The sequence below is a fragment of the Kurthia massiliensis genome, from assembly GCF_000285555.1.
Lineage (GTDB): Bacteria > Bacillota > Bacilli > Bacillales_A > Planococcaceae > Kurthia > Kurthia massiliensis.
Genome location: NZ_HE610996.1, coordinates 292,394 through 350,064 on the forward strand (window position 1 = coordinate 292,394; position 57,671 = coordinate 350,064).

The 57,671-nt window shown below is 39.3% G+C and carries 63 protein-coding genes and 1 pseudogene (2 of these 64 running past the window's edge); all 64 read right to left on the reverse strand.

The features are described 5' to 3' along the window. Window positions 1–227, reverse strand: the beginning of a protein-coding gene (frr, locus tag KMHG_RS01815) for a ribosome recycling factor (RefSeq protein WP_010286336.1). Its footprint begins 331 nt before the window's first position; the window shows 227 of its 558 coding nt (coding positions 1–227); its start codon is at window positions 225–227; the stop codon falls past the left edge of the window. A gap of 23 nt (window positions 228–250) precedes the next feature. Beyond that, window positions 251–967, reverse strand: coding sequence for a UMP kinase (pyrH, locus tag KMHG_RS01820; protein WP_010286344.1), 717 nt, complete (start codon window positions 965–967; stop codon window positions 251–253). Between the two features lie 96 nt (window positions 968–1,063). Next, window positions 1,064–1,942, reverse strand: coding sequence for a translation elongation factor Ts (gene tsf, locus KMHG_RS01825; RefSeq protein WP_010286346.1), 879 nt, complete (start codon window positions 1,940–1,942; stop codon window positions 1,064–1,066). A 94-nt stretch (window positions 1,943–2,036) separates the two neighbouring features. Continuing rightward, window positions 2,037–2,771 carry a 30S ribosomal protein S2 gene (rpsB, locus tag KMHG_RS01830; RefSeq protein WP_010286348.1) on the reverse strand — a complete coding sequence of 245 codons (735 nt, stop codon included), beginning with the start codon at window positions 2,769–2,771 and terminating at the stop codon, window positions 2,037–2,039. Between the two features lie 171 nt (window positions 2,772–2,942). Then, entirely contained in the window at window positions 2,943–3,479 is a 537-nt protein-coding gene (locus KMHG_RS01835; RefSeq protein WP_010286350.1) for a hypothetical protein, read from the reverse strand. Between the two features lie 12 nt (window positions 3,480–3,491). Then, on the reverse strand, window positions 3,492–3,800 hold the full coding sequence (locus KMHG_RS01840) for a hypothetical protein (RefSeq protein WP_010286352.1): 309 nt from the start codon (window positions 3,798–3,800) through the stop codon (window positions 3,492–3,494). A gap of 20 nt (window positions 3,801–3,820) precedes the next feature. Further along, window positions 3,821–4,587, reverse strand: a pseudogene (locus KMHG_RS17240) (FliA/WhiG family RNA polymerase sigma factor). 173 nt (window positions 4,588–4,760) lie between these two features. Next, on the reverse strand, window positions 4,761–5,105 hold the full coding sequence (locus tag KMHG_RS01850) for a hypothetical protein (RefSeq protein WP_010286355.1): 345 nt from the start codon (window positions 5,103–5,105) through the stop codon (window positions 4,761–4,763). After that, window positions 5,105–5,602: a chemotaxis protein CheD gene (locus tag KMHG_RS01855; RefSeq protein ID WP_010286357.1), complete on the reverse strand. Its 498-nt coding sequence runs from the start codon at window positions 5,600–5,602 to the stop codon at window positions 5,105–5,107. The genes KMHG_RS01850 and KMHG_RS01855 overlap by 1 nt, the downstream gene beginning before the upstream one ends. 1 nt (window position 5,603) lies before the next feature. Further along, window positions 5,604–6,236, reverse strand: a complete 633-nt coding sequence (locus tag KMHG_RS01860) for a chemotaxis protein CheC (RefSeq protein WP_010286359.1) — start codon at window positions 6,234–6,236, stop codon at window positions 5,604–5,606. Between the two features lie 15 nt (window positions 6,237–6,251). Next, window positions 6,252–6,704 carry a chemotaxis protein CheW gene (locus KMHG_RS01865; RefSeq protein WP_010286362.1) on the reverse strand — a complete coding sequence of 151 codons (453 nt, stop codon included), beginning with the start codon at window positions 6,702–6,704 and terminating at the stop codon, window positions 6,252–6,254. A gap of 15 nt (window positions 6,705–6,719) precedes the next feature. Next, complete coding sequence (locus tag KMHG_RS01870; RefSeq protein WP_010286365.1) at window positions 6,720–8,768, reverse strand: chemotaxis protein CheA; 2,049 nt, start codon at window positions 8,766–8,768, stop codon at window positions 6,720–6,722. 14 nt (window positions 8,769–8,782) lie between these two features. After that, complete coding sequence (locus KMHG_RS01875; RefSeq protein ID WP_010286367.1) at window positions 8,783–9,925, reverse strand: protein-glutamate methylesterase/protein-glutamine glutaminase; 1,143 nt, start codon at window positions 9,923–9,925, stop codon at window positions 8,783–8,785. A 3-nt stretch (window positions 9,926–9,928) separates the two neighbouring features. Then, a complete protein-coding gene (locus KMHG_RS01880) occupies window positions 9,929–10,801 on the reverse strand; it encodes a MinD/ParA family protein (RefSeq protein WP_010286371.1) in 873 nt (290 codons plus the stop codon). After that, a complete protein-coding gene (flhF, locus tag KMHG_RS01885; RefSeq protein WP_010286372.1) occupies window positions 10,802–11,914 on the reverse strand; it encodes a flagellar biosynthesis GTPase FlhF in 1,113 nt (370 codons plus the stop codon). After that, window positions 11,911–13,944 carry a flagellar biosynthesis protein FlhA gene (flhA, locus tag KMHG_RS01890; RefSeq protein ID WP_010286373.1) on the reverse strand — a complete coding sequence of 678 codons (2,034 nt, stop codon included), beginning with the start codon at window positions 13,942–13,944 and terminating at the stop codon, window positions 11,911–11,913. The genes flhF and flhA overlap by 4 nt, the downstream gene beginning before the upstream one ends. Window positions 13,945–13,960: 16 nt before the next feature. Next, the gene (flhB, locus tag KMHG_RS01895; RefSeq protein ID WP_147608060.1) at window positions 13,961–15,049 is read right to left on the reverse strand and encodes a flagellar biosynthesis protein FlhB; all 1,089 of its coding nucleotides are present in this window, start codon (window positions 15,047–15,049) and stop codon (window positions 13,961–13,963) included. A gap of 1 nt (window position 15,050) precedes the next feature. Then, window positions 15,051–15,827: a flagellar biosynthetic protein FliR gene (fliR, locus tag KMHG_RS01900; RefSeq protein ID WP_010286382.1), complete on the reverse strand. Its 777-nt coding sequence runs from the start codon at window positions 15,825–15,827 to the stop codon at window positions 15,051–15,053. A gap of 4 nt (window positions 15,828–15,831) precedes the next feature. Continuing rightward, window positions 15,832–16,101 (reverse strand): flagellar biosynthesis protein FliQ, encoded by a 270-nt coding sequence (gene fliQ, locus KMHG_RS01905; protein ID WP_010286383.1) that lies wholly within the window; start codon window positions 16,099–16,101, stop codon window positions 15,832–15,834. A 13-nt stretch (window positions 16,102–16,114) separates the two neighbouring features. Continuing rightward, on the reverse strand, window positions 16,115–16,780 hold the full coding sequence (gene fliP, locus KMHG_RS01910) for a flagellar type III secretion system pore protein FliP (RefSeq protein WP_010286384.1): 666 nt from the start codon (window positions 16,778–16,780) through the stop codon (window positions 16,115–16,117). A gap of 154 nt (window positions 16,781–16,934) precedes the next feature. Then, the gene (locus KMHG_RS18270) at window positions 16,935–17,330 is read right to left on the reverse strand and encodes a flagellar biosynthetic protein FliO (protein WP_010286386.1); all 396 of its coding nucleotides are present in this window, start codon (window positions 17,328–17,330) and stop codon (window positions 16,935–16,937) included. Window positions 17,331–17,457: 127 nt separating this feature from the next. Then, window positions 17,458–17,820, reverse strand: a complete 363-nt coding sequence (locus KMHG_RS01920) for a response regulator (protein ID WP_010286388.1) — start codon at window positions 17,818–17,820, stop codon at window positions 17,458–17,460. A gap of 20 nt (window positions 17,821–17,840) precedes the next feature. Further along, the gene (gene fliY / locus KMHG_RS01925; protein WP_026021972.1) at window positions 17,841–19,130 is read right to left on the reverse strand and encodes a flagellar motor switch phosphatase FliY; all 1,290 of its coding nucleotides are present in this window, start codon (window positions 19,128–19,130) and stop codon (window positions 17,841–17,843) included. Continuing rightward, window positions 19,123–20,121, reverse strand: a complete 999-nt coding sequence (gene fliM / locus KMHG_RS01930) for a flagellar motor switch protein FliM (protein ID WP_010286392.1) — start codon at window positions 20,119–20,121, stop codon at window positions 19,123–19,125. Before fliM ends, fliY begins: the two co-directional genes overlap by 8 nt. A gap of 32 nt (window positions 20,122–20,153) precedes the next feature. Further along, window positions 20,154–20,585, reverse strand: a complete 432-nt coding sequence (gene fliL, locus KMHG_RS01935) for a flagellar basal body-associated protein FliL (protein ID WP_010286394.1) — start codon at window positions 20,583–20,585, stop codon at window positions 20,154–20,156. Next, entirely contained in the window at window positions 20,575–20,799 is a 225-nt protein-coding gene (locus KMHG_RS01940) for a flagellar FlbD family protein (RefSeq protein ID WP_026021973.1), read from the reverse strand. Before KMHG_RS01940 ends, fliL begins: the two co-directional genes overlap by 11 nt. A gap of 67 nt (window positions 20,800–20,866) precedes the next feature. Further along, a complete protein-coding gene (gene flgG / locus KMHG_RS01945) occupies window positions 20,867–21,661 on the reverse strand; it encodes a flagellar basal body rod protein FlgG (protein WP_010286400.1) in 795 nt (264 codons plus the stop codon). Window positions 21,662–21,744: 83 nt separating this feature from the next. Next, a complete protein-coding gene (locus KMHG_RS01950) occupies window positions 21,745–22,104 on the reverse strand; it encodes a TIGR02530 family flagellar biosynthesis protein (RefSeq protein ID WP_010286401.1) in 360 nt (119 codons plus the stop codon). Window positions 22,105–22,109: 5 nt separating this feature from the next. Further along, entirely contained in the window at window positions 22,110–22,784 is a 675-nt protein-coding gene (locus tag KMHG_RS01955) for a flagellar hook assembly protein FlgD (protein WP_238984659.1), read from the reverse strand. Window positions 22,785–22,787: 3 nt separating this feature from the next. After that, window positions 22,788–24,155, reverse strand: a complete 1,368-nt coding sequence (locus tag KMHG_RS18275; RefSeq protein WP_010286406.1) for a flagellar hook-length control protein FliK — start codon at window positions 24,153–24,155, stop codon at window positions 22,788–22,790. A 27-nt stretch (window positions 24,156–24,182) separates the two neighbouring features. Beyond that, the gene (locus KMHG_RS01965) at window positions 24,183–24,803 is read right to left on the reverse strand and encodes a MotE family protein (RefSeq protein ID WP_010286410.1); all 621 of its coding nucleotides are present in this window, start codon (window positions 24,801–24,803) and stop codon (window positions 24,183–24,185) included. A 5-nt stretch (window positions 24,804–24,808) separates the two neighbouring features. After that, a complete protein-coding gene (gene fliJ / locus KMHG_RS01970; RefSeq protein ID WP_010286412.1) occupies window positions 24,809–25,258 on the reverse strand; it encodes a flagellar export protein FliJ in 450 nt (149 codons plus the stop codon). A 2-nt stretch (window positions 25,259–25,260) separates the two neighbouring features. After that, window positions 25,261–26,583 (reverse strand): flagellar protein export ATPase FliI, encoded by a 1,323-nt coding sequence (fliI, locus tag KMHG_RS01975; RefSeq protein WP_010286417.1) that lies wholly within the window; start codon window positions 26,581–26,583, stop codon window positions 25,261–25,263. A 6-nt stretch (window positions 26,584–26,589) separates the two neighbouring features. Then, window positions 26,590–27,366, reverse strand: a complete 777-nt coding sequence (locus tag KMHG_RS01980) for a FliH/SctL family protein (RefSeq protein ID WP_010286419.1) — start codon at window positions 27,364–27,366, stop codon at window positions 26,590–26,592. Then, on the reverse strand, window positions 27,359–28,375 hold the full coding sequence (gene fliG, locus KMHG_RS01985) for a flagellar motor switch protein FliG (RefSeq protein WP_010286420.1): 1,017 nt from the start codon (window positions 28,373–28,375) through the stop codon (window positions 27,359–27,361). Before fliG ends, KMHG_RS01980 begins: the two co-directional genes overlap by 8 nt. Window positions 28,376–28,390: 15 nt before the next feature. Continuing rightward, entirely contained in the window at window positions 28,391–29,992 is a 1,602-nt protein-coding gene (gene fliF / locus KMHG_RS01990; RefSeq protein WP_010286422.1) for a flagellar basal-body MS-ring/collar protein FliF, read from the reverse strand. Between the two features lie 49 nt (window positions 29,993–30,041). Beyond that, on the reverse strand, window positions 30,042–30,344 hold the full coding sequence (gene fliE / locus KMHG_RS01995) for a flagellar hook-basal body complex protein FliE (protein WP_010286424.1): 303 nt from the start codon (window positions 30,342–30,344) through the stop codon (window positions 30,042–30,044). A gap of 24 nt (window positions 30,345–30,368) precedes the next feature. Continuing rightward, complete coding sequence (gene flgC / locus KMHG_RS02000; RefSeq protein WP_010286426.1) at window positions 30,369–30,833, reverse strand: flagellar basal body rod protein FlgC; 465 nt, start codon at window positions 30,831–30,833, stop codon at window positions 30,369–30,371. A 2-nt stretch (window positions 30,834–30,835) separates the two neighbouring features. After that, window positions 30,836–31,228: a flagellar basal body rod protein FlgB gene (gene flgB, locus KMHG_RS02005; protein WP_010286427.1), complete on the reverse strand. Its 393-nt coding sequence runs from the start codon at window positions 31,226–31,228 to the stop codon at window positions 30,836–30,838. Between the two features lie 462 nt (window positions 31,229–31,690). Next, window positions 31,691–32,470: a GTP-sensing pleiotropic transcriptional regulator CodY gene (gene codY / locus KMHG_RS02010; RefSeq protein WP_010286429.1), complete on the reverse strand. Its 780-nt coding sequence runs from the start codon at window positions 32,468–32,470 to the stop codon at window positions 31,691–31,693. An 85-nt stretch (window positions 32,471–32,555) separates the two neighbouring features. Then, entirely contained in the window at window positions 32,556–33,947 is a 1,392-nt protein-coding gene (gene hslU / locus KMHG_RS02015; protein WP_010286431.1) for an ATP-dependent protease ATPase subunit HslU, read from the reverse strand. After that, on the reverse strand, window positions 33,944–34,489 hold the full coding sequence (gene hslV / locus KMHG_RS02020; RefSeq protein WP_010286434.1) for an ATP-dependent protease subunit HslV: 546 nt from the start codon (window positions 34,487–34,489) through the stop codon (window positions 33,944–33,946). The genes hslU and hslV overlap by 4 nt, the downstream gene beginning before the upstream one ends. Before the next feature lie 27 nt (window positions 34,490–34,516). Continuing rightward, on the reverse strand, window positions 34,517–35,413 hold the full coding sequence (gene xerC, locus KMHG_RS02025) for a tyrosine recombinase XerC (protein WP_010286435.1): 897 nt from the start codon (window positions 35,411–35,413) through the stop codon (window positions 34,517–34,519). A 263-nt stretch (window positions 35,414–35,676) separates the two neighbouring features. Beyond that, window positions 35,677–36,987 (reverse strand): FADH(2)-oxidizing methylenetetrahydrofolate--tRNA-(uracil(54)-C(5))-methyltransferase TrmFO, encoded by a 1,311-nt coding sequence (gene trmFO / locus KMHG_RS02030; protein WP_010286437.1) that lies wholly within the window; start codon window positions 36,985–36,987, stop codon window positions 35,677–35,679. A gap of 144 nt (window positions 36,988–37,131) precedes the next feature. Next, entirely contained in the window at window positions 37,132–39,219 is a 2,088-nt protein-coding gene (topA, locus tag KMHG_RS02035) for a type I DNA topoisomerase (RefSeq protein WP_010286439.1), read from the reverse strand. 93 nt (window positions 39,220–39,312) lie between these two features. After that, window positions 39,313–40,194 carry a DNA-processing protein DprA gene (gene dprA, locus KMHG_RS02040; protein ID WP_010286441.1) on the reverse strand — a complete coding sequence of 294 codons (882 nt, stop codon included), beginning with the start codon at window positions 40,192–40,194 and terminating at the stop codon, window positions 39,313–39,315. 87 nt (window positions 40,195–40,281) lie between these two features. Further along, window positions 40,282–41,202 (reverse strand): succinate--CoA ligase subunit alpha, encoded by a 921-nt coding sequence (gene sucD, locus KMHG_RS02045; RefSeq protein WP_010286442.1) that lies wholly within the window; start codon window positions 41,200–41,202, stop codon window positions 40,282–40,284. A gap of 16 nt (window positions 41,203–41,218) precedes the next feature. Beyond that, entirely contained in the window at window positions 41,219–42,379 is a 1,161-nt protein-coding gene (sucC, locus tag KMHG_RS02050; RefSeq protein WP_010286444.1) for an ADP-forming succinate--CoA ligase subunit beta, read from the reverse strand. Window positions 42,380–42,536: 157 nt separating this feature from the next. After that, window positions 42,537–42,833, reverse strand: coding sequence for an EscU/YscU/HrcU family type III secretion system export apparatus switch protein (locus KMHG_RS02055; protein ID WP_010286446.1), 297 nt, complete (start codon window positions 42,831–42,833; stop codon window positions 42,537–42,539). Next, window positions 42,830–44,902: a TP0910 N-terminal domain-containing protein gene (locus KMHG_RS02060; protein WP_010286448.1), complete on the reverse strand. Its 2,073-nt coding sequence runs from the start codon at window positions 44,900–44,902 to the stop codon at window positions 42,830–42,832. Before KMHG_RS02060 ends, KMHG_RS02055 begins: the two co-directional genes overlap by 4 nt. Before the next feature lie 4 nt (window positions 44,903–44,906). Next, complete coding sequence (rnhB, locus tag KMHG_RS02065; RefSeq protein WP_010286449.1) at window positions 44,907–45,680, reverse strand: ribonuclease HII; 774 nt, start codon at window positions 45,678–45,680, stop codon at window positions 44,907–44,909. Between the two features lie 86 nt (window positions 45,681–45,766). Next, entirely contained in the window at window positions 45,767–46,621 is an 855-nt protein-coding gene (ylqF, locus tag KMHG_RS02070) for a ribosome biogenesis GTPase YlqF (protein ID WP_010286450.1), read from the reverse strand. 14 nt (window positions 46,622–46,635) lie between these two features. Then, entirely contained in the window at window positions 46,636–47,205 is a 570-nt protein-coding gene (gene lepB, locus KMHG_RS02075; RefSeq protein ID WP_010286452.1) for a signal peptidase I, read from the reverse strand. Window positions 47,206–47,339: 134 nt separating this feature from the next. After that, window positions 47,340–47,684 (reverse strand): 50S ribosomal protein L19, encoded by a 345-nt coding sequence (rplS, locus tag KMHG_RS02080; protein ID WP_010286454.1) that lies wholly within the window; start codon window positions 47,682–47,684, stop codon window positions 47,340–47,342. Window positions 47,685–47,833: 149 nt separating this feature from the next. Continuing rightward, window positions 47,834–48,565 (reverse strand): tRNA (guanosine(37)-N1)-methyltransferase TrmD, encoded by a 732-nt coding sequence (gene trmD, locus KMHG_RS02085; RefSeq protein WP_010286455.1) that lies wholly within the window; start codon window positions 48,563–48,565, stop codon window positions 47,834–47,836. Next, window positions 48,565–49,080 carry a ribosome maturation factor RimM gene (gene rimM, locus KMHG_RS02090; protein ID WP_010286457.1) on the reverse strand — a complete coding sequence of 172 codons (516 nt, stop codon included), beginning with the start codon at window positions 49,078–49,080 and terminating at the stop codon, window positions 48,565–48,567. Before rimM ends, trmD begins: the two co-directional genes overlap by 1 nt. A 68-nt stretch (window positions 49,081–49,148) precedes the next feature. After that, complete coding sequence (locus tag KMHG_RS02095; protein ID WP_010286458.1) at window positions 49,149–49,382, reverse strand: KH domain-containing protein; 234 nt, start codon at window positions 49,380–49,382, stop codon at window positions 49,149–49,151. Between the two features lie 29 nt (window positions 49,383–49,411). Beyond that, window positions 49,412–49,684 (reverse strand): 30S ribosomal protein S16, encoded by a 273-nt coding sequence (rpsP, locus tag KMHG_RS02100; protein ID WP_010286460.1) that lies wholly within the window; start codon window positions 49,682–49,684, stop codon window positions 49,412–49,414. 198 nt (window positions 49,685–49,882) lie between these two features. Beyond that, on the reverse strand, window positions 49,883–51,250 hold the full coding sequence (gene ffh, locus KMHG_RS02105) for a signal recognition particle protein (RefSeq protein ID WP_010286462.1): 1,368 nt from the start codon (window positions 51,248–51,250) through the stop codon (window positions 49,883–49,885). Window positions 51,251–51,262: 12 nt separating this feature from the next. After that, on the reverse strand, window positions 51,263–51,595 hold the full coding sequence (locus KMHG_RS02110; RefSeq protein WP_010286464.1) for a putative DNA-binding protein: 333 nt from the start codon (window positions 51,593–51,595) through the stop codon (window positions 51,263–51,265). A gap of 112 nt (window positions 51,596–51,707) precedes the next feature. Next, window positions 51,708–53,045: a signal recognition particle-docking protein FtsY gene (gene ftsY, locus KMHG_RS02115; RefSeq protein WP_010286466.1), complete on the reverse strand. Its 1,338-nt coding sequence runs from the start codon at window positions 53,043–53,045 to the stop codon at window positions 51,708–51,710. 15 nt (window positions 53,046–53,060) lie between these two features. After that, complete coding sequence (smc, locus tag KMHG_RS02120) at window positions 53,061–56,615, reverse strand: chromosome segregation protein SMC (protein WP_010286468.1); 3,555 nt, start codon at window positions 56,613–56,615, stop codon at window positions 53,061–53,063. 11 nt (window positions 56,616–56,626) lie between these two features. After that, the gene (rnc, locus tag KMHG_RS02125) at window positions 56,627–57,382 is read right to left on the reverse strand and encodes a ribonuclease III (protein ID WP_010286470.1); all 756 of its coding nucleotides are present in this window, start codon (window positions 57,380–57,382) and stop codon (window positions 56,627–56,629) included. A gap of 152 nt (window positions 57,383–57,534) precedes the next feature. Then, window positions 57,535–57,671, reverse strand: the 3' portion of a protein-coding gene (locus KMHG_RS02130; protein ID WP_010286472.1) for an acyl carrier protein. The gene runs 100 nt beyond the window's last position; the window shows 137 of its 237 coding nt (coding positions 101–237); the start codon falls outside the window, past its right edge; it ends in the stop codon at window positions 57,535–57,537.

Sequence of the window (57,671 nt, forward strand, 5' to 3'; positions counted from 1 at the left end):
CCTAAAATTGTTTTATCGTATGGTTGGATTACTAGAAGACGAGCTTCTGGTACAGAGATACTTGCCATTTGGTTTAATGGTGTTGGTGCTCCGTAATATTCCACTGTAATACGGTCTAAAAGAGACGCATTTGCGCGGCCTGCACGAATCGAAGCGAATGCACGTGTTAATGCATCAATCGCTTTCGTCATACGTTCTTTTGCTTGGTCGATAATTTGTTTTGACATGCTAGCCCCTCCTACGAATACTATTATTTATGAACAGTTGTACCGATTTTTTCACCCATTACGGCACGTTTGATGTTGCCATCCTCTAATAATGAGAATACAACTAAATCAATATCATTGTCCATGCATAGCGTTGAAGCTGTAGAATCCATTACTTGTAGACCTTTTTGAATAACGTCTAAGTAAGTTAATTCTTCGTACTTCACAGCGTTTGCATCAACTTTTGGATCTGCAGAGTATACACCATCTACATTATTTTTCGCCATTAAAATGACATCTGCGCCGATTTCAGCTGCACGTAATGAAGCTGTTGTATCAGTTGAGAAGTAAGGGTTACCTGTACCTGCAGCAAAGATCACTACACGTTTTTTCTCTAAATGACGAACTGCTTTACGACGAATGTACGGTTCAGCGACTTGCGTCATGACGATTGAAGATTGAACGCGCGTTGGCACACCTAGGTTTTCTAATGAATCTTGTAAAGCTAAAGCGTTCATAACAGTTGCTAACATGCCCATGTAATCTGCATTGGCACGTTCCATACCCATTTCTGCTCCAATTTTACCTCTCCAAATGTTCCCGCCACCTACTACTAAGGCAACTTCTACTCCTAAGTCTACTACTTCTTTAATTTGTGCTGCGACTGATTTAACAACTGCTGGTGCGAGGCCGAAACCTGCTTCGCCAGCTAGTGCTTCCCCACTTAATTTAATGACTACACGTTTATATTGTTGTGGCATAGCTCTTGAGACCTCCAAATTTTTTTCTTGAAAAATAGGGAACACGGTGTTGCTGTGCTCCCTACTTAAAAATAAATCTATATTGATTTGAAAAAATTAGTTACCTTTAACTTGGCTCATAACTTCTTCTGCAAAGTTATCTTCGCGTTTTTCGATACCTTCGCCGACTTCGTAACGTACGAATGAAGTCACTTTAGCATCGCCTAAGAATTTAGCAACAGTTTCGTCTGGGTTTTTAACGAATGGTTGGTCAAGTAAGCAAATTTCTTTGAAGTATTTGTTTAAGCGGCCTTCTACCATTTTCGCAACGATGTTTTCTGGTTTGCCTTCGTTAAGCGCTTGTTCAGTTAACACTTTACGTTCGTGTTCAACTTCGTCAGTTGAAACTTGATCGTGTGAAACGTATTTAGGGTTGATTGCAGCGATGTGCATAGCAACGTCTTTCGCTTTAGCAGCGTCAGTAGTGCCTTCAACAACAGTTAATACGCCGATACGGCCGCCCATGTGTAGGTATGCGCCGAATGCGTCAGCATCAGTTTTTGAAGCGATGAAGAAACGACGTAGAGTGATTTTTTCACCGATAGTAGCGATTGCTGTAGAAATGTGTTCTGCAACAGTTGCACCGTTTTCCATAGTTGTAGCTAAAGCTGCTTCAACGTCTGCAGGTTTAGAAGCTAATAAGTGATCAGCTAATTCTTTAACTAAAGTTTGGAAACCTTCGTTTTTAGCAACGAAGTCAGTTTCAGCGTTTACTTCTAAAAGTACAGCGTCGTTACCGTTTTCAGCGATGAAAGTTGTACCTTCTGCTGCGATACGGTCAGCTTTTTTACCAGCTGCAGCTAAACCTTTTTCACGTAAGAAATCAACAGCTGCGTCGATATCTCCGTCAGTTTGTACTAATGCTTTTTTACAATCCATCATACCAGCACCAGTTTTTTCACGTAATTCTTTAACCATTTTAGCAGTTACTGCCATTGATAGTTCCTCCTATACAATTGAAAGTTTATTGTCTCAAAAAAAGGTGATAAGAGGGGTTATCCGCTTATCACCTATTTCTACAAATAAGAAATTACTCAGCAGAAGCTTCTTCTTTTTCTACAGCTTCAACTTGCGCTTCTTCTTCACCTTGTTTTGACTCGATTAAAGCATCAGCCATTTTAGAAGTGATTAATTTTACAGCGCGGATTGCGTCATCGTTTGAAGGGATAACGTAATCAATTTCATCTGGATCACAGTTAGTATCAACCATAGCCACGATAGGAATGTTTAATTTATGTGCTTCTGCAACAGCAATACGTTCTTTACGTGGGTCAACGATGAACATAACGTCAGGAATCGCTTGCATGTCGCGGATACCGCCAAGGAAGCGAACTAAACGTTCGTGTTGTTTTTTAAGTTGAACAACTTCTTTTTTAGGAAGTACAGCGAAAGTGCCGTCTTCTTCCATACGTTCGATTTCTTTTAAACGAGCGATACGTTTTTGAATAGTACCGAAGTTAGTTAATGTACCACCTAACCAGCGTTGGTTGATGTAGTAGTTACCTGAACGTTCAGCTTCTTCTTTGATAGCTTCTTGAGCTTGTTTTTTAGTACCAACGAAAAGAACTTTACCGCCTTCTTCGCCAACTTGACGCATGAAGTTGTAAGCTTCTTCTAATTTTTTAACTGTTTTTTGTAAATCGATAATGTAGATACCGTTACGTTCAACAAAAATGAATTTTTTCATTTTTGGGTTCCAACGGCGAGTTTGGTGACCGAAATGTACACCAGCTTCTAGTAATTGTTTCATTGAAATTACTGACATGTGTGGTTCCTCCTAAAGGTTTTTAATTTAATTTTCCTCCGCGCTTCATCACTTATATAGAGAACTTTGATTGTTCAAAGCACCACTCCATATATCAGAAGGCGTGTGTAATAATAACACCAATTGATAATATACCACAGGAAACGCTCTGTAGCAACTATTTTCGCTCACTTATTGTTGAAATTTCAACAACAGTTCAATCTCCGTTTTTCCGCGATTTAATGTTTTCGCAATTTCGTCAATTGAGCGCCCTTGTTTATACATTTGCTTTGCCTGTTCATCTACTGTCAGTGGTGCTAGTGTTTGTTTATGTTGTTGATACGCATTTTTCGCATAAGCAATTGGTGTCTTCACGTCTTTTTTCAATAATTCTTCGACTTCTAACGCTTGAATGTCCTCATCTTCTACTGCGTTCATCGATTCTTCTTTAGACACTTGTTGTCTTACGACCGTTATTGCTCGTTGCGTCGGTGTTTTTTCTGTAACGACAGGTGTTGTTTTCGCTTTTTTCAACTCGGCAATGAGACGATCATTTTCATCTTTCATTTCAGCTAAATAAGCCCCTACCGCATCGTCCATATCATCTTTTAAACGCTGTTGCTTTTCTTCCACATCTTTCAAACGTGATATTTTCACGTTGAGTAACACGATAAAGTAAAAGCTCAGGCATTGCGCAATGATTAAAAAAATAATCACAATGCTAGTCATTGTTCCTTACTCCTAACCGCTAAAGTCAAAAAAGTTTCCTTTGAAAGGATGCTGTGCGGCATGTTCTTTCGACTGTTGCTGTGGTTTTTTCGGTGTTGTTTGTTGCTGGTCGTGTTTTCGTTTATCTGGATGCTCATCACCAATCGTCGATGTATCTTCCGTCTCTAACACCGCCGTCAGATTTCGTTGCGCTTGTTTTTCAGTTGCCATTTGCGCCATTTGCTGATTCCCATTTACAAATTGTTGGGCATTGTCTGCCTGTTTCCCCGCATCAAATGTTTTTGGTATCGCAATTTGAAGTTCTACCGCTTTCAGTGACATCGTCTCATCCTTCCCCTACACTACAAATTACGCATTTCATCCCTCAGTAAGTTACGTAATTTAAACAACGCCTTTGAATGGATTTGTGAAATACGTGACGTTGATAACTCTAGCATTTCGCCGATTTCAGTCAGCGTCATTTCTTCTGTATAAAATAAACTTAGTACAAGTTGTTCTTTATCGTTCAATTTTAGAATGCTTTCTGATAAGTCTTGGATCAATTCAGCATGCATCGCTTCTTGTTCAGGTGTTTTGATCGAATCGTCGCGAATTGAAAATGATTTGTTGTCTGATTCATCATCTTGTAATTGCTCATCCATCGATAACACGTTTGAAGCAAAATGCTCTTGAACCGTTTGGAACACTTCATCGACTGTGATGTTAAGCGCTTCTGCGACTTCTTCTGGCGTCACGTGACGTTGCAAACGTTGCTCCATTTCCTCAATAAACGCATCTAATTTTTTTGTTTTTCCCTTGCTGAGCGTGGAAGCCAGTCCTCTTTCCGGAGACCATCTATAATAGCGCCACGCACGCGAAACGATGCGTACGTATCAAATTTTAAATCTCTCGTTGGATCAAATTTATTTAATGCATCAAATAACCCCATCATACCAAGGCTATTTAGTTCATCTCGTGAGACGCTTTTTGGTAACCCTACTGCAATACGTTGCACGTGATACGATACGAGTGGTTTATATTTTCGTATTAATACGTCTCCTGCATGAGGATCTCGATTGGCTTTCCAACTTTGCCATAATTTTTGCTCTTCTGCTGAAGTTGTTTGCATCAAATTATCCTCCTCATTTAAACTACATTCCCTTCTCTCATTATAGCAAATCTTCCCTATATTATGGAATGTATATCGTATGCATTTCACGCAAAATAAAAAAGACCATTCACAAAATATAAAATCAACGTTCAATTTCGCTGAATCAATACTCCGCCAATAGTCTTTCTCATTTAATTTTCTTGTGCCATTAATGTTTTGACAACGTCCGCGATTTCTTTTGCTTGCGTATCTTCTACGTTTTGATTTTCAATCGTTACTGGTCGAGGTGCCTCAACAGATGTAGCTTGTGGTGCTGTTACCACATCTTCTACTACTTCTTCAGTAGGCTGCGCTGTATAAAACGCATAACCAATTAAAAATCGCACGATAAATGTTGCAATAAATGCGACAAATCCAACAACGAAAGACTGGGTTAAAATTTCTCCTGGCGTGCGGGCCGATTGAAAAATCAATAAAAAGTAGATAGCAAACGAACCTAACGCTGCCCAACAATTAATATAAAATGAGCCTGCCATTAAATGTCCTTCACTCCTTGATTGACCGTGCGGATTTGCAATTTAGATGTTTGCGGATTGAACTCAATCGTTCGTCCGCTACTTCCTCCAACATCTTCTGCAACGACCGGAATACCGTGCTTACGTAGTGCAGCTTTTACTGCGTCTACGTTACGCGGTCCGATGCGCATTGAATCTTGATTGGATGTAAATTTAAACATCTGTGCACCGCCCGCTATTTTTGCTTTTAATTTAAATGTACTTGCACCTTTTGCTTTCATCGCATCGATTAAAGCAGGAACACCAGTGTCAGCAAATTTAGCAACGGTCAGCTGACCACTTCTACTCAAAGAAGAATCTGGTAACATAATGTGTACCAATCCCGCAATTTGCTTCGCTTCATCATAAATGACGACGCCTACGCAAGACCCTAAGCCTGACGTACGAATCGTTTGTGGTGAGGTAGCGACGTCTAATTGCGCGATTCCTACTTTAACAACGTCTAAGTTGGTGAACATATTACTCGACACCTAATGATTTAAAAATCGTTGAAAATGACATTGGATCTGGAATTAAGAAAAAGTGACCGCTGACTTCTTCTGTTTGATCCGTTTCGTCTTCTTCGATAATAGATGTATCAATGACAATGACATAATCGCTAATTTGCGAAATTTCAATAAGTCCGATACTAATAATGGCGCCAAACATGTCACTTGCTAAGGCAGGTGGCGTTGGGTAAAGTTTAAGCTTTGTAAAATCTGATAATGCCGATAAATACGAGCCAGATAAAATATTACCCATCTCTTGCATCGCAGACATTCCTAATTCAGATGGCGTTTGTGCAAAATTAAACTGCTCATCATGAATCAGCTTACGAATGAGTAAATTCGCTTGTTCAACAGGCATAATGAAAAACATGCCACCTCTAATGTCTCCTTCGATGCGTAAATAAATACCTGTAACAAATGTTTCTGCACCACCAACACGTTCCATCATGTCGTTAAACGATACCATTTCAACTTTTGGCACGTGCATATCGATTTTCGTATTGAGCAGTGCAGATAGCGCTGTCGCTGCATGCGCCGCTCCGATATTACCGATTTCTTTTAAAACATCTAAATGAAAAGAGGTAATTTGTTGTTGCATATCCATCGCAAAAAACCTCTCTTATTTTAAAGTGCTTAATACTTTTTCTAAGTTTAATAAAATTAATAAGCGGTTGCCGATATTTGCAACGCCTGAAATAAATTCTTCTTCTAAAGAGCCGACCACTTCTGGTTGTGGTTCGATCGTTTCTTTCGCAATATCCATAACATCATTTGCGGCATCAACGATAAAGCCGACTTCCATATCTTCTTCAGAAATGATGATGATACGTGTATTTTCACTATCGACGTCTGATACAACACCAAAACGATCGCGTAAATCGATAATTGGTGTGACAACACCGCGTAAGTTAATAACGCCTTTTACATAATACGCTGTACGAGGTACACGTGTAATGTGCATCATTTTTTCAATACCTTGCACTTGCTCTACAGGAAGTGCATATTCTTTATCACCTAATTGAAAGACAATCACTTTCATTACTTCAACGTCTGTCGTTACGTTTTCTGTCATCTTCAAACACCTCTCTTATTTAATGAGTGCATTGCAATCGATAATTAATGCAACTTGACCGTTACCTAAAATCGTTGCACCTGAAATCGCAAATACGTTTGTTAAGTAGTTACCTAATGATTTCAGTACGATTTCTTGTTGGCCAATAAATGAATCAACGACTAAACCAGCCATTTTTTCACCTTTACGCACGATCACGATTGAATGGAAATCGTCTTCTGGTTCCGTTTGACGTGGTACTTCGAAGATTTCTTCTAAAAATACGAGCGGTACGACTTTACCACGGAAATCGATGACTTTTTGGTTATGCGCATTCATAATATCTGATTTGCGGATAATAGAAGTTTCAATGATAGATGATAATGGAATCGCATAAATTTCTTTTTCAATTTCAATTAACATGACAGAAATAATCGATAATGTTAATGGTAATTGAACAGAGAATAATGAGCCTTTACCTTCTTCAGATTCAATTGTAATGTTACCACCAAGTGATTCGATTGTTGATTTCACCACATCTAACCCAACGCCACGACCAGAAATATCTGATAGCACTTCTGCAGTTGAGAAACCTGATGCTAAAATCAGTTCATTGATTTGGTTATCTGTTAATTTCGCTGCGTTCTCTGGTGTCACAACACCTTTTTCAATCGCTTTGCTTAACACTTTTTCTTTATTGATACCAGCACCATCATCTTCAATTTCAATAAATACGTGGTTACCACTATGGTATGCACGAAGCTCTACTCGACCTTCTTCAGGTTTTCCTGCTGCGCGACGTACTTCAGGACTTTCGATACCATGGTCAAGTGAGTTACGAATTAAGTGAACAAGTGGATCGCCAATTTCATCGATAACAGTACGGTCTAATTCTGTTTCTGCACCGATAATGTCTAGTTTCACTTTTTTGTGTAAATCGCGTGATAGTTGACGAACCATTTTCGGGAAGCGGTTGAATACTGTTTCTACAGGCACCATACGCATATTTAAAATGATATTTTGTAAGTCGCTTGACACACGTGACATACGTTCTACAGATTCATTTAATTCATTATGGTTTAATTCTGCTGCAATTGATTGTAGGCGACCACGGTCAATAACAAGCTCTTCGAATAAGTTCATTAAAATATCAAGACGTTCGATATTGACACGAATTGTTTTGCTTGTCGCGTGTGCTGTTTTCGTCGGTTTTTTAGCTTGTTTTTTTGTAGCCGGTGCTTCTGGCATTTTTGCTGTCGTTGCTACTGGCGCTTCCGGTGTTTTCGCTGTTGCAACAGGTGCTACTTCTTCTACTTTTTGTTGTGCTAGTTTTGTCACTTCAACAAGTTCTACTTCTGACACTTTGCTTAATGCTTCTTGTACCGCTTCGATTTCACCTTTTGTGACATAAGCGACTGAGAACTTCGTATCAAATTGTTCCGCTTCTAATTGTTCAACGGCTGGAACCGATTTAATAACATCACCTGATTTTTCAAGTGCTTCGAATACCATGAAAACACGCGCCGCTTTTAATAGGCAGTCATCGCGTAATGTAACGGTGATTTCATACGTTTCAAATCCTTGTTCATGTGATTGTTCAATGATTGTAAGTTCGAAGTCATCATATGATAAGCTCGCTTCATTTGAGGCTACATCTACCGACACTTCTTCAACTGGTGCTTTTGCATTTCCGCCTTCAATTGGTTCACCGTTTTCGATGCGTTTTAGTTTGCCGACTGTTTCTGTAACGTCGCGTTTACCGTCGCCGCCTTCAGAAATGCTACCGATCATCGCTTCTAAATGGTCAATTGATTCAAAGACGACATCTAAAATATCAGATGTTACAACGATTTTTTCGTTACGAATCGCATCTAATACGTTTTCCATTTTGTGTGTTAAATCTGCTAAATCTTCAAATCCCATTGTTGCGGCCATACCTTTTAATGTATGCGCATTACGGAAAATTTCATTTACGATTGATAAATCATGTGGGTTTTGCTCTAACGCTAATAAATTTTCATTACATGATTGTAAATGTTCTGTACTTTCATCAATAAATACTTCTAAGTATTGGTTTGTATCCATACTTAAACCTCCCTTTACGGAATATATTTCATAATTGCATGTGCAATATCGTCTACATCTTCTACATCGTCTACTAAGCCCGTTTCATAAGCTGCTTTCGGCATCCCATATACGACACACGTATTAGCAGACTCTGAAATTGCACGTACATTACCTGTTTCTTTTAAACGTTGCAATCCTTTCGTACCATCAGAGCCCATACCTGTCATAATAACGGCCAATTTATCATAATCTACGAGTTCACTCGCACTTTCGTACATGACGTCTACTGCTGGGCGGTGGCCGCCACGTGGAGGTTCAATGTTGTCTAATTTAATGCCAACAGACATCCCTACTTTTTGTAACTTCATATGATACCCACCCGGCGCTATGTAAGCGACACCTGGTTTTAAAATATCGCCATTTTCGGCTTCTTTTACGGTAATCTCCGATAAATGATCTAAGCGCGCTGCTAAAGATTTCGTAAAGCCAGCTGGCATATGTTGCACAATTAAAATAGGTGCGGAAATATGTTTTGGAATTTTCGTAATCACTTCTTGTAAAGCACGTGGTCCACCTGTTGACGTTCCAATCAATACAAGCTTTTTGCTCGCATGCATACTCCAAGGCGATTGAGACAATTGCTTTGGAGCAAACGTTGATTTTCGCTCGATGATAGGCTTCGTCATACTTCTCAGCGGTTTCGTTGTAAACGTCGGACTATTTGAAGTTAACGGCTTCGTATACGTGGAGGTTTTTCGTAATTTTGTAACCGGTACACTTGCTGCTTGCACAACTTTGCGCACTAAATCATCTTTTACTTTATGCAAGTCTAAAGAAATCGTGCCACTCGGTTTTGCAACGAAGTCTACCGCGCCTGTTGCCATCGCTTCAACGGTAATTTCTGCACCGGCTTTTGTCGTACTCGACAACATAATAACCGGTGTCGGACAATCCGCCATAATTAACTTTAATGCTTCAAGACCATTTAGTTGTGGCATTTCTACATCAAGCGTAACGACGTCAGGTTTTAGTGACTTAATCTTTTCAAGTGCGTCTTGCCCGTTTCTTGCTGTGCCAATTACGTCGATTTGTGGAACATCAACAAAGAAGTCGCCAATTAGTTTTCTCATAAATGCTGAATCATCAACAATCAATAATTTTTTCGCTACCGTCATCGGTTATACACGCCCTTTACTAAACATACTTTTTAACGTACTGACAAGTGATCTTGGCCGTTCACTACTGATTTCTGCTAACGTTTTCGTTTGCCCAGAGACATACGTTTCAACAATTTGACGTATTGCTCTTGACGCAGGTGCTCGCTCATAAAGAATCGAAAAAAGTTGTTGCTGTTGCACAGCTTTTCGTACGTGAATATCTTCTGGCACGGCGCCTAAAATATGCAGTTCCTTACTTAAAAATTGTTGTGCAGTATTTTTTAAGCGTTTTAGTGCGTGGCGTCCTTCATCAGACGATAGTGCGCGGTTACAAACAACATACATATTTTTTGTTTTATTACGCATATGAATATATTTCAACATTGAATAAGCATCCATAATTGCTGTCGGTTCTGTTGTAGAAATGACAATGATATCATCTACGGATTCAATTAACTGTAACGACCATTCTGTTGCTCCTGCGCCCATATCAAAAATGATGTAGTCGTATTTTTGCTGTAGCATTTCAAAAGCTGTGATTAAACGATCAAACATTAACTCATTCCACTCGATAATCGATGTCATCGCAGATCCACCACTGACGTAGTCTATATTACCTGAAAATTTTTCAGTAACTTCATCCAGACTACAAGTAGCTACTAAATAGTCTGACAGCGATCGGTGAGTATTTTCCCCTAATAATATGTGGATGTTCCCCATACCGATGTCCATATCTACTATGACTATTTTATATCCTTTTTTCGCCAGATTGAACGAAAAATTAGTAGAAAAGTTGCTTTTACCGACACCACCTTTTCCACTAACGATGGCTATAGACTTTGCAATTTGATCATATTCCATCTTTAAGCGTAATTTTTCTGCTTGATCCCGCATTTATTGTTCTCCTTGAAAAACTAATTCAACTATCTTATCTAGTGAAGCTTCTACTATATCTTCTGGTACTTCTTGTCCATTCGTATAGTAAGCAAGTCCTTTATTATATTTAATCATTAAATTGACCATTGGGCCAATGGAATTTGTTTCATCTTGCTTCGTAAATATGAACTTTTGTATTGGAAACGCTTCGAATTGTTCCACAATTGTTGCAATATCGCGTTCTTTTGCTGTTATAGACAGTACTAAATAATTTTCAGTTTGTTCATTAATATCAATTAACGACACCACATCATTTACGTATTTGTCTTCCTTATAGTTACGCCCTGCTGTATCGATGAAAATTAACTCGCAGTCATCTAATTTTTTAATCGCTGCTTGATAATCTTCATGCGAATAAACGACTTCTACAGGTGCCTGCAAAAGATTTGCATACGTTTTTAATTGTTCAATTGCGCCGATACGATACGTATCTGCTGTAATAAAACCGACTTTTTTTCTTTTTTCTAATACCGCACGTGCAGCCATTTTCGCAATCGTTGTCGTTTTTCCAACGCCTGTAGGTCCTAGCACATTAATATACTTTTTACTGTAATCAAGGCCTCCCATCGGTAATCGGTCTAACGCTTGGCGCAGCGCCATTTTTGCAAAACGTAGCATTTGAGGTTGCGACAATTCTTCACGACTGTTTTTATATATGTCAAAAAGCTCATCACTAATTGACGTGACGAGCTCCTTGTCTAATTCCTGATGTTCCATTTGCTCTATAATCGTTGTGAGAATCGTCGGATATTGCGCAGTTGTAGTCACTTGTTGTTTTTTCAATAGCTGTTTTAGCGTCGCTAATTCTTTTTGAATGTCATCTAAATGCGGCGATGAAACAGGTTGAGGTGGCTGCACGGGTGTCACTGAAGGTGCTATCTTTTGTAGCGCTTTACTTGCAGGCGTTTCAACACCTACAACGACCTCATAACTTTTCTGTTTGAACATTCCTAAGAAACCTTTTGAATAAACTGTTTTTGAACTAATAATGACTGCGTCATCCCCAAAATCACGTTGAACTTTTTTCATGGCGTCTGACATTGTTGATGCTGTATATTTTTTCATTTTCATTCTACATTCACCACTCCGACACTTTGAATTTCAATTGATGCTTCTAGTTCATTATACGAGAGAATTGGAATTTGTGGGAAGTATCGTTCTGTTAATTGACGAATATACATACGAACAGCTGGTGAACATAAAATTACTGGCGATTGTTCAAAGAAAGCAATACGCTCAATTTCTTTAGAAACCGCTTCTAAAATTGATTGTGATGCTTGCGGATCCATCGCTAAATAATTGCCATGTTCTGTTTGCTGAATGCTATCTGCAATCATCTTTTCGACTTTCGCAGATACTGTCAATACTTTCAACTCTTGTTGATTCCCAACGTATTGTGCAGTAATTTGTCGCGCTAATCCTTGGCGTACATATTCTGTTAAAACGTCTACATCAGACGTTAATTTTGAATAATCGGCCAACGTTTCAAAAATGATTGGTAGATTACGAACGGATACATTTTCGCGAAGTAAATTCGCCAATACTTTTTGAATTTCCCCGATAGCCATAGGCGTCGGTGTTAATTCTTCGACTAAGATTGGTGACGTTTCGTGTAAATGATCGATCAGTTGTTTTGTTTCTTGACGGCCTAATAGTTCAGCCGCATTTGCACGAATAATTTCAGTTAAATGTGTCGATACAACACTTGGTGGATCGACAACTGTATATCCGAGCATCTCTGCTTCTTCTTTTACTTGCTCTGTAATCCATTTTGCTGGAAGACCGAATGATGGTTCAATCGTGTCGATACCATCAATCGTATTGTCTTCACCAGGACTCATCGCTAAGTAGTGGTCTAATAGCAATTCACCTTTTGCCATTTCATTACCTTTAATTTTAATACGGTATTCATTTGGCTGTAGTTGAATATTATCTCGAATGCGTACAACCGGAATAACAATCCCTAGTTCTAACGCAAGTTGACGACGAATCATGACGACGCGGTCTAATAAGTCCCCACCTTGTGCGGCATCTACTAACGGAATTAAACCGTAGCCAAATTCGAATTCGATTGGATCAACATTTAATAAATTGACCACATTTTCTGGGCTTTTTAAATTGTCCGTCACAACTTCTTCCTCAATTTCCTCTTGTTCTTCTACAGTTTCCACTTTTGCACGACTTTGTTTATAACCTAAAAACGCAATCAATGCGGCTATTGGCATCGTCACAACATCGCTTACTGGTGTAAATAAACCTAGTAAGAAAATCGTACCTGCTGCAACGTATAATACTTTTGCGTCACCAAATAGTTGTTTCATGACGTCTGAACTTAAGCTACCGTCTGAACCAGCACGTGTTACAACGATACCTGTAGCTGTAGAAATAATTAATGCTGGAATTTGTGATACTAAACCATCACCGACTGTTAACGTCGTAAAACGGCTCACAGCGTCACCAAATTCCATATCCATTTGGACGACACCAATGATCATCCCAAATAAAATATTAATAATAACGATAATGATACCTGCAATGGCATCACCTTTAACGAATTTTGTTGCACCATCCATTGCACCATAGAAATCGGCTTCACCTGATACTTTTTCACGGCGTTCACGCGCTTGTGACTCTGAAATTAATCCAGCGTTCAAATCTGCATCAATCGCCATTTGTTTACCAGGCATCGCATCTAACGTGAAACGTGCCGCTACTTCTGATACACGTTCAGAACCTTTTGTGATAACAAGGAAGTTAATAATAACCAAGATGATGAAGACAACTAAACCAACAACAAGGTTACCACCAACAACGAACGTACCGAACGTTTCAACGACGTTTCCGGCTTCACCACCGCTTAAAATTGCACGTGTTGTAGAAACGTTCAATCCTAAACGGAAAAGTGTTAATAATAACAAAATGGTTGGGAAAATTGAAAATTCGAGCGCTTCTCTCATATTCATCGCAATAAGCAATACGAGAATTGCTAAAGCGATATTAATAATAATTAAGAAACTGAGTAGCCATGTTGGCAGAGGGATAATCAGCATCGCTACGATCATGATAACGGCAGCTAAAACTCCTATGTCGCGAAATTTCATGTTTGTCCCTCCCTAACTAAATCTTGCGTTTTATACGATATACATACGCAAGTACTTCTGCGACCGCTTTGAAAAATTGCTCAGGAATGCGGTCATCTATTTTAACCTGATCGTACATGGCACGTGCAAGCGGTCGATTTTCTACCATGACGACATCATTTTCTTTCGCAATCAATTTAATTTTTTGTGCTACAAAGTCTGTACCTTTTGCGACAACTTTAGGTGCATCCATCGCATCTTCATCATATTTTAAAGCAATCGCATAGTGCGTCGGGTTTGTAATGACGACGTCGGCATTTGGCACTTCTTGCATCATACGTCGCATCGACATCTCACGTTGACGTTGCTTAATTTTAGATTTGATTAACGGATCCCCTTCGACATTTTTATACTCATCTTTAATATCTTGTTTAGACATTCGTAAGTTTTTCTCGTAATCGTATTTTTGATACATGTAATCCAAAATAGCGATAAACAATAACACAAACGATGCAGCAATCCCCATATAGCCGACAAGTTTTGCGACGGTAATGAGTGCTGTACCTGGTGTTTTATGTGCGAGGCTTAACACGTCTTCGATATTTAAATAAAGAATTAAAAATGTCGTCGTACCGATAAAAGATATTTTTAAAATGGATTTTAATAATTCGACGATAGCTTTTAACGAAATAATTCGCTTTAAGCCTTTAATTGGGTCAATTTTTTTCAAATCGAATTTAAGCGTTTCAGTCGTAAATAGTAAACCGAATTGCATAAAGTTCGCTGCAATTGCCGCAATGACAGCAATCGCAAAGATTGGAAGTAGCACGAGTGCTACTTCTTTTAAAATATCCCAATACATTTCCATAACTGATTTCACGGTTATGTTTTCAACCGCTAAATTATGGGTAATAATTTCACGGAAGAATGTCATCAGTTCATCTTTTAATGAACCTGCGAAAAATATTAAATACAAAAAGATCGATAATAATACAATCGCACTCGTAACGTCCTGACTTTTTAGTACTTGACCTTTTTTACGAGAATCTTGCCGTTTTTTCGGCGTTGCTTTCTCTGTTTTTTCACCAGCAAAAAACTGCAAATCAAGCGTCAACAAAGTATTTATTTTATCCAACACCCATCAACTCCATATATTGCCGCATTGATTTAAACATAAAAGTAAATAGTTGCTTCATCACTTCAGACATCATCGTAAACATGACGACTAACGTAATAAATGCGACTAAAATTTTCACTGGGAAACCGATCACAAAAATATTTAACTGCGGGACAGTTTTTGCAACGATACCAAGCGCTAAATCCGTTAAAAAAACGGTCGCAACGATCGGTACTGCTAATTGGAATGCAATGACAAACATACTCGCAAACATTTTAATGACAAACATTACCGTATTCTCAGAAGCGATATGCGGCCATGCTTGCGTTACCGGTGCAAATTGATAACTATAATAAATCGCATCAATCAATAAATAATGCCCATTCGCACTTAATAATAACAACAGCGCAAGCACATTGAAAAATTGACCGGTTAATGGACTTTGCGCGCCCGTCTGCGGATCAATAACGTTAGCGATGGCAAAGCCGACTTGGAAATCAATTAAACCACCAGCAATTTGCACCGCTGAAATAATAATATATGCGATTAAGCCTAACGTCAGTCCGACTAATGCTTCCTTTACAACGAGCAACAAAAAGTTTCCGTCAATCGATATGTTGACCGCATCCATTGGAATCGTGACGACGATTGCAATAATCGTTGCGAGCCCAATTTTCACTTGATTTGGAATCGTTTTATACGAGAAAAATGGTACCGTTGCAAAAAATGCGCTCAAACGTACAAGGACTAATATAAACAATGGAATTTTCGTGACTAACGTCTCCATATAATCACCCTATGTACCTTGTTAAGTTTTCAAAAATATCTTTTGTATACGACATTACTTTCGTTAACATCCATGGACCGAAAAAGACAATTGCTACTAATACGGCAATGATTTTAGGGACAAAAGATAAGGTTTGTTCTTGAATTTGAGTCGTCGCTTGAAAAATACTAACGAGTAAACCGACTACAAGCGCTACAAGTAAAAGTGGACCAGAAGCCATGATCACAACGGTAATTGCTTTTTCTGCAATGGAGATAACTAATTCCTGTGACATTTTTCTTCATCCCCTAAAAACTTTGTAAAAGCGACTTCATCACTAAGGACCAACCATCGACTAATACAAATAATAAAATTTTAAATGGTAGCGATATCATAACCGGTGGTAGCATCATCATACCCATCGACATTAAAACACTGGCAACGATCATATCGATCACTAAAAACGGAATGAAGATCATAAAACCCATTTGGAAGGCTGTTTTTAGCTCACTAATCGTATACGCTGGCACTAATGTTGTTAAAGGAATATCTTCTACCTTGTCTGGCATTTTTTGATCGCGGTAGCTCAAAAAGAGATCTAAATCGTCTTGGCGTGTGTTTTTCGCCATAAACTGTTTAAAAGGTGTTGCGGCTTTATCATAAGCTTCATCTAACGTAATTTCTTCTTTGAATAACGGTTGCAAAGCGTCTTTGTTGACGTCTTGTAACGTTGGTGTCATGACGAAAAATGTGATAAACAGAGCTAAACCTAAAATGACTTGGTTAGGTGGCATCGTATTCGTTGCAAGCGCTGTTCGAACGAATGATAAAACAATTACTACACGCGTGAAACAAGTCATTAAAATAAGAATACTCGGTGCAATAGACAGCACTGTCAACAGCAGCAATAATTTAACAGAAGTCGATACATTGGCAGCGCTACTATCAGAAAAATAATTTACGAAATCACTCATCTTTTATCGTCGCGCTCCTCTTGATTCAACTGCTGTAATTCTTCATTACGTTGTTGTTTAATTTTTTCGAGTCGATCTGCAAACTGTTGTTTGAAATCTACATCTTCTTTTTGCGTTTCAGTTTGTTTCGGTTTTTGTAATTTTTTTAGTAATCCTAAAAGCGGTGTGCCTTGAATTGGTTGAACTTGCTTCTCGTTGTATAACGCAATGAGTGTTTCTTTTCATTGTCATCTGTAATTTCTTTTAGCATATTTACATTGTCACCGACACCTACTAAATAAAGCGAGTGACCGATTTTGACAATTTGAACAGACTTTTGTGCCCCTAGTGAAATTCCGCCTAAATTTTGCATCATTTTAGAATGTTGATACTTCGTATTACGGCTGTTTAAAAAACGTAATACACCGTAAAGTAACGCGATTACAAAAATTAACGCAAAAATAATTTTGACGTATTCCCATGTAGACACGCCAACAGCTGCCGATTCTTCATCATCGTCGACAGCTGCCTTTGTATCTTCTTTGCAGGCTTCGTCTTTCTTATCGCCCACACAGTCATCTACCATCACACCAGATGCTGCATAACTTATTTCAGTAAAAGGTGTAGTCTCAGTAAATGGTAAGAGATTACATGATGCAAAGAAAAGCAAGACGATGCATACTTTTCTTAACATTATACTAACCTAACGCTTTTTGAATCGCTTCAATAACGCGGTCAGCTTGGAATGGTTTTACAATGAAATCTTTTGCGCCAGCTTGAATAGCATCGATTACCATTGCTTGTTGGCCCATTGCAGAACACATAATGATTGTTGCATTTGGATGTGTTTTTTTGATTTCTTTTAACGCTGCGATACCGTCCATTTCAGGCATTGTGATATCCATTGTTACTAAATCCGGTTGTAGTTCGTTATATTTCTCTACAGCTTGAGCGCCATCACTAGCTTCCCCAACTACTTCGAAACCGTTCTTTGTTAAAATATCTTTAATCATCATACGCATGAATGCTGCGTCGTCTACGATTAAAATTCTCTTTGCCATATTAAATTCCTCCAAATCTATTATCGTAAATTATTTAGTCGATCTGCTTTACTTAAAATATCCGTAATTCGTACACCGAAGTTTTCATCGATAACGACTACTTCACCTTTAGCAATTAAGCGGCTATTTACTAAAATATCTACTGGTTCACCAGCTAATTTATCTAATTCGATAATTGAACCACTAACAAGCTCTAGAATATCTTTCACTGAACGTTTCGTACGGCCTAATTCAACCGTTACTTGTAATGGGATATCCATTAACATGTTTAAGTTACGCGCTTCTGTTTGTTTTAATGAAGGTTGTGTAAACTCAGCGAATTGCGCTTGTTGCACATTCATTTGTTGTTGCTGATATTGAGGTTGTGCATACATCGATTGTTGCATCGGCATACCCATGTTTTGTTGCATCATTGGTTGTTGCATTTGTGACATATCCTGTTGCATCATCGGTTGTTGCATTGGCATACCCATGTTTTGTTGCATCATTGGTTGTTGAGGCATTTCTTGCTGCATAGGTGCTTGTTGCATCATCGGTTGTTCTACTTCAGGTTGTGCCACAGCAGGAGCTGCTTCTTCAACTTGTTGTACAGGTTCTTCGACTGGTGCAGGATTTAGCAATTCTTCTACTAACGTTTGGCTAAATTTCAACGGTAATAGTTGCATAATGTTTGAATCGATTAATTCACCGATACGTAAACGGAACGATACGCGTACTAATAAATCATCTTCAGGAATATTTTCTGAGCCTTCATTTTCGCGAATGTTCATTAAATCGATAGAAGGTGGTGAAATATCTACCTTTTTATTGAATATTGTCGACATTGAAGTCGCTGCAGAACCCATCATTTGATTCATTGCTTCTTGTACAGCGCTTAAGTGAATTTCACCTAATTCATCAGATGGATTTAAACCATCTCCACCTAACATTAAATCTGCAATAATTGCTGCATCCGATTGCTTAATGACAAGTAAGTTCATACCTGTTAAGCCCGTCGTGTATTGCACTTGAATCGCAACGTACGGATGTGGGAATTCATCCTCCAATTTATCACGATTAATCATTGTAATTGTTGGTGTCGTAATATCTACTTTTTGTCCTAGTAATGCAGATAGAGCTGTCGCCGAACTACCGAATGAAATATTACCAATCTCACCTAGTGCATCTTGTGACATCGCATCTAAATAATCTTCTACATTATACTGTTCTTTTTGAGCAGACGCATCATCATTTTTATCATCACCGCCATCAATTGATTCACCACGAAGCAATGCCTCAATTTCTTCTTGTGATAACATATCATCACTCATCATCGTCGTCTCCTCCTTTCAAAGACTCAATTACTTGTACAGCCATATGTTTTTTCAACTTACCAGGCTGTGCCGTAAATTTTGGAATATTGTCCACTTTAACTGTTAATGGTTGTGAAATATTTTGATCTAACTGAATCACGTCACCGCGTTGTAAAAATAAGAAGTCTTCAATACTAATGTGCGCTGAACCTAATTCAGCTACCACACTTACTTCTGAGTTGCGAATATTGCTTTCAATATTCATTTTTTGCTCAGGTGAATTTTCCTTCGTATTTGACTGCATCCAGTAACGGACAGATAAATTTGGAACAATTGGTTCTAATACAACATGTGGGATACAAATGTTAATCATACCACTAGTTTCTCCAATAATAGAGTTAAATGAAATAACAACTACTGTTTCATTCGGAGAAATCATTTGTAGGAATTGTGGATTGACCTCTAATTCCGTTAAAATCGGGTCAATGTCCGCAATGTTTGCCCATGCTTCACGTAAATTATCAAAAGAACGCTCAAATAGGTTCGTCATAATTTTTTGTTCGATTTCTGTTAAGTTATCGACGTTACTATGGCTCGTTCCTACACCACCCATTAAGCGATCTAACATTGAATAAGCAATGTTAGGATTGATTTCCATTAAGATATTACCATCTAATGGGGGTACTTCAAATACGTTAATTAAAGTAATGTTTGGAATCGAACGAATAAATTCTTCAAATGGAATTTGGTCGACCGATGCAACTGTTATTTGAACATAACTACGTAGCTGGGCAGAAAAATAAGTTGTTAATAGGCGTGCAAAGTTTTCATGAATACGAGTTAAACTACGAATCTGATCTTTTGAAAAGCGAAGTGCACGTTTAAAGTCATATACTTTTACTTTTTTCGCTTCTTCTTCTTTTTTTATATCTTCCGCTGTCATTTCACCCGTAGATAACGCTGATAACAATGCATCAATTTCGGATTGTGATAACACATCTCCGGCCATTTGCCCACCTCCTTAAAAGTTCTTATCAAATTTTATTGAATAATACAAGATGTAATGTAAACGCGTTGAATTTGACCTTCTTGCATTAATTCATTAAATTTTGTTTTTAGTGTGCTTTGTAACACTTCTTTACCTTTTTTACCTTCTAAATCTTGCGCGGTTAACTCTGAAAGTTCTTCAATTAAAATATCTTTCATTTGGAAATCGCGTTTTAATAATTCTTCAGCAGCATCTTTACTATCCGTTTGGACTTTTAGTGAGATTTTTACGAAACCGCTACCTTTTAAATTCGTCGTAAGCTCTTCGACGTCGACTGAAGATTTTAATACTGTATCGATATCTGGCTCCGCATTTGCAGTGTCATCTTTACCACCAATTTGTGTGATCACGACGAAAGCTACAACCCCGATGAGTGTAATCGACACTAAAATGACCAGTGTGATCGTTAAAATTTTATTCTTCATTGTCTTTTTCACCTCTTAAATGCGGATTTGATAGGAGTTGAACATCTCGATAAAATGCTTGCATACGAGATACTACTTCGCTCTCGGGTTCTAATACAACATATTTGCGACCGGTCGTTAACGTAATCGTTGTATCAGGAAACTCCTCGACCGATTCTATGTATAATGCATTAAGTGAGAACGTCTTACCATTTAATTTGGTTAGTGCAATCATAAAATGGATAGGGCTAAGCACTGCTGCTAGCCCTTCCTCCTTTCTGAACAAAAAGGGTTAAACTACATTATCGTTTTAAGTTTACAAGCTCTTGTAAAATTTCGTCCGATGTTGTAATAATACGTGAGTTTGATTGGAAGGCACGTTGTGCGACGATCATCTCCGTAAATTCTTCAGATAAGTCTACGTTAGACATTTCTAAGAAACCTGATTGAAGCGTACCGTTACCATTTTGTCCTGGTACACCTTCATCACTTGGCTCACCAGAGTTCGCTGATGGTGTGTAATAGTTCGCACCATTTTTCGTTAAACCACCTGGGTTCGCAAAACGGAATACGCCGATTTGACCTAACGATTGTAATGCGCCTGTTTCATCAACATAGTTAACTGTACCATCTTGTGCAATTGATACTTCAGTTGCTTCTAGTGGGATTGTAATGTTGGCACTGTCTGTCGTTTGAACGTACGCACCATCACTCGTTACAAGGTTACCAGCAGCGTCTAAGTAAAAGTTACCAGCACGCGTGAACATTTGTTCATCATTTTTCGCTACTTTAAAGTAACCATCACCTTGAATGGCAACATCAAGTACGCGGTTTGTCGTTTGCAATGACGACTGATCCGTAATTGTATCGATTGATGCAACTGCTGAACCTAAACCGATTTGTTTCGGGTTTGTACCACCCATCGTATCTGTTGCTGCACCTGCACCTGCAGTTGTTTGTGAAATTAGATCTTTAAATGTCACACGACCTTTTTTGAAACCATACGTGTTAACATTTGAAATATTGTTACCAATTACATCTAACTTCGTTTGGAAATTGCGTAAGCCACTCACGCCTGAATACATTGAACGTAACATAATAATTTTTCTCCCTTCGATTTTAAAAAGTATATTACCTCTGTCATTCGGTAATACGAAGGCACCCTTTTACAGGTCCTGCCTTATGATAAAATAATCGTGCCATCAATATTTGTAAATAATTGATTGCTTGCCTCTTGCTTACTCATCGCTGTGATGACTGTCATATTTTTCGCACTGACGATCATCGTTGCATCTTTCGTAATGACAAGCGGCTCTTTTACACCTTTTGTTCTTGCTTCTAACACTTTATCGGTAATACGTTGCCAATCATTTGCATTGATTTGGATATGTCTTTGTTCTAACCTCTGCGCAGCATGTTTGCTTACTTTTAATTCACTTTGCTGCTCAAGTATTTCACTAAAGCGTTGTTTCGGCGTCGTATGATGAATGGTTGGAGCTTGTTGGACATTATGTGGTTGGAGTGGTTGAATATAACGCAATGTATTTAAGCTTTCTGTGCAATTGCTGAAATTTGTGCTTCCGTCACTTTAAGTCCACCATCAACATTGAATACGACTTGACCATCTTTACGCGATACAGATTGTACTTCAGCTGTTTTTTCGTTACCTTCATCGTCTGTAAATGTGATATTTTTACCGATCAACATACTTGAATCAACAAGTGAATTTGTACTCGGCATCGTTACACCACTTGTCGTACTATCACCAGAAAGCACTTCTGAAATATTTGATGCTTCAATCTTTTTACCGTTTTCTAACACGAATTTAGCAGAAGTACCATCATACTGAATACTTGTAATTTTGCTCGTACCTGATTCAACCGTCGATTCGTTTGTCGCTGATTGATCTGTACTTGCAACGTGATATTTCACAGTTTTTCCGACAAATGAATTAAATTGAATCATTTGTGACTGCTGCGTAATCGATGTTAAATTATCAATCGATGATGCAACGTTTTGCATTTGTTCTAGAGAAGAGAACTGTGCTAATTGTGAAATATATTCAGAGTTATCCATCGGATTCGATGGGTCTTGGTTTTGTAATTGTTTTACAAGTAATTGTAAAAAGTCATCTTTATTTAACTTCGAACCTCCACTATCAGACACAACGTTTGTTTTGTTTGTTACTAACCCATATTGCTTTTGAATCGTTGTTGACATCATTTACACCTCTAATTCTGCTAATAATTCTTCAAACGAAAACTCTTCCTCTTCTTGTTGCTCTTGACGCTCATTTGCTTGTTGGTGAGCGCTATGTTGTTGATTAAACTGCTGACCACGTTGCTCACTACGCCCTGGTTCTGATAATGCTTGAGAAATATCGATGCGATCTAACTGAATATTTTGGTTTGCTAAACCTGATTTTAATTGGTTTAATTGACCTTCAATCATCTGTTTACCAGCTGCTGTCGACGTTAAAATACGCGCTGACATGACGCCGTCTTTTTGCATAAATTCAATACGTACAGAGCCTAGTTGTTCTGGATACAATTTAATTAACAAACGTTGACCTTGCGCATTATTCGCCATTTGACTACGGCTCATCACTTGCTCAAATTTTTCAACAAAACTTGCTGCTTGTGAAGCTGGTGTAGACTGTGGCAACTTAAATGTTACAGTTGTCGTTTGGGGTACTACTTTTGCCGTTGCATTTCCTAATGGCTCAGAAGAAGCTGATGGAGCTTCTACCTCCGTTACATTCGCCATTGACGTTGCTACGACCGGTTTTGTAACTATTGACGTCGTCTGCGCAGCCATCTTCGTAGGTTGTGTAGCAATGTCTGTGTTTGAAATTTGAATTTGTACAGGTGATTGCTTCAGCATATTTTTCACATCTTTACTCGTTTGTGATGTTTCAGTTACACGTGAAGCGATAGATGACATCCAATCTTTCAATTGTGAAACTTGCATTTCTTGCTTTAACGCTAAATCCGTTTTAGGTGCTGCGATTTCAATGAACTTTAATAACTTTGTCACATCATGTGCAGCACTTTTTGATACGTCCCCTTTACCAGCTAATGCATTTGATAAATTTTGAACGAACGTTTGAACATTTTGATCAATTTGATTTAATACATCAAACAATTGATCACCTGTTACTTCTTCCCCTATTAAGTCACTCAACGTTTTTGTTAACGTATCAACATCGATATTCAATGTTTCTGCAATAGCGTCTAGCGTAAGTGGTTGCGTGCCTGTTGCTAAATCCACATCAGTAACCTCAACACCTAAATCTGCTAAAGACGTCGCATTTAACACTTCCGTCACATCAATATCTGTTGCATCTTGCGCTGTTTGAGGTTTCCCTAATAAAGCGCTTAGCCCTAATTCGAGTTGTAAGCCCTTTGAAGCTTCTCCATCAGTCGGTGTCGCAGTCGTATCAACTGTTTCATCTACTGTGTTTGTTGCTGTTTGAGTAGAAGCAGCATTTAGCGTTTCAGCAAAACTTGTTGTTTGACCTGATTGACCGCCTTGTGCTGTACTTAATGGCTGTTGACCTGCTGAAGCTAACTGTAATGTTGCGATATTCATATGTTCACCTCCTTTCAAATAAAATGATTAATTCCCTGTTCGTTCTGCTAATAGACGTGTGAAACGTGCTGCGTCATCTGCAGACATTTTTTCTAAAATCGCTGCTAACGTTTCCGTTTTTAAACGGCGCATAATTTCAATCGCTTCTGAATCTTTTAATGCTACTAGCGCTGGTGCTGCTGATTTCGGTCGCATTTGCTCATACGTTGCAACGAGTGAATCAATCGTTGCTGATGCATCATGTTCAGCCGATTTTAATTTTCTAATTTCTTTATTCAAACGTTTTTTCTCAATCGTCACTTTTTTTGCACGAGCACGTTGCTCATCAATTTGGTCCTGCATCATTTTGATCTCTGCGTCTTTTTCTTGCAGTTGAGATTTCAAACTAACAATTTGTTGCTCATAGTTATCGTTTGTCGCACCTTTTTTATCAGCGCTTTGCGTAATACCCGCAAGGTCTTTCGCTTTTTCAAATACGTTTGTACCTGTGATTTGTAAAATGATGAGCAAAATAGCTGAAGCAAATAATAACGGAATGATAAACCAGAAAAATACTTTTTGGAATTTCCCAGGTTTCTTTTCTTGTGCTGGTTCAACGCCTTTTGTCGGACGTTTCCCTTTTGTCGGTTTCTTCTTTGTCTGTGCCAATCGAATCACCTAGCTTCTTTATTGTAATGAGCGATTTGAGAAAGCTCATCTAATTGCAACATTTCTAAACGATTTTCTTTTTGTTGAAATGCCGCGTAATCTTTCTCTCGCATTTTTTCGTACTTGCGACATTCTAACGTTTGTTCTAGTAACTTTTCTTCGTACCATTCCATTTTAGAACGCGCTTGTACAACTTTATTTTGTAAATCTGCAATCGTATGTTCCATGCTTTCTAGAAAATGGGCATTGTTATGCATTTCTTGAATGCTTAAACCTTGTTGCATACGTTGTGCTTGGCTATCAATTAAATTTTCTTTTCGTTTTAATGCATCATATAAATTAGTCGCAACCGTTTCAAAATGTTGAACAGCCTCTTTATAAGCCATCTCAATTTCATTTTTTTCTTGTTCTTTTACGACCATAATAGAATCAAAGCGATAGCGATAATTTGACATGTTTAGCCTCCACGATTTGCAAGATGAATTAATTGTGCCACCGTATCATTTAACGATACGGGTTCTAAATAACCTTGTTTTAAAAACTCTGTAATAAGGGGCTCATAAAAGATTGCTTCATCAATTTCTTTTGACGTACCACGTTTATAAGCGCCTATATTAATTAAGTCCTCTGATTTGTTATACGTGAAATAAAGTTCACGTAATTTTTCCGCTGCCTTTTTATGTTCGGGATCGGCAATCGCGTTCATTAAACGGCTGACGCTTTTTAACACATTGATCGCCGGATATTGTCCTTTATTGGCGAGCGTACGATCAAGTACAATATGTCCGTCCAAAATCCCTCGGACCGTATCGGCAATCGGTTCATTCATATCGTCCCCATCTACTAACACTGTGTAGAACGCAGTAATCGAACCGTATTCATTTGTACCTGTACGCTCCAATAGACGCGGTAAAATCGCAAATACAGATGGCGTATAACCTTTTTGTGCAGGTGGCTCTCCCGTTGCTAATCCTACTTCACGTTGTGCCATTGCGACACGTGTTACGGAGTCCATCATTAACATAACGTTTAAACCTTTGTTACGGAAGTACTCTGCGATAGCTGTCGCTGTGAAAGCCCCTTTAATCCGCATCAATGCAGGTTGATCTGACGTTGCAGCAACGACGATAGAACGTTTTAACCCTTCTGGACCTAAATCACGCTCAATAAACTCACGTACTTCACGACCACGTTCCCCGATTAATGCAATCACATTTAAGTCGGCCGTCGTATTTCGTGCAATCATACCGAGTAACGTCGATTTACCGACACCAGAACCGGCAAAAATACCGATACGTTGACCTTTACCTACTGTTAGTAATCCATCAATTGCTTTCACACCGACTTCTAATGTTTCATTAATCGGTGGACGGGTAAGAGGATTAGGGGGTTCGCCTTCCGTATCTACTGTAGCGAGCCCTTTCGGTAAAGAAGACCCGTCTAGTGGGTTCCCCATCGGGTCTAAAATTTTGCCAATTAACTCAGTGCCCACTTTAATTTCAAGCGGCTTATTCGTACTTTCAACGAGACAGCCAATCGAAATATCGCGAAGTGAAGTAAATGGCATCAAGACAACCGTTTCATCACGAAACCCAACAACTTCTGCTAAAATTTCTTGATGCCCTGCATGTGCAGAATGTACGTGAATTTTACATACGTCACCAATTGAACTTTCAGGTCCTTGAGACTCTAACATCAAACCGACAACGCGCGTAACGCGGCCGTATTTTTTAAATGTCGGTACTGCTTGCAATTGTTCTAATAATTCAACAGCCTTCATTTAAAATCACTCCACATTCTCTAAAATTGTGCCTAAATGATAACGTAATTCGTTTAATTGGGCATCCACGCTCGCCATTAAACGCCCATGATTCGTATCGATGTAACTTTCTGTATCAGACAGCGTATCGTCAATAAAAATCATAAATGGCATGTCTGGCGGAAACATTGCAACGAGTTCATTGCGATTTTCTGTCAACAATTGATGATTGTTTGCAGAAACATAAATTTTAACAAAATCACTTTCACGTACTTCTTTTAATGCGCGTTCGATAATTGGCGTAAAACGACTGCTATCTTCAGACAACGTATCATTTAAAATACGCTCTGCAGAACGAATGGCAAGCTCTAAAATGACACCTTCTTGTCTGTCTAAATAAGCGAGGGCATTTTGTTCAGCTTGTGCCATCGTCTCATTCGCCGTTTGAATATCTTGTGACATATTTTCAAGTGCTTTTTGACGACCGTCTTCCATTCCTTGTGCAAACCCCTCATCATATGCTTGCTGCTGAAGTTGCATCTTTTCCTCTTCCCACGCAAGTTTCGCATCCATTAATGCTTGCTGTTGCGCGTCGCATTCTGCTTGAAATGCTGCACGTTCTGCATCGATTTGAGCACGCACTTCTTCAAGCATACGATCTCGTTCTGCGTACACTTGTTCAAGTGAGACGTTCGGCACGATTTCCTCTTCTTCATTACTAGTCGTTGGAACGATCAATTCTCGAATTTCTATCGTACGAATATTAGATATTTCAGGATCCCCTGGACGATAAATTCTAGACAATGATGTCATCTCCTCCACCACGTGCGATAATGATTTCACCTGCATCTTCTAAACGACGCGTAACGGCAACGATACGTGATTGTGCTTCTTCAACGTCACGCAGACGAACAGGACCCATAACTTCCATATCTTCTTTGAACGTTTCGGCCATACGTTGCGACATATTTTTGAATAAAATATCTTTGACTTCTTCGCTTGATACTTTCATTGAAAGCAGTAAGTCTTCGTTTTCCACATCGCGGATAACACGTTGAATTGAACGATTGTCGAGTGTAACAAGATCTTCGAATACAAACATACGCTTTTTGATTTCTTCGGCAAGCTCTGGATCTTGAATTTCGAGCGCATCGAGAATCGTTTTTTCTGTCTGACGGTCTACACCATTCAGTACTTCAACGACTGCATCTACGCCGCCGGTTTCAGTGTAATCTTGTGTCACAGTAGATGATAATTTACGTTCTAATACAGACTCAATTTCGCTAATTACTTCTGGTGATGTCGATTCCATCGTTGCGATACGTTTTGCAATATCTGCTTGCACTTCTTGCGGAAGTGAAGACAAGATCGTACCCGCTTGTTGCGGTTCTAAGTACGATAAGATTAATGCAATTGTTTGTGGATGCTCATTTTGAATAAAGTTGAAAATTTGTGTTGGGTCTGTACGTCTCGCAAAGTCGAATGGACGAACTTGTAGCGACGATGTTAAACGATTAATAATTTGTTGTGCTTGTTCATTACCAAGTGCTTTTTCAAGGACAGTTTTCGCATAACCAATACCGCCTTGAGAGATGTAGTCTTGCGCGAGCGCAATGTTATGAAACTCTTCAATAATTTCTTCTTTTACTTCTGGTTCTACTTTTTTCACGCCTGAAATTTCAAGTGTTAAACGTTCAATTTCCTCTTCGGATAAATGTTTATACACAGCTGCGGAAACTTCAGGTCCTAATGAGATTAATAGGAGTGCTGCTTTTTGTTTACCAGAAAGCTCTTTATCTTTTTTTGCTGCCAAAGCTTATTCCCCCCATTAGTCTTCTGAAATCCATGTGCGTAATAATTTCGCAAATTCTTCTGGCTTATCTTTTGCCATTTTTTCTAGTTGTTTACGACGAACAGTAGATTCTGAATCTTGCTCACTCGCAATCTCTTCAACTTCCATTTCTTCATCATCGTAATATTCATCTTCATCATATTCTTCTGCTTGACGGCGAGAACGAATCATAAAGAATACGAGTAAACCGATTGCTACAACTAAGATCCCACCAATAACCCAAATCCACCAAGGAATTGCTGAATCTTTCGCTGCTGTCATATCAGCTTTACCATTTAACTGTTGCACAGAAACTGTTACTTTTTTCTGTACGTCTGCATTTGATAATTCTCCCGCTGAGTTTTTATCAATAGATGTACGTACGACTGATGCTAACATATCTTGTACTGCTGTTTCTGTATCATTTGATAATGATGATGGATCATCAGCCGTTGGTGGTTCAATGACTACTTGAATGCCTAAATCACGTACGCGATATGGGCTTTCTGTAATTTGTTTTTTAATACGATTCACTTCATTATTGACAGTTTCTTCTGTTTTTTCATAATCTCCTGAATCACCATTACCGTTTTCTTGATAACTTGTAAAGTTATCAGTTGCATCATCTGCTTCCGCTGTACCTGCTGCAGCTGCTGCAGCGCCAGAATATGTTTCAGAAATTTTTTGAGCGCTAATTGCGATACCAGCAATATTTTCTTTATCTACTGGCTCAACTAAGTTCTCAGTACGTTTTTCTTGTGTGAAATCGATATCTGATGTTACTGTAACAACCGCTTTACCAGCACCCATAATGTTGCTTAATAGTGATTGAACTTGACGTTGTAAATCTTTTTCAATTTGCTTTTTCACTGCTAATTGGTTCGCGGCACTACCTGAACCGCCGTTTCCAAGTGAGTCTGACGCTAAATCGAAATATTCATTGTATTGGTTTGTAATCACGATATTATCTGTGCTTAAATTTGGCACTGATTTTGATACTAAATTATATAATGTTTTAATTTGGTCATCTGAAAACTGTTGACCTGCTGCTGTATCTAACACGATAGATGCGCTTGCCGCTTCTGCATCTTCTTTGCTTGAAACAAAGGCGCTTGATTCCGGAATTGATAGCATCACTTTCGCATCATTAATGCCATCCATTTGTTTTAATAATTTCGCCAATTCACTTTGAACAGATGCAACTTTTAAAACATTGAATTCGTTGTCCGTCATACCAAAGCCCGCGTTCTCAGAGAAGAATGAATAATCAATTTCACCTGATTTCGGATAACCTTGTGATGCTAAGCTTACAAGTAAATCATCAGCTTGATCTTCCGGTACTAAAATCGTCGTTCCGCCTTCTCCAAGTTCATACTTAACGCCTTGTGCATCTAACTGCTCCTTAATTTGTCCGACTTCTGTCGTCGTTAAGTTAGCATACAAAGGTTTATAAGTAACGCGGGTTGCAAAATATGTAATTATCGCTGCGACGGCTAGTACGATGACGATACTACTAATCAACGCAATTTTTTGCTTTTTCGAACGACTTCCCCAAAATCCAGAGAATTTCGTTTTAATGTTATTTAGTCTTTCATTCATTTTATGCCTCCGGTTACTTGTAAATGCATCGTAATTAAAAAAAGAAAGCTTATACGCTCATACGCATAATTTCTTGGTAAGCTTCTACTGCTTTATTACGAACTGATAAAGCCGTATTTAATGTAACGTTTGCTTTTTGTGCAGCAATCATTACGTCTTGTAGCTCTACATCTTGTCCATTCACTAATTTGTTTGTATAAATATCCGATGTTGCTTGCAACTCACTCACGTTATTAATTGCATCTTTCAACATCGTGCTAAAACTTGCGTCTGATTTTACATCATTTGTTGATGTTGCTTGTGTTACTGCCGGTGTAACAGGCTGCATCACTGATACTGAAGACACTGCCATTTTTTACAACTCCTCTATGTTGGCTTATTTACCAATCTCTAATGCTTTTGATAGCATTGACTTATTTGCGTTGAAAACTGTCACGTTCGCTTCATATGATCTCGTGGCTGAAATTAAATTTGTCATTTCTTTTAATGTATCTACATTAGATGTTTTTACATATCCATCTTCATCTGCATCAGGATCTGTTGGATCGTATACTAAATTAAATGGTGTTTCTTTATCTTCATTAATAGAAGTAACTTTTACACCACGTCCTGTTGACTTATCACTATTACCGATCGCAGCACTTAAATAATTTGAAAATGCTGGACCAGATTGTTGTTCAGTTAATGACACCGTTTTACGACGGTACGGTTCCCATTCTCCATCTACTCGTTTTGCACGCGTTGTATCAACGTTTGCTAAGTTAGACGAAATGACATCCATACGCAAACGTTGTGCAGTTAATGCACTACCCGTCGTCTCCATACTTCCGAAAATCGACAAAATTAATTTCCTCCTTTAGCTACTGTTAGTAATGAATTTAATTTACCGTTTACACGATCGATCAACGCGTTATAATAAATTGTATTTTCCGCTAAACTTGCTTGTTCTTTATCCATATCGACACCGTTACCGTTTTGGCGGTAGCTTAAATTTGAATAGCTATAAACTCCTGGCGTCGCTGCACTTGATGTAAAATTCATATGTTTATCGTCTGTACGATATGCTTGAAGATTCGCATTTTTTGCTTCTGACAACATTTTTGAAAAACTTACATCTTTTGCTTTATAGTTAGGTGTATCAACATTGGCGATGTTTTGTGCCGTTACTTTATTCTTAGTTGTTGCGTACGTTAATCCATATTCTAAATTACTAATGGTTGAATCAAATAAACTCACTTTCTTCACCCCACTCCATCTTCCATTGAAAAATAAGCACTATAATATCAATACGTTAATTGTAATAAATAAGCAACAGTGTGTCTATTCATTACAGAGCTTTTTTAATAGTCCGTATATACTATTTTTCGATAAATATATTTCACCATACAATGTGATTTTCACTATATCGTACACATTTCGGCAATTTCTTTTACACTATCAGGATAATGAAAAACTGTCATATAGGGCTTTGGTAGACAATTTAAACATTCCTATAAATGGAAATTAAATAAATATATAGTCCTTTTAAATTATATTTGCTTCTTAATGTAATTTAAGCAATATTTTTCCTTAAAAATAAGTGAGCACTATTCATTTTGGTACTTTTTTCTGAATTTTCTTATTGCTTTTCCTTTTTTAATTTTTAACCAATTAAAAAAGCTGTGCAAACGCAACGTTTGCACAGCTTTAACTTAATGATTAGCGCATTTTAATTTCTTCTAGAGCAGTTAAGAACTTGTTATTTAATACTTTAATGTAAGTCCCTTTCATACCTAGAGAGCGTGATTCGATAACACCAGCAGATTCTAATTTACGTAACGCGTTTACGATTACTGAACGTGTAATACCAACGCGGTCTGCGATTTTAGAAGCAACTAATAAACCTTCAGAACCGTCTAGTTCTTCAAAAATATGTTCGATTGCTTCAAGCTCTGAGTAAGAAAGTGAATTGATTGCCATTTGAACAACAGCTTTTGAACGTGCTTCAACTTCAATTTCTTCTGCTTTTTCACGTAAAATTTCCATACCGACTACAGTAGCACCGTATTCAGCTAATACTAAATCTTCATCTTCGAAAGAAGTACCGATACGACCAAGTACAAGTGTACCTAGACGTTCACCACCACCGATGATTGGTACGATTGTTGTTAAACCTTCTTTAAATGTTTCTTTGTTTTCAACAGGGAAAACTGTGTGTTCATCGTCAATGCCGATGTTCGCAACTGTTTCTTGGAAATCATATAAGTTTTTCGTATATGTTTCTGGGAAACGGCGTTCTTCAAACATTTTTTGAATACGTTCGTTTTCGATTTGTTGGTTGATAGTAAGACCAAGTAATTTACCTTTACGGCTTACGATATATACATTGCTATCAATTACTTCGCCAAGTGTTTCTGACATTTCTTTGAAGTTTACAGGTTTACCTGCTGAAGCCTGAAGCATTGAGTTAATTTTACGAATTTTTGCTAATAAATTCATTATGAAAGTGTTCCTCCTGATTGAATTGTCCGCTATTTACGGAAAATTCAAAAGTTTTTCAATTTTTCTACATTTTAATTATAAACTATAAAATAAACTCTGACAAATCTTTGTTCTTCACAATATGTCCGAGTTTACCATCTACATATTGAGGTGTGATATCAATATGAGCTGGTGCTATGTCCGACGCCTCATACGATAAGTCTTCTAATAGCTTTTCTAAAATCGTATGCAAACGACGTGCACCGATATTATCTGTATTTTGGTTAACGTCCATCGCAATTTCAGCAAGACGCTCGATTGCATCATCTGTAAATGTGACTTCGATACCTTCTGTTTCAAGCAATGCTGTGTATTGTAATAGTAACGAATGATCTGGCTCTTTTAAAATGCGCACAAAATCATCTTTCGTTAATTTTTCTAATTCTACACGGATTGGGAAACGGCCTTGAAGTTCTGGAATTAAATCTGATGGTTTCGACATATGGAAGGCACCTGCTGCGATAAACAGCATAAAATCTGTACGCACTGGACCGTATTTCGTATTGACCGTTGAACCTTCGACAATCGGTAAAATATCGCGTTGGACACCTTCACGTGAAACGCCTGGTTGTCCACCACCATTACCTTTTACAGCGATTTTATCAATTTCATCAATAAAAATAATACCCATTTGTTCTGCACGACGAATCGCTTCTTCAGCAACTTCATCGCTATCGATTAATTTATTCGCTTCTTCAATCGTTAACACACGGCGCGCTTCCTTCACTTGAAGACGGCGTTTTTTCTTTTTCTTCGGCATCATGTTTGAAATTAAATCGCCCATGCCTGTACCACTCATATCCATGCCCGGCATACCTGGCATCATCATCATGCTCGGTTGTTCTTCTACTTCGACCGTAACCCATTCTTGCTCTAGTTTTCCTGCAGCAAGATCAGCGGCGATTTGAGAACGTTTCACGCGCACTTGCGTATCCTCTTGTTCTTCTTCGTCATCATCTTGACCACCGAAAAACATTTCAAAAGGATTTGACATGTTTGGTTGTTTCTTTTTACGCATACTTGGTACGAGTAGCTTCACAATTTGCTCATTTGCTAACGTTTCTGCTTGTTCTCGTACTTCTTCTTGCTTTTCTTCTTTTACGAGACGGTTTGCAACTTCAACGAGATCTCGAACCATCGATTCAACATCGCGTCCTACATAACCGACTTCTGTAAATTTTGTTGCTTCTACTTTTAAAAATGGTGCTTTGACAAGCTTCGCAATACGGCGTGCAATTTCTGTTTTACCAACACCAGTTGGTCCAATCATTAAAATATTTTTCGGAATAACTTCCTCGCGCATTTCGTCTGATAAGCGTTGACGACGATAGCGATTGCGTAGTGCGACAGCAACTGATTTTTTCGCTTCTGTTTGACCGACAATGTAACGGTTTAAATACTCTGTCATTTGTTTAGGTGTTTGATGTTGTGTCATGCTTCTAACTCCTCCACAATGATATTATGATTTGTAAATACACAAATGTCTGAAGCTGTTTCAAGAGATGCTTTTGCAATCTCTTTGGCGTTCATATGTTCACCAGCGTGCTTTTGAAGGGCACGACCAGCGGCTAATGCATAGTTACCTCCTGAACCGATTGCTAAAATACCATCGTCTGGTTCAATCACTTCGCCAGAACCTGATACGAGCAATAACGTCTCATGATTCATTACAAGTAAAAGTGCTTCAAGTTTTTGTAACATCTTGTCGCCGCGCCATTGCTTTGCGACTTCGACAGCTGCACGTTGCAGGTTACCATTATATTCTGTCAATTTACCTTCGAACATTTCAAACAATGTGAAGGCATCAGCTACAGAACCAGCAAACCCTGCTAAAACTTTCCCGTTATATAAACGGCGCACCTTTCTCGCTGTATTTTTCATAATTACTGATTGTCCTAAAGTTACTTGACCGTCACCAGCCATCGCACTTTGGCCTTTATGCTGTATCGCAAAAATTGTCGTTGCGTGCATTTGCATATCCACAATAGTCACTCCTCTTTATCATTACGCTCTCGGATGAGTATTCATATAAGTATTTCGAAGATGCTCTTTCGTCACATGTGTATAAATTTGCGTTGATGACAGCGAGCTATGACCGAGTAGCTCTTGCACCGTTCGTAAATCCGCGCCGTTATTTAACAAATGCGTCGCAAATGTATGACGTAACATATGCGGATAAATGACGCCGTGCATTTCTGCCTTTTTCAACATCTCATTTAAAATGTAACGAACGCCGCGTGATGTGAGTTCCCCACCACGCATATTGACGAAAACTTTCGCATGCGGTTGTTTCATCAATGGAGTGCGCGATTTTTCTATGTAACGCACAAGTGCTTCATGAGCATAATGTCCGAACGGTACATACCGTTCCTTTCTCCCTTTCCCCATGACACGTACAATATCCAATGATAAATCTACATCTTGCATACTTAGCGATGTAAGTTCGCTTACGCGGATCCCTGTTGCATATAGCAATTCTAGTATCGCCATATTCCGCAAAGATTTCACATCGTCCCCTTCATTTGCCTCAAACAATTTCGTTAATTCTTCCTCATAAAAGAAACGTGGTAAGCGACTTTCTTTTTTCGGATGATATAACGCTTGGAATGCGGCATCGTCCAATTCGTATTCTTTATTTAAAAAGCGGAAAAACGACCGGATCGCAGATATTTTCCGCGATATCGTCGCACGTGCTTTTTGCTCATTATATAGTTGTGTTACGTACAATCGTGCGTGAAGATAATCTACATCGTCGAGTGATGCGACACCTTCTTGTTGCAAAAAAGAAAAAAATCCTTCTAAATCTTTTTCGTAGTTCACTACAGTAGAAGGAGCGTAGTTTTTTTCAAGCTGAATGTATGACATAAATGCCTCAAGCGCTTGAATCTTCTTAATCTTCATTCGAACACCTCATTCACTTCAAGCGATCTACCGTTATTGTCTCACGCTCCCCTTATTAAATAAAGCGAGAAGCTTGCTGACAAAACGTAGATTGTAATTATTTTCTGTCAATTCGTGACAAAACGTTGAACAATCGTCATCGTTAAGTGATGGCTATCCCTTGCAACATTAAAAAAAGCCCTTCAAAGTATAACAACTTTAAAGGGCCGAATCAAATTTATTTGTAGGACATACAAATGTGTACTACAGAAAGACGTGCTTGATTAAAGTACAGTTGATTCTTTAAATTGCTTTAATGCATCAAGCGCACGTGCAGCGTGACGTTCGCCACGTTCTTGTTTTGATTTAATACGTTCGCCAAGTTCGGGGAATAAACCGAAGTTAACGTTCATTGGTTGGAAGTGTTTTGCATCCGCTTCTGTAATATAGCGTGCCATACTACCAAGTGCTGTTTCTTTCGGGAAGATGACAAGCTCTTGTTCTAATGCCATATGTGCAGCGTTAATACCTGCAACAAGACCAGCACCGGCTGATTCAACATAACCTTCTACACCTGTCATTTGACCAGCGAAGAATACAGTTGGTTGTGCTTTTAATTGATACGTTGGTGCTAATACTTTTGGAGAGTTAATGAACGTATTACGGTGCATGACACCGTAGCGTACGATTTCAACATTTTCTAAACCTGGGATCATGCTGAATACGCGTTTTTGTTCGCCCCATTTTAAGTGTGTTTGGAAACCAACGATGTTGTAAAGTGTACCCGCTGCGTCATCTTGACGTAGTTGGATAACAGCATATGGACGTTTACCTGTTTTCGGATCTTCAAGACCAACTGGCTTCATCGGACCGAATAACATCGTTTTTTCGCCACGTTCTGCCATGACTTCGATTGGCATACAACCTTCGAAATATTTTTCTTTCTCGAATTCCTTTAGTGGTGCTTTTTCAGCATTTACTAATGCTTCGCGGAAAGCGTAAAATTCTTCTTTGCTCATTGGGCAGTTTAAGTAAGCTGCTTCGCCTTTATCGTAGCGAGATTTTAAATATACTTTATCCATATCGATTGAATCTTTTTCAATGATTGGTGCTGCTGCATCGTAGAAGTATAAGTAATCTTGACCTGTGATTTCACGAATTTTTTCCGCTAAATCTGGAGAAGTTAATGGACCTGTCGCAATAACAGTAATCCCTTCTGGAATATCTGTTACTTCTTCGTTGATGACTTCAACGTTCGGGTGATTTTTCACTTTTTCAGTAATGTAGCCAGAAAATTCGTGACGGTCTACTGCAAGTGCACCACCTGCTGGAACTGAGCAGTTATCTGCGGCATCAATAATAACTGAATCTAATTGACGCATTTCTTCTTTAATAACGCCTACTGCATTTGTTAAAGAGTTTGCACGTAATGAGTTTGAACATACTAACTCTGCAAATTTATCTGTATGGTGCGCTGGTGTTTGTTTTACTGGGCGCATTTCATAAAGGCGTACTTTTACGCCGCGTTTCGCGATTTGCCATGCTGCTTCACTACCTGCAAGACCCGCGCCAATTACGTTTACGATTGGTGTCATGATACATACCTACCTTTTTTCTTTTGCGTTTTTTTGCAATCTAAATTTCATTTTAACAGTACACTCGCCAAAACGCTACTATGTTATTTCAGTCCGTCTTTTACGACAAAAAAAGAGGTTCGCATTTGGCGAACCTCTTTCCATTTATTTTTCGACAACTTCTTCTTTGTAGTCGCATTCGACACATTGAATTTGCGTCCCTTTTTTCACTTTTTTCTCGACTAATAAATGCTCGCATTTCGGACATTTACGTGCAATCGGTTTATCCCATGATACGAAATCACAGTCTGGATAACGATTACAGCCGTAGAACACGCGCTTCGTTTTACTTTTACGTTCAACGATTTCGCCTTCATGACAAGTTGGACATTTCACGCCAATTTCTTTGACGATTGCTTTCGTGTTACGACATTCTGGGAAATTGCTACATGCCATAAACTTGCCGTAACGACCTAGTTTATAAACCATCGGATGACCGCATAGTTCACAATCTTCGCCCGCTGGTTCATCTTTAATTTCTACTTTTTCCATCGCAACTTCTGCGTGTCTTAAACTTTTCTCAAAGTCTTTGTAGAAATCATCGATAATTTTCACCCATTCGACTTGTCCTTCTTCGACGCTATCTAAATCTTTTTCCATTTTTGCTGTGAATTCGATGTTGATAATTTCTGGGAAGAACTCGTTCACTAATGAATGTACAATCTCACCAAGTTCTGTCGGTACGAAACGTTTCGTTTCAAGCACGACGTAGCCACGTTTTTGAATCGTATCTAAAGTTGGCGCATACGTAGATGGACGCCCGATACCTAACTCTTCTAACGTTTTTACGAGACGTGCTTCTGAGAAACGTGGTGGTGGTTGTGTAAAGTGTTGTTTCGGTGCAATTTCAAGGCTTTTGACGATATCGCCTTCTTGCATCGGTGGTAACAATTTATCTTTTGATTTATCTTCTTTAGAATCGTCATTACCTTCAATATAAACTTTCATGAAGCCTGGGAATTTCACGTGTGACCCTGTTGCACGGAACATGATGTCACCGTTTACAAGATCTGCCGTCACTGTATCTAACACAGCTGCTGACATTTGACTTGCGATAAAACGTTCCCAAATTAAACGATATAAACGTAATTGGTCGCGTGATAATACCGCTTTTAATTGATCAGGATGACGCAACGTAGATGTCGGACGAATCGCTTCGTGGGCATCTTGTGCTTTTTCTGATTTTTTCGCTTGTTGTGTCAGCGGTGTCGTATAATCCGTCCCATAATTTTCTTCAATATAGCTAAATGCTTCTTTTTTCGCTGTTTCTGAAATACGTGTTGAATCGGTACGCATATAAGTGATTAAGCCTGTAATGCCTTCTTTTTTACCAAGGTCAATCCCCTCATATAACTGTTGCGCCAACATCATCGTTTTCTTCGCGCGGAAATTTAATTTACGTGCCGCTTCTTGTTGAAGCGAAGACGTTGTAAATGCAGCCGCAGCGTTACGCTTACGTTCACGTTTTACAATTTTTGCAACTTCGAAATCTTCACCGTCTATTTGTTTTAAGATTGCCTTTACTTCTTCTTCGTTTGTAAGTTTTACTTTATCTTTTCCTACACCATAAAATAATGCGTCAAATTGCTTTTTCTCTTTCTCAAATTGCGCATCAATTGTCCAATACTCTTCTGGTTGGAAGTTTTTAATTTCGTTTTCACGATCAATAATAAGACGTAGCGCGATCGATTGTACACGACCTGCTGACAGACCCTTTTTGACTTTCTTCCATAGTAATGGACTAATGTTGTAGCCGACAAGACGATCTAAAATACGACGCGCTTGTTGCGCATCAACTAAATCCATATCGATTGGGCGTGGATGCTTAAATGATTCTTTAATCGCATCTTTCGTAATTTCATTAAATACAACGCGGCAATCTGAATCTTTATCAATGTTTAACGCTGTCGCTAAGTGCCATGCAATAGCTTCCCCTTCACGATCGGGATCGGCTGCGAGAAAAATTTTCTTCGCTTTTTTTGCTGCATTTTTTAAATCTTGCAACACAGGACCTTTACCACGAATCGTAATATATTTCGGTTCGTAATTGTTCTCGGTATCGATACCTGTTTGACTTTTCGGAAGATCACGTACGTGACCAATAGAGGCCTTTACTTTATATTTCTTCCCTAAATATCGCTCGATCGTTTTCGCTTTCGCGGGCGATTCTACAATAACTAAATAATCTGACATGTGAGTTCCCCCTTATGAGAGGTGAAGTTTCTGATTGAAAACAAATACCTGTTGCAAAATGTATAACAGAAATTCAAGTTTTGCAACCATTTTTCATTTCAAAAACGAAAAATGCCTGATTTCATCAAGGATTTGAGTGCCGTTCCAGACGATTTTAGCGCCATCTGACGCCAGTTCATGTGGCAATTCAGAAAAAGGTGATGAAATATCGCCTGGCACGACAAAAATCTCTCTTCCATGATTTAATCCGTACTCCACTGTAGACAGTGTACCACTCTTTTTCATTGCTTCTGTAATAATAATGCCACAACTTAAACCACTAATGAGCCGATTGCGCATCGGAAATTGCCATTTTCTCGGACCCATGTACGGCGGATATTCAGTGACTAACAAGTGATTTGTCGCCATTTCCTCATACAAATATTGATGTTCCCGCGGATACATATAATCAAAACCATGCCCTAAAACCGCTATTGTAGCGCCTCCTAGCGTGATTGTCAGTTCGTGTGCCATTTTATCCGCCCCGCGCGCCAAACCGCTTACAATGGCAATTTCATCGTTTATAAGTGGTGGTAATAGTTGTTCTAATGCCTTTTTGGAATAATGTGTCGCTTTTCTCGTGCCGACGACCGCTATTTTTTTTGGCATCGCTAATAGTGACGGCTGTCCTTTTACATAAATGACAGCTGGTGGGTCATATATTTCTTTTAACAACGCAGGATATCGTGGATCAAAAAAATGTATCGGTGTAATGTGTCGCTCCGCATAATATGATAAAAATGATACGTGCCGGTATGCTTGTAATTTTTCATAGATGTATTGTGCTTTTTTCAATGAGACATTTAATTGTTGCTTCAATTGTTGTGGTGTCCAGTCAAAAAGATGTGTCAGTGTTTGAGGTGTTTGCAGTAACTTGTATAGTTGAGTGATTGGTTTTGGCCATACATAATGTAGCGCCAATAATGTATTGTCCATACTTTCACTCCTTTTACGCAAAAAAAGATGTAACACAAATATGTGCTACATCTTATGATATCTCAAAAAAGGTAATTTTTTCTAGAATTAAACGTGTTGTTTTTCAGCGTGTGTTTTTACTTGATCGTAAAGACCGCGCTCTTTCACAACTTTAATGAACGTATCACCGATTGTTGATGGTGTTGGCGCTACTTCGATACCTGCTGCATTTAATGCTGCAATTTTATCAGCTGCTGTACCTTTACCACCTGAGATGATTGCACCAGCGTGACCCATACGTTTACCTGGAGGCGCTGTTTGACCTGCGATAAATGCCACAACTGGTTTTGTCATATGATTTTTCACGAATTCTGCCGCTTCTTCTTCTGCAGTACCACCGATTTCACCGATCATGACAACACCTAGTGTTTCTGGGTCTGCTTCAAATTCTTTTAAAACGTCGATGAAGTTTGTACCATTTACAGGGTCGCCACCGATGCCTACTGCTGTCGTTTGACCGATACCTGCTGTAGATAATTGGTGCACCGCTTCATACGTTAACGTACCAGAACGTGATACGACACCTACGTGACCTTTTTTGTGAATGTAGCCTGGCATAATACCAATTTTACATTCGTCTGCTGTAATCACACCTGGGCAGTTCGGGCCGATTAAGCGCGTTTTCTTGCCTTCCATGTAACGTTTTACACGTACCATGTCTAATACTGGAATATGCTCTGTAATACAAATAACCATATCTAATTCTGCTTCTACTGCTTCTAAAATAGAATCAGCTGCAAATTTAGCTGGTACGTATACGACTGATACTGTACAGCCTGTCGCTTCTACAGCGTCTTTTACTGTATTGAATACCGGTACGCCTTCTACGCTTGTGCCACCTTTACCTGGTGTCACACCTGCGACGATTTTTGTACCATATTCAAGCATTTGTTTTGTATGGAAAAGTGCAGTTGAACCTGTAATCCCTTGAACTAACACTTTTGTATCTTTATTGATGAAAATACTCATGATTATTCCACCTTTCTTAGCCTACTAGTTCTACGATTTTTTGAGCGCCATCTGCAAGTGATGATGCAGCGATAATGTTTAACGTTGATTTGCTTAAAATTTCTTTACCTAAATCAACATTTGTACCTTCTAAACGAACGACAAGTGGTACTTCTAAACCTAATTCTGATGCTGCTGCAACAACACCTTCAGCAATAATGTCACACTTCATAATACCGCCGAAAATGTTAACGAAAATACCTTTTACATTGGCATCTGAAAGGATGATTTTAAATGCTTCTTTTACTTTCTCAGCTGTTGCGCTACCGCCAACGTCTAAGAAGTTTGCAGGGCTACCACCGTAGTAACCGATCGTATCCATCGTTGCCATTGCAAGGCCTGCGCCGTTCACTAAGCAACCGATAGAACCTTCTAGTGGAATGTAGCTTAAATCATGTTTTGAAGCTTCGATTTCTTTTGGATCTTCTTCATCGTAATCGCGTAATTCTACAACGTCTGGATGACGATATAAGCTATTGCCATCGAAGTTGAATTTCGCATCTAATGCAACGACCTCATCATTACCTGTTACGACAAGTGGATTGATTTCGACGATTGAAGCATCTTTTTCGATGAATGTTTTATATAAGCCTAAGAATAAATCTGCAGCTTTATTTATCAAATTATTCGGAATATTAATGTTGAAAGCTAAGCGTCGCGCTTGGAAAGCAGTTAAACCGATAACCGGATCAACGACTTCTGTGAAGATTTTTTCTGGCGTCTCTTCTGCGACTTCCTCGATGTTCATACCGCCTTCTTCAGACCCCATTAATGTAACGCGTGAAGTAGCACGGTCTACGAGTAAGCTCACATAATATTCTTTTTTAATGTCTGAGCCTTCCTCTATGTAAAGACGTTTAACTTCTTTACCTTCTGGACCTGTTTGGTGTGTGACAAGCACTTTACCAATTAATTCTTTTGCGTATTGCTCAACTTCGTCTAATGACTTAGCGATTTTAACACCGCCCGCTTTACCACGCCCCCCTGCATGGATTTGCGCTTTTACGACTACAACGTCAGTGCCTAATTCTTTTGCTGCTTTTACGGCCTCTTTCGGCGAAAATGCAACGATACCTTTTGGCACCTTTACCCCATTTTGACGAAGAATCTCTTTCCCTTGATACTCATGGATATTCATGAAACTTCCTCCCATCTCTTTGTGAAACTATTAAGTTACATTATTCATTGTATATAAAATATTCTGACATGTCTATGCTTTATACTACAATATCTTTTATATTTTCTATAAAATTCTTCTTTAGGCACAAAATCCGCTAGAATTCGTAGCACGAATTTTAGCGGATTTTTTTATTGAGGCCCTCATATGTTTGATCTAAGCGATAAATAAAGGCAAAAACTTCTGCCACCGCTTGATAAAGTTCTTCTGGAATAGATTCATTTAAATCTAATTGTCCGAGTAATTGAACCAATGACGGGTCTTCTTGAATCGGAATATCGTGTTGTTTTGCTTGCGCTAAAATATTGTCCGCAATTTTACCTTTCCCTTTTGCGAGCACTTTTGGCGCGCCGCCTGTCATCGGATCAAATCCTAACGCAACAGCTTCTTGTCTTTTTTCGTGTTGTTCCGTCATACGCGCAAATCAACGCCTCCCTCACCATTGCTCGTTGTCGCATGCAACGTTGGCTGTACTTCTGTTTTAGCACGTTCAAATTGCTTTATCAAGACACCGGATAAACGGTAGTCATGGCTAAGTAAACCTTTTTCTAGCGATGCACGAAGCGGTTCAGCGAGCATATCTAAGTTGTGATGTTCGTTATAAACGGTCACCGTCACAACGCGACTTTGCACTTGCATGTCGATAATCGTTTCGTCTAACGCTGCTAAATCTAAATAAAACATAACGCGTGCATAGTCCGCATCGATTTTACCGTTCTTTTTCATACGACCGTTCCATTGCAACGTCGCTTCTGTTTGTTTGCCGAAAAAAGATAACGGCACTTGCATAATGAGTTGATGTTGCGGACCATTTTCACCTGATAAATAGTGCATCCCATTCATACGTGCAACGAGTTGTTCTGCTGCTTGTTTCGTCGCAGGGCTTGCTTGATCGTCTTGCAAAAGCGCCATTAATTGTGGCTTTAACTGCTGCTGTAATTGTTCCACGTTCGAATCTTTTTGTGCTAAATTCGCTTCGTAATTTAAACCGAGCTGTTGCATCGTATGGCGTATTACTTGTTCAAATGCTTTCCCATTCATTTGTTGATGCAATTGTGATTCTGTTTGTTGTAGTAGCTGTTGTGCAGTCACATTGTCGGACTTCATCACTTGCGTCGCTAATGTTGCTAACGTTTGATTGACTTGTTGCGTCGGCATACCGAGTAATTGTGTCAGTTGCGTTTTGGCAGCATCCGTCGCCTGAAATGGTTGTTGCATATTGGCACTGTACCCTTGCATTAATTGCTGTTGCACAGCTTTTGCTAACTGCTGAATCGCTGATTGATCTGCTTTTGCCCCATTAAATTGTTGCAGTTGCGTTAAAATCGCCTCTTTTTGCGCCATTGGCAGTTGCGTATCTTGTTGTACAGCTTGCGTTAATTGTTGCACGACTTGTTGCACATTTGATGGCTTCGCTTGTACGAGCGCGCTTAACAATTGCACAGGTGTTTGTTGCACTTGTGCGGTTTCTTTTGTTACCGCATTTACGAGTTGAGACGTATACGTAGCTGTCGGTGCAATATTGACGCGTTGCAATGCTGTTGCAATCGTTTCTTTCGCAGTAGCAGATAAATTAGGATGTTGTTGCAATGCTTGTTGCAGCGCCTGTTTTGCCGCTGAGTCTTGCGGTTGCTGTTGCACAGCTTTTGCTGCTTGCTGCAACGTCGCATTCGGGTCAGCATCTGCTTTTCCAAGCATATTCGATAAAACATTCATCATGTTCGCCTGCTTCGGCAAGACGTTGGCCTCTTTTAAAAGGTTAATCATTTGTTGCTTCGCCGTCGCACTTGCATCTTGTCCTGTTAAACTTTGCATCATCTTCCCAAGCATCGCGCTTCCCGTTTCTGTTGCAAGTGGTTGATTGATGCGCTGAAGGCTATCTAGAAGCTGCGTTTTCAACGTCGGGTTGATTGATGCATCTCGTTGAATCGATTGTTGGAGCTGCTGTAACGACGATTGAATACCCGTTTTCGCATTACCTTGCACGACAGCTTGTAATGAGGCTTCTGTCATCGGTAGTTTTAACTCAACGATTTTAGACAGCGCTGCGAGTGCATCTGCTTTCGGTACATTTGTCGATTTAAGCAGTTGTTCTGCTTGGACTAATTGCTCGCGCGACATCGGTGTATCATTTTTTAAAAACTGCGTCACAATTTGTTGCATCTCTTTTGAATCTGGCAATTTCATACTATCCATGAGTTGCAACGCTTGCTGAGACGTCGTTTGACTCGTTAAAGGCCCTGAGACGACTTTTAATGACAATTCTGGCGAAGTACTCGTCACTTGGAAGAAATGCGCGTCACCTGCTTTTAATGGTGTTTCAAGCTTCGCCATCATTTTTTGATCGCCTACACGAATTTCTGCTTGTTGATCTGGAAAAAGCTTTTGAATCGTGCCATGTAATACTTGACCTTCTTTCACGACAGCTGTTTGTGACGTTGGCTGCATTTGCGTCTGTTGTAAATTGACGCCTGATAAATTCATCTAATCATCCTTTCTGAATCATCGTTTTAATCGGTTCAAACGTTTTGCGGTGAATCGGTGTCACACCGAGCTGATTAAGCGCTTCTAAATGTTGTTTCGTGCCGTAGCCTGCATGTTGCGCAAAACCGTAGCCAGGATATTGTTCATCCATTTGTTCCATGTAATGATCACGTGCTGTTTTCGCTAAAATGGATGCGGCTGCGATTGCTAAACTTTTCGCATCCCCTTTAATAATTGAACTTTGTGGTATATCAATATCAAGTGTCATCGCATCTGCTAACACATAATCTGGTTTCACTGCTAACTGTTCAATAGAAGCTTTCATCGATTGGCGCGTTGCTTCGTAAATGTTAATATCGTCGATCACTTCAGCAGGTTGGAAGTGCACGTACGTCGCAATTGCTACTTCGTGAATTTTCGCAATAAATGCTTCGCGTTTGTCGTGCGATAATTGTTTTGAATCATTTAAACCGATTAACGATGTACAAGCATCATTTGGTAAAATGACAGCAGCTGTTACGACCGGACCGGCGAGTGGGCCACGACCTGCTTCGTCTGTTCCTGCGATATAAGCACCTGGATGCGTACGGTAGCTATCGTCAAATGCTAATTTTGCTTCATGTTCATCGATAAGCTGTTGACGTTTTTGTTGTGCACGACGCCATGATTTCAATGCATTTTGTACACCTGTGCGCTCATCTTTTTGTAACGCTTCCATCCAGTCTGCCCATTCGGTCGCTTGTGCTAATTGTTCTTTAATTGCTTTAATTGTTGTCATTTCTTTATACTCCTTATCGGTTTAAATTGCTGAAATGTAATAAAAAAAGCCGACAATGCTACGAGAGACATTGTCGACAACTTTCATTACTCGTAGTCTTCTACGAAATCAAATGTTAATTTACCTAAGTTTTCATTACGAATATCGCGAACGATTAATTCTGATACCATTTCATAATCGACATCGCCACCAGAAGCTTTCATGTTACGAAGCTTACCGATATGGTCAAATGTGCCAACGATCGGATCTGTTAAACCGTCGATTTGATAACGTTCATGTAAACGCTCTGGGTAATATACTTCTAAGAAGTTTAAGCCAAAGATTGCTAAGTCGTCCATATTCATAATTTGGTCTTTAATCGCACCAGTAACCGCTAATTTGTAACCAACGTTTTGGTCTTCAAATTTAGGCCATAAAATCCCTGGTGTATCTAAAAGTTCTAATTCTTTGCCGACTTTAATCCATTGTTGTGAACGTGTCACACCTGGCATATTCCCTGTACGTGCAACATTTTTCTTCGCTAAGCGGTTAATCATCGTTGATTTCCCTACGTTTGGAATACCGACGATCATCGCACGAATCGCACGTGTTTTTAACCCTTTTTTACGCATACGTTCCCATTTTTCAGCAAGTACTTCTTCAGCCGCTTTTGTTACGCGCTTTAAGCCTTTGCTATCTAATGAGTTCACGGCTACGGCTTTATGGCCTTTAGACGCGAAATAGTTAATCCATTTTTTCGTTTGCGCTTCATCCGCCATATCTGCTTTATTTAAAATTAATAGGCGGTTTTTTTGATGAATAATGTCATCTAACATCGGGTTACGAGATGACATCGGTAAACGAGCATCAATTAGCTCAAACACGATATCGACAAGTTTTAAGTTTTCGGTTACTTGTCGGCGTGCTTTCGCCATATGCCCTGGGAACCATTGAATCGTCATAATTATCTCTCCTCTTAATCTACCGTACCGAATGCTTTCATTGGCCAAAAGACGATACTCGCCTTGCCGACAATTTCCGCTTTCGATACGACGCCAATATGTCGACTGTCTTTGCTATTACGACGGTTATCACCCATGACAAAATAATGCCCTTTCGGCACTTCTTTTTGTCCGATATAATCTTCTAAACGAAAATCTTCCGTCAGTGTGCCACCATCGACGATACGGCTTTTATAATCTTTTAAATATGGCTCTGTTACTTTTTTGCCATTAATGTAGAGCTGGTCATTCTTATATTCTAGTGTGTCGCCCGGTAGACCGATCACACGTTTAATATAATCTTTCTTTTCTGGCGCATGGAACACGACAATATCGAAGCGTTGAATATCTGAAAACTTGTAATCAATTTTATTAACGATCATTCGCTCTCCGCTTTCGAGTGTAGGCATCATCGATTCGCCGTCGACGACGATCGGTGTGAATAGTACGAAGCGAATCAAAGCAGCAAGTAAAAAGGCAATGATGAGGGCTTTGATCCAGTCCCATAAACCGTTTTTTTCTTTTTTCACTTCATCTTGTTCCATAGGCCGTCCCCCTCACTGTACTCTTTTTATTGTACAAGTATTTTTCATTACAGGCAAAAAGATTGAGGTGTTTTGAAGCATGAAAAAAGTGTAGAGCAAATTGCTCTACACTCTTTTTTGCTTGTAGCAAGAAATTAGCGAATTTCTTTGATACGAGCAGCTTTACCACGTAAGTTACGTAGGTAGTATAATTTAGCACGACGTACTTTACCACGACGAGTAACTTTAAGTGCAGCGATTTTTGGAGTGTGTACTGGGAAAGTACGTTCCACGCCTACACCGTAAGAGATTTTACGTACAGTGAAAGTTTCGCTGATACCGCCACCGCGACGTTTGATTACAACGCCTTCGAATTTTTGGATACGTTCGCGAGTACCTTCGACAACTTTAACGTCGATAGATACTGTATCACCAGCACGGAATGATGGGATGTCAGTGCGTAATTGTTCTTTTGTGATTTCTGCAATAATGTTTGACATTTATATTTTCTCCTTTGACAGATGCTCATATAGGTCGCTTAATGGTTGCTACAGCGGAACACCGTAATACGGCACTTCTTTAAGAAATGCACTTTAAATATTAGCATACTAATAACTAAGTGGCAAGTGTCTGTCCTTGTCAGTTTCGATTATTTTTTATAACCGATTGAACGTAAATATGTTAACTGTTTATCTGTTAACTCGATATGGTCGAGTAAGTCTGGACGACGTTCAAACGTACGCTTTAAAGACTGCTCCTCGCGCCACTCAGCGATTTTTGCGTGATTCCCTGACATTAAGACGTCTGGCACTTTCATGCCTCGGAAATCAGCTGGACGTGTGTAATGTGGGTGTTCTAATAAACCGGTAGAGAACGAATCATTGACGTGAGACGCTTCTTGACCTAAAACACCTGGCAGTAGACGAACGACACTGTCGATAATCGTCATTGCTGCTAACTCGCCACCTGTTAACACGAAGTCACCAATCGAAATTTCATCGGTTACTAAATGTTCACGAATACGCTCATCATAGCCTTCATAGTGGCCGCATAGGAAAATTAAATCTTCCTCTTTCGCTAGCTCTTCTGCTTTTTTCTGAGAATAACGTTCACCTTGTGGGCACATTAAAATAATACGTGGTTTTTTACCTTGTGCTTGTAACGTTTCAACCGCGTTGAAAAGTGGTTCTGGCTTTAATACCATCCCCGCGCCGCCACCGTAAGGGTAATCATCGACTTGATTATGTTTGTTGTTTGAAAAAGCACGGAAATCTGTGACGTTAAAGTTAACAGCACCTTTTTCTTGCGCTTTTTTCATCATAGACGCGCCGAACACGCCTTCAAACATATCTGGGAATAATGACAGCACATGAATATTCATCATGATAAAAGACCTTCCATCAATTCAATTGTGACACGTTTCGCTTCTACATCTACTTCTTTGATAACTTCATAGATTACAGGAATGTAGTGCTCTTTACCGTCGACACCTTTAATTGTCCAAACGTCATTTGCGCCTGTTTCGAAGATTTCTTTAATTTTTCCGATTTCATTACCATCCGTATCAAATACATCACAGCCAACAATTTCGTGATAGTAGAACTCATCATCATCTAGCTCTTCTAAATAGTTTTCGTTTACTTTTAGCATAGAACCTTTGAATTTTTCCACATCGTTAATGTTTGGATAGTTTTCAAATGATAATAGCATGAAGTTTTTATGTTTACGTGCTGTTTTAATAATCACGACAGTCGGTTTCTTTTCACCTGGTGCGAAAATGCCCAGTTTTGAACCGACTTCGTAACGATCTTCTGGGAAGTCCGTTTGTGAAATGACGCGCACTTCACCACGAATACCGTGCGTGTTGACGATTTTACCTACGTTGTACCAATTCATATAAAACACCTCTTTTTAATACTTATATACAACAAAAAAGGAAGGAACTAGTGCTCCCTCCTTTTTCGCTAATCTATGATATCGACATACGTCTTCTTCATATGGTGACTGCTCGCAGCAGAATAAACAATCGTGCGAATTGACTTCGCAACACTTCCTTGTTTACCAATCACTTTGCCGACATCTTTCGGATGGACAGCAAGCTTATAAACGATGCGATTTTCTGATTCGTCCACAGTAACGCGAACGTCATCTGGAAAATCAACTAATGGTTGTACAATTGTTTTAATCAGCTGTTCCACGATGTCACCCCCGATTATTAAAGGTAAAATTATTTACCTTGTTTTGATTCATGGAATTTAGCCATGATGCCTTGTTTTGAGAACAAGTTACGTACAGTATCAGATGGTTTTGCACCGTTAGCTAACCATGCTAATGCTTTTTCTTCATCAATTTTAACTTCTTCTGGAGAAGTTAATGGATTGAATGTACCGATTGTTTCGATAGAACGGCCGTCACGTGGAGAACGTGAGTCAGCAACTACGATACGGTAGAAAGGAGCTTTTTTAGCACCGATACGTTTTAAACGAATTTTTACTGCCATGTTTCTTTGCACCTCCGAATAAGTTTCACACAAGATAGTATAATATCAAGCTTTCGATTGTTTGTAAAGTGTTTTTTCTTAACACAGGTTATTTTACAGCATATCCAGAAAGATTTCAAGTGTTTGTAAAGTATTTTTTCTTAACAAGCACAAAGACCCTTTTTCACGCTGTTAAGACCTCAATTAATCGCGCATATATTACATTTTAAACAATGAATCCATGCCTGGTAATTTGAATTTTTTCTTCTTACCGCCGGCTGGGTTCATCATGCCTGACATTTGTTTCATCATTTTTTTCATTTCATCAAACTGCTTAATTAAGCGGTTGACTTCTTGTACAGAACGGCCAGAACCTAACGCGATACGTTTACGACGACTTGACGTAATAATTTCTGGATTTGTACGTTCTGCAATCGTCATCGATTGGATAATCGCTTCGATATGATTAATTTGCTTGTCGTCAAAATTCATTTTGTCTAAGCCTTTTACTTTGTTCATACCAGGAATCATTTTAATGATGTCCTCAAGTGGGCCCATTTTTTTCACTTGGCTCATTTGATCAAGGAAATCATCAAATGTGAAGCTTTGTGTTTTGAATTTTTCTTCAAGCTCTTTTGCTTTTTCAGCGTCAACCGTTTCTTGCGCTTTTTCGATGAGTGATAATACATCACCCATACCTAAAATACGCTGTGCCATACGCTCTGGGTGGAATGGTTCAAGTGCATCCATTTTTTCACCCATACCGACAAATTTAATCGGTTTTTCCGTTACAGAACGGATTGATAATGCTGCACCACCACGTGTGTCACCATCAAGTTTCGTTAATACGACACCTGTAATGCCGACTGCATCGTTAAAGCTTTCTGCAACGTTTACAGCATCTTGACCGGTCATTGCATCAACAACTAAAAATACTTCGTCTGGCTCTTTTAGCGCACGAATGTCTTTTAACTCTTGCATTAACGCTTCGTCAATGTGCAGACGACCCGCTGTATCGATGATGACAACGTCGTGATGTTCTTCTTTTGCAAATTCAATCGCATCACGTGCGATGTCGACTGGTGATACTTCTGTACCTTTTTCAAAAACCGGAATTGATAATTGTTTACCAAGTGTTTGTAATTGTTTAACAGCGGCTGGACGATAAACGTCGGCTGCAACAAGTAACGGTTTTTTGTTATATTTTTTACGTAATACGTTCGCAAGTTTACCTGTAGTTGTCGTTTTACCGGCACCTTGTAAACCGACCATCATAATGACTGTCGGCGGACGATTTGAGAATTTTACAGGTGATTGTTCGCCACCCATAAGTGCTGTTAATTCTTCTTGAACGATTTTAATAACTTGTTGACCAGGCGTTAAGCTTTGCATAACGTCTGCACCAACTGCACGTTCACTTACTGATTTAACGAATTTTTTTACGACTTTCAAGTTAACATCGGCTTCAATTAAAGCAAAGCGAACTTCACGCATCATAATTTTAACGTCTTGTTCTGTTACTTTACCTTTACCTTTAATTTTGGCAATTGTATTTTGGAGTCGCTCTGATAAGCCTTCAAATGCCATAGTGGTCGCCCCCTAATCCCATTCTTTCAATTGTTCAATATAGCCTAGTACGTCGTCATCTGACGCTTTAGCTTCAATCGCTGCTGTCAAGCTAGCTACGATTTGTTGTCTTTGTTGAAACTTAGTAAAAAGCTGAAGTTTTTCTTCATATTCCTCAAGCATCGCCTCTGTACGACGGATATTGTCATATACGGCCTGACGAGACACTTCATACGATTCGGCAATTTCACCTAACGACAGATCATCTAAATAGTAGAGCTGCATATAGCTACGTTGCTTGTCCGTTAAAAGCGCTTGATAAAAGTCAAAGAGAAAGTTCATACGTGTTGTTTTTTCAAGTAACATACATAACCTCTCCTCTACATACATATTCCATCGTATCATATAAGAAAAGCGAGGCTTCTGTCAAGGTAAACCCCTTGTCTAAAGCCTCGCTTCTTATTGTTATATCAGCGTTTTATACGTCTTTCTTGTCTTGTGCATCATCATCTAAGTCTGCGATTTGTTCATCGATTGAATCGGCGAATAAACCGTACACGTAGCGCTCAGCATCAAATGGTTGTAAGTCATCCATTTTTTCACCAAGACCAACGAATTTCACAGGAATGTGCAGTTGGTTACGAATCGCAAGCACGATACCACCTTTTGCTGTACCGTCTAGTTTCGTTAACACGATACCTGTTACTTTCGTTGCCTCTTTGAACGTTTTCGCTTGTACGAGTGCGTTTTGACCTGTTGTCGCATCTAACGCAAGTAATACTTCGTGTGGCGCACCAGGTACTTCACGTTCGATGACGCGGTGTACTTTTTGAAGTTCGTTCATTAAGTTGACTTTATTTTGAAGACGACCAGCCGTATCACAAATTAAAATATCGGCACCGCGGTTTTTCGCTGCGTTAATCGCATCGTACATAACTGCTGCTGGGTCAGAGCCTTCAGATTGTTTAATAACTTCAACGCCAACGCGATCGCCCCATACTTGTAATTGGTCAATCGCACCTGCACGGAACGTATCTCCTGCTGCAAGCATGACATTTTTGCCTTGTTGTTTAAAACTATGTGCGAGTTTACCGATCGTTGTCGTTTTACCAACACCGTTTACCCCTACGAATAAAATGACCGTTAATTCGCCATCTGGCTGCATATTTAATGAAGTAATATCGGCTTCGCCTTGTTCGTAAATTTCCACTAATTTTTCAGAAATAACCGCTTGGATACCATCTGTAGATTTAATGTTTTTACGTTTTACTTCCATTTCTAATTCTTCAATTAGTTGCATAACTGTTTCAAAACCGACGTCGGCTTGTAGTAATACTTCTTCTAGTTCTTCGAAGAAATCTTCGTCGACTGTACGGTAGCGTGCGACTAAGTCATTTACTTTAGAAGAAAAAGAGTTACGTGTTTTTTCAAGGCCATGCTTGAATTTTTCAGTAATTGCTGCTGGTGAGAACCAGTGACGTTTTTTCTCTTTCGTTTCTTCTGTTTCTTCTTCGTCCGCATCTACTGTATCATCTGTTACGTCTTCAGTTGTTGCCTCTTCAATCACTGCTGGTACTTCTGACGTTTCAACGACAGGTTCTTCAACGATTGCTTCCACTTTTGGTTCCTCAGCTTTTGGTTCCTCAGCTTGAGGTGCTTCGACAACGTCATCTACTTGTTCGACAGTTGCTTCTGCTGTTTCTGTTTGCTTCGGTTCTTCCTCAGCGCCTTCTTCGGCTTCGTTTGCTACTTGGTCTTCTAACTCTTCGCTTTTCTTACCAGTTAGCTTTGCTTTCATACGTTGTAAAAAGCCCATACTCATTCCGCTCCTTTAGGACATCTCTTGTTCTAATTTCACCGATACGAGTTTCGATACGCCAGACTCTTGCATCGTAATACCATACAATACGTCCGCGCCTTCCATCGTACCTTTACGGTGCGTAATCACGATGAATTGTGTATCATCGCTGAATTTTTTCAAGTATTGACTATAGCGATTCACGTTCGCCTCGTCAAGCGCCGCTTCGACCTCATCTAAAATACAGAACGGTACAGGACGCGTTTTTAAAATCGCAAATAACAACGCAATGGCTGTTAATGCACGTTCCCCACCTGATAATAAACTTAAGCTTTGTAGTTTTTTACCTGGTGGTTGCGCAACGATTTCGATACCCGTTTCGAGTAAGTTTTCAGGATCCAATAAAATTAAATCCGCTTTCCCGCCGCCGAATAGCTCGCGGAATACTTCACCGAAGTGCGTACGAATCGATGCAAATGTTTCACTGAAGCGTGTCGTCATTTCTTCGTCCATTTCGCGAATTGCCTCATGAAGCGTATCTTTCGCTTCTAATAAGTCGTTGCGTTGGCTCGTTAAAAATTCATGACGTTCAGAAACGGTTTTATATTCTTCGATTGCTAACACGTTCACATCGCCAAGCTCTTCGATCGATTGACGAAGTAACTTCACTTTGCGTCGTGCTGTATCGATATCAACATCGACCATTTCTTCTAACAGCGCTTCTTGATACGTTAAGTTGTAATCTTGCTCAAGCTGCTCGATTTGTTTGTGACGTGTCACATCAATGCGGTTCATTTTAACATCAAGGTCACGAATCACATTTAATACACTTTGGTGTACACGTTGTGCTTCTGTAAGCGCCGTATCCGCTGTTTGAATCGTTTGTTGTAATGATTGACGGTTTTCTTTCGCCGTTTGAATAGACGCCATAAGCGCCTCTTTACGACGTTTTAAATCCGCAATCGTCGCGACAAGCTCCTCTTCCGTTGGACCCGCTTCACCGTTGTCTGCTAACAACCACGCGCGTTCTTGTGTCGCTTCTTGTAACGTCACTTCTGTCGCTTGTAATTGTTCTGCTAAACTGTCGACTTGGCTTTGCAATTGAATGACTTGCTCTGCTTTCACGGCTTGCGCTGCTTTTTTATCTGCTAAATCATTTTGTAATTGATCACGTTCTGACACGCTTTGTGCTTTTAACGTATTTAAACGGTCAATTTGCGCATCTAAATCAACGAGTTCCGCTTCAAGCTCTGTTAAGCGCGTTTCAAGCTGTTGACGTTCGTCAGCTAAACTACCGACGCGGCTCGTCACATCTTGACGTTCTGAATCAAATAGTGATACGCGTTGTGCTAAACGTTTTACGGCAGCACTTAACGTTTCTAATTCGACGTTTTGACGATAATGACGTTGTTTTAACTGATCGCCCGTTTGACGTTGTTCTTCTAATAAACGTTCTTGCGTTCCAACTTGTTTTTCGAGATCTTTCACGACTTGTTCCGCTTCTAAAATCGATGCGTCTAACTGCGCAACACGCGCTGTCAACGTTTCAAGTTCCGCTTTACGCGTAAAGACCGCATTTTGTTTATTCGTTGAACCACCCGTCATCGAACCACCCGCGTTGACGACATCGCCTTCTAATGTAACGACACGGTAACGATAGTGACATGCTTGCGCAATCGCTTTTGCCCCGTCTAAATCTTTTGCAATCATAACGTGGCCTAATAAGTTACCGACGATCGTTTTGACATCTGTAGATGCTTCGACTAATTGATCCGCCGTTTGAATAAACGATGGGTGCCCCGCAACGTGTTGTAGCGTTTCAGCAGGAATTTGACGTGGCTTCATAATGTTTTTCGGTAAAAACGTCGCACGACCGCCGTTATGTTGACGTAAATATTGAATCGCGCTACTTGCATGTTGATCCGTTTCGGTAATAATATGTTGCGCTGTTGCACCGAGTGTCGTTTCAATCGCAAGTGCATAAGGTGCTGGTACTTGAATCATTTCTGCTACTGCACCGATGACACCTGTTAAGCGACGTTCATCACGCGCTTGTAAAATCATTTTCGGCCCTTTATAAAAACCTTCAAAGTTAGACGATAGTTCTTCTAACGTTTCTTTACGACCTTGCATCGTTTTCAGCTGTTGATAGCCTTGATACAACATATCGCGTTTCTTTTTATAAGTCGTTTGCAGTTGTTCGTATTGCGTTTGCGTCGCTTTATACGTCGCTAAGTGCGCTTCGACATCTGCATTTAATTGATCGACATTGGCCATCGCTTGTTGTTCTTCCGCTTGTAGGCGACGAAGCTCTGCAACCGTTTCTCCAGAAGCAGATGACATTTTTGTCGTTTCGAGTTGTTGTTGTTCAATTTGACGAATGACGTTTTTCAATTCATTTTTCGCCGTTGCTTGTTCGTTTAAACGATCAATATACGTGTTTTTTAACGTTTCAATTTCTTCTTCAATTTCAGACGTTGAACGCGCAAGTGCTTGTTGTAAGTCTTTCACTTCTTGACGTACACCGTTAAACGCTTCATTACGTTCTGCTAGCTCTTGCATCTTCACTTCTTGTAAAGCACGCAGTTGCGCACATTTATCCGTTGCTTGTGCAATCGCTTTTTCTAATTGTTGAAGTTGTTGTGACATATTTTCACGTTTTTGTAGTAATACCGCTTTGCGTCCTTCATAGCGTTCGACGTCACTACTTACGTCGACAAGTTCAGCTTGTTCAACGTCGAGTTGTGTGTCGATTGCTTGCAATGCTTCACGATGCGATAAAAGGTCTTGTTGCAATGCTTCAATGCGAGTGCGCTGCGCATTTTCCTGTTCGGAAAGAGTACTTTTTTGCGCAGCAAACTGTTTGAACGATGCTTCAAGTTCTTCGATATCATGGAGAAGTACTGCGATGTCGATGCCACGTAATTCATTGTTCATCGCGACATAATCTTCCGCCGCAGATGCTTGAATGCGGAGCGGCTCAATACGTCCGTCTAGTTCGTGTAAAATATCTAACACACGATTTAAATTATCGTCTGTTTCAAATAATTTATGTTCTGCCTTTTTACGACGTTTTTTATATTTCAAAACGCCCGCTGCTTCTTCAAAAATCGCACGACGATCATCTGGCTTACTGTTTAAAATCTCATCGACACGACCTTGTGAAATAATTGAAAAAGCTTCTTTTCCTAAACCAGAATCTAAAAATAGATCGGTAATATCTTTTAGGCGACAGCTTTGTTTGTTTAATAAATATTCGCTTTCACCCGAACGGTAGACACGACGAGAAACGCTCACCTCATTATACGAAAGTGGCAAGCGTTCATCTTCGTTATCTAGGATGAGCGTTACTTCTGCAAAATTAAGCGGTTTGCGGGAATCACTACCAGCGAAAATAACATCTTCCATTTTCGCACCACGTAATGATTTCGCTGATTGTTCGCCAAGGACCCAACGAATGGCGTCAATGACATTACTTTTACCACTACCGTTCGGACCGACAACTGCGGTTACACCCGGTACGAAGTCGATACCAATACGATCGGCAAAAGATTTAAATCCAATCACTTCAAGCCGTTTAAGGAACAAAATAATACCCCCTATTTATCCTCTGACAATTGTTTTTTCAGTGCAACCATTGCACTTTGGGCAGCCTTTTGTTCTGCTTCTTTTTTCGATTTACCATTACCGACACCAAGCTCTTTGCCATTTAACATGACTTGAGATACGAATGTACGATTGTGGGCCGGACCATTTTCTTTAATGATCGTATATTGCAATGCACCTGAATTGGCTTGTTGCACCATTTCTTGTAATTGACTTTTAAAGTCCATTACATGTGAAAACATACCGAGCTCTACTTTTGGAAAGACAACTGTTTCCAAGAAGCCAACAACTGTTTCTAAACCTTGGTCTAAATATAAAGCACCAACAAATGCTTCGAAACAATCCGCAAGTAATGCTGGACGTTCGCGACCGCCTGTAATTTCTTCCCCTTTACCTAATAACACGAATTCGCCGAAGTTTAATTCGTTCGCGAAAATAACTAAAGATGGTTCACAAACGATTGCTGCACGCAATTTTGTTAGTTCGCCTTCCGTCATTTTAGGGAATTTCAGGAATAAAAACTTAGAAACAGTTAGCTCTAACACTGCATCGCCTAAAAATTCAAGACGTTCGTTATCTTCATATTGTTTGCGACGATGCTCGTTTACGTAAGATGAGTGTGTAAACGCATTGTATAATAAATTTTTATTATCAAAGTGTAAGCCTAAATTGTCTTGTAATTGTTCAAACTTCGCGCGGTCCTGTTCAGGAATCGCACCGTTCTTCTGTGATAGTTCTTCGATTTTCATCGTTCATCAACCTTCTTAGTTTACTAAATTAGTACTCCTTCATAGTGTACCTTTTTCGAGACGTTTGTGCAAAACTTTAAAAAAAAAGATAACTTCCCTTGCAGCATGCTACAAGGGAAGTGTTAAGTATTTATTCAAAATATGCTTATGTGTTAAGCTTGTGCTTTTTCGATGAAAGCAACTGCGTCACCAACTGATTGGATTTTTTCAGCATCTTCATCTTCAATTTGCATATCGAATTCTTCTTCAAATTCCATTACTAATTCAACAACGTCTAGTGAATCAGCAC

Coding starts and splice junctions, on each gene's coding strand:
- fliY (WP_026021972.1), bottom strand. CDS start 19,130: ATGAGTGATGATATGTTATCACAAGAAGAAATTGAGGCATTGCTTCGT.
- sucD (WP_010286442.1), bottom strand. CDS start 41,202: ATGAGTATTTTCATCAATAAAGATACAAAAGTGTTAGTTCAAGGGATT.
- KMHG_RS18275 (WP_010286406.1), bottom strand. CDS start 24,155: ATGAATATCGCAACATTACAGTTAGCTTCAGCAGGTCAACAGCCATTA.
- codY (WP_010286429.1), bottom strand. CDS start 32,470: ATGAATTTATTAGCAAAAATTCGTAAAATTAACTCAATGCTTCAGGCT.
- hslU (WP_010286431.1), bottom strand. CDS start 33,947: ATGACACAACATCAAACACCTAAACAAATGACAGAGTATTTAAACCGT.
- KMHG_RS02055 (WP_010286446.1), bottom strand. CDS start 42,833: ATGACGGAACAACACGAAAAAAGACAAGAAGCTGTTGCGTTAGGATTT.
- xerC (WP_010286435.1), bottom strand. CDS start 35,413: ATGAAGATTAAGAAGATTCAAGCGCTTGAGGCATTTATGTCATACATT.
- KMHG_RS02060 (WP_010286448.1), bottom strand. CDS start 44,902: ATGAATTTATCAGGCGTCAATTTACAACAGACGCAAATGCAGCCAACG.
- flhA (WP_010286373.1), bottom strand. CDS start 13,944: ATGAAATTTCGCGACATAGGAGTTTTAGCTGCCGTTATCATGATCGTA.
- ftsY (WP_010286466.1), bottom strand. CDS start 53,045: ATGGGCTTTTTACAACGTATGAAAGCAAAGCTAACTGGTAAGAAAAGC.
- KMHG_RS01940 (WP_026021973.1), bottom strand. CDS start 20,799: ATGATTGCACTAACCAAATTAAATGGTAAGACGTTCTCACTTAATGCA.
- KMHG_RS01875 (WP_010286367.1), bottom strand. CDS start 9,925: ATGACGGTAGCGAAAAAATTATTGATTGTTGATGATTCAGCATTTATG.
- topA (WP_010286439.1), bottom strand. CDS start 39,219: ATGTCAGATTATTTAGTTATTGTAGAATCGCCCGCGAAAGCGAAAACG.
- rpsB (WP_010286348.1), bottom strand. CDS start 2,771: ATGTCAGTAATTTCAATGAAACAATTACTAGAAGCTGGTGTACATTTC.
- fliE (WP_010286424.1), bottom strand. CDS start 30,344: ATGGCAGTGTCTTCAGTATCAGTGATGCAGCCTGTTACACCGGCAGTA.
- sucC (WP_010286444.1), bottom strand. CDS start 42,379: ATGAATATCCATGAGTATCAAGGGAAAGAGATTCTTCGTCAAAATGGG.
- KMHG_RS02110 (WP_010286464.1), bottom strand. CDS start 51,595: ATGTTACTTGAAAAAACAACACGTATGAACTTTCTCTTTGACTTTTAT.
- fliP (WP_010286384.1), bottom strand. CDS start 16,780: ATGAGTGATTTCGTAAATTATTTTTCTGATAGTAGCGCTGCCAATGTA.
- rnc (WP_010286470.1), bottom strand. CDS start 57,382: ATGAAAATCGAAGAACTATCACAGAAGAACGGTGCGATTCCTGAACAG.
- fliJ (WP_010286412.1), bottom strand. CDS start 25,258: ATGTCAAATTATCGCTATCGCTTTGATTCTATTATGGTCGTAAAAGAA.
- tsf (WP_010286346.1), bottom strand. CDS start 1,942: ATGGCAGTAACTGCTAAAATGGTTAAAGAATTACGTGAAAAAACTGGT.
- rimM (WP_010286457.1), bottom strand. CDS start 49,080: ATGAATTGGTACAACGTAGGTAAAATCGTCAACACGCACGGTATTCGT.
- KMHG_RS01920 (WP_010286388.1), bottom strand. CDS start 17,820: ATGGCAAAGAGAATTTTAATCGTAGACGACGCAGCATTCATGCGTATG.
- KMHG_RS01955 (WP_238984659.1), bottom strand. CDS start 22,784: ATGTCAACAACGATTCAAAAGCAATATGGGTTAGTAACAAACAAAACA.
- fliF (WP_010286422.1), bottom strand. CDS start 29,992: ATGAATGAAAGACTAAATAACATTAAAACGAAATTCTCTGGATTTTGG.
- pyrH (WP_010286344.1), bottom strand. CDS start 967: ATGCCACAACAATATAAACGTGTAGTCATTAAATTAAGTGGGGAAGCA.
- fliR (WP_010286382.1), bottom strand. CDS start 15,827: ATGGAGACGTTAGTCACGAAAATTCCATTGTTTATATTAGTCCTTGTA.
- KMHG_RS01865 (WP_010286362.1), bottom strand. CDS start 6,704: ATGACAGAAAACGTAACGACAGACGTTGAAGTAATGAAAGTGATTGTC.
- fliQ (WP_010286383.1), bottom strand. CDS start 16,101: ATGTCACAGGAATTAGTTATCTCCATTGCAGAAAAAGCAATTACCGTT.
- rplS (WP_010286454.1), bottom strand. CDS start 47,684: ATGTCAAACATTATTGCAGAAATCACAAAAGAACAATTACGCACTGAC.
- rnhB (WP_010286449.1), bottom strand. CDS start 45,680: ATGACAACAATTAAAGCAATTAAAGAACAATTAGCACAAGCGACCGAA.
- KMHG_RS01850 (WP_010286355.1), bottom strand. CDS start 5,105: ATGGCAGGCTCATTTTATATTAATTGTTGGGCAGCGTTAGGTTCGTTT.
- dprA (WP_010286441.1), bottom strand. CDS start 40,194: ATGGACAATACATTATTGGCGCTACATTATGTATGGCCAAAACCAATC.
- KMHG_RS01860 (WP_010286359.1), bottom strand. CDS start 6,236: ATGGATATGCAACAACAAATTACCTCTTTTCATTTAGATGTTTTAAAA.
- KMHG_RS01880 (WP_010286371.1), bottom strand. CDS start 10,801: ATGCGGGATCAAGCAGAAAAATTACGCTTAAAGATGGAATATGATCAA.
- KMHG_RS01835 (WP_010286350.1), bottom strand. CDS start 3,479: ATGACTAGCATTGTGATTATTTTTTTAATCATTGCGCAATGCCTGAGC.
- trmD (WP_010286455.1), bottom strand. CDS start 48,565: ATGAATATTCATGTGCTGTCATTATTCCCAGATATGTTTGAAGGCGTG.
- trmFO (WP_010286437.1), bottom strand. CDS start 36,987: ATGACACCAATCGTAAACGTAATTGGCGCGGGTCTTGCAGGTAGTGAA.
- KMHG_RS01840 (WP_010286352.1), bottom strand. CDS start 3,800: ATGTCACTGAAAGCGGTAGAACTTCAAATTGCGATACCAAAAACATTT.
- fliI (WP_010286417.1), bottom strand. CDS start 26,583: ATGAAGGCTGTTGAATTATTAGAACAATTGCAAGCAGTACCGACATTT.
- KMHG_RS01870 (WP_010286365.1), bottom strand. CDS start 8,768: ATGGATACAAACCAATACTTAGAAGTATTTATTGATGAAAGTACAGAA.
- ffh (WP_010286462.1), bottom strand. CDS start 51,250: ATGGCATTTGAAGGCTTATCAGAGCGACTCCAAAATACAATTGCCAAA.
- rpsP (WP_010286460.1), bottom strand. CDS start 49,684: ATGGCAGTAAAAATTCGTTTAAAACGTATCGGTGCTAAAAAAGCTCCT.
- fliL (WP_010286394.1), bottom strand. CDS start 20,585: ATGAAGAATAAAATTTTAACGATCACACTGGTCATTTTAGTGTCGATT.
- flgG (WP_010286400.1), bottom strand. CDS start 21,661: ATGTTACGTTCAATGTATTCAGGCGTGAGTGGCTTACGCAATTTCCAA.
- hslV (WP_010286434.1), bottom strand. CDS start 34,489: ATGCAAATGCACGCAACGACAATTTTTGCGATACAGCATAAAGGCCAA.
- ylqF (WP_010286450.1), bottom strand. CDS start 46,621: ATGACGATTCAATGGTTCCCAGGGCATATGGCGAAAGCACGCCGACAA.
- fliM (WP_010286392.1), bottom strand. CDS start 20,121: ATGGCCGGAGATGTGTTATCACAATCCGAAATTGATGCATTGTTATCA.
- KMHG_RS01855 (WP_010286357.1), bottom strand. CDS start 5,602: ATGTTCACCAACTTAGACGTTGTTAAAGTAGGAATCGCGCAATTAGAC.
- lepB (WP_010286452.1), bottom strand. CDS start 47,205: ATGGAACAAGATGAAGTGAAAAAAGAAAAAAACGGTTTATGGGACTGG.
- flhF (WP_010286372.1), bottom strand. CDS start 11,914: ATGAAAATGAAAAAATATACAGCATCAACAATGTCAGACGCCATGAAA.